57 protein-coding genes, 1 tRNA gene and 2 other annotated features (1 of these 60 running past the window's edge) are annotated in these 54344 nt (G+C 70.2%); of the genes, 19 read left to right on the top strand and 39 right to left on the bottom strand.

From position 1 onward, the window contains the following. From zwf to ACK4JY_RS10470, 9 genes are all read right to left on the bottom strand, one after another. Window positions 1-644: the beginning of a glucose-6-phosphate dehydrogenase gene (zwf, locus tag ACK4JY_RS10510; RefSeq protein WP_409605416.1), read on the bottom strand. It extends 817 nt beyond the left edge of the window; the window shows 644 of its 1461 coding nt (coding positions 1-644); it begins with the start codon at window positions 642-644; its stop codon lies off the left edge, out of view. A 15-nt stretch (window positions 645-659) separates the two neighbouring features. Continuing rightward, entirely contained in the window at window positions 660-1298 is a 639-nt protein-coding gene (hisIE, locus tag ACK4JY_RS10505; RefSeq protein WP_409605414.1) for a bifunctional phosphoribosyl-AMP cyclohydrolase/phosphoribosyl-ATP diphosphatase HisIE, read from the bottom strand. Between the two features lie 172 nt (window positions 1299-1470). After that, window positions 1471-2238 carry an imidazole glycerol phosphate synthase subunit HisF gene (gene hisF / locus ACK4JY_RS10500; protein WP_409605412.1) on the bottom strand — a complete coding sequence of 256 codons (768 nt, stop codon included), beginning with the start codon at window positions 2236-2238 and terminating at the stop codon, window positions 1471-1473. Window positions 2239-2269: 31 nt separating this feature from the next. Continuing rightward, complete coding sequence (locus tag ACK4JY_RS10495) at window positions 2270-3004, bottom strand: 1-(5-phosphoribosyl)-5-[(5-phosphoribosylamino)methylideneamino] imidazole-4-carboxamide isomerase (RefSeq protein ID WP_409605410.1); 735 nt, start codon at window positions 3002-3004, stop codon at window positions 2270-2272. Beyond that, window positions 3001-3603 (bottom strand): imidazole glycerol phosphate synthase subunit HisH, encoded by a 603-nt coding sequence (gene hisH / locus ACK4JY_RS10490; RefSeq protein WP_409605408.1) that lies wholly within the window; start codon window positions 3601-3603, stop codon window positions 3001-3003. Before hisH ends, ACK4JY_RS10495 begins: the two co-directional genes overlap by 4 nt. Before the next feature lie 163 nt (window positions 3604-3766). Beyond that, complete coding sequence (gene hisB / locus ACK4JY_RS10485) at window positions 3767-5206, bottom strand: imidazoleglycerol-phosphate dehydratase HisB (protein WP_409605406.1); 1440 nt, start codon at window positions 5204-5206, stop codon at window positions 3767-3769. Further along, window positions 5203-6507 (bottom strand): histidinol dehydrogenase, encoded by a 1305-nt coding sequence (hisD, locus tag ACK4JY_RS10480; RefSeq protein WP_409605404.1) that lies wholly within the window; start codon window positions 6505-6507, stop codon window positions 5203-5205. The genes hisB and hisD overlap by 4 nt, the downstream gene beginning before the upstream one ends. Then, entirely contained in the window at window positions 6507-7388 is an 882-nt protein-coding gene (gene hisG / locus ACK4JY_RS10475; protein ID WP_409605402.1) for an ATP phosphoribosyltransferase, read from the bottom strand. Before hisG ends, hisD begins: the two co-directional genes overlap by 1 nt. Before the next feature lie 8 nt (window positions 7389-7396). Beyond that, entirely contained in the window at window positions 7397-7708 is a 312-nt protein-coding gene (locus tag ACK4JY_RS10470) for a YerC/YecD family TrpR-related protein (RefSeq protein ID WP_409605401.1), read from the bottom strand. A gap of 103 nt (window positions 7709-7811) precedes the next feature. On the opposite strand from ACK4JY_RS10470, the gene ACK4JY_RS10465 reads away from it, so the two are divergent. Beyond that, entirely contained in the window at window positions 7812-9020 is a 1209-nt protein-coding gene (locus ACK4JY_RS10465) for an NAD(P)/FAD-dependent oxidoreductase (protein WP_409605399.1), read from the top strand. 7 nt (window positions 9021-9027) lie between these two features. Here the strand turns inward: ACK4JY_RS10465 and ACK4JY_RS10460 are convergent, their stop codons facing one another. The 9 genes from ACK4JY_RS10460 to murC form a co-directional block, all read right to left on the bottom strand. Then, window positions 9028-10380, bottom strand: a complete 1353-nt coding sequence (locus tag ACK4JY_RS10460) for a putative bifunctional diguanylate cyclase/phosphodiesterase (protein WP_409605397.1) — start codon at window positions 10378-10380, stop codon at window positions 9028-9030. A 94-nt stretch (window positions 10381-10474) separates the two neighbouring features. Further along, complete coding sequence (locus ACK4JY_RS10455; RefSeq protein WP_409605395.1) at window positions 10475-11845, bottom strand: sulfite reductase subunit alpha; 1371 nt, start codon at window positions 11843-11845, stop codon at window positions 10475-10477. Then, entirely contained in the window at window positions 11842-12867 is a 1026-nt protein-coding gene (locus ACK4JY_RS10450; RefSeq protein ID WP_409605393.1) for an FAD:protein FMN transferase, read from the bottom strand. Before ACK4JY_RS10450 ends, ACK4JY_RS10455 begins: the two co-directional genes overlap by 4 nt. Window positions 12868-12929: 62 nt before the next feature. Beyond that, window positions 12930-13730, bottom strand: a complete 801-nt coding sequence (locus tag ACK4JY_RS10445; protein WP_409605391.1) for a DUF4198 domain-containing protein — start codon at window positions 13728-13730, stop codon at window positions 12930-12932. A 12-nt stretch (window positions 13731-13742) separates the two neighbouring features. Beyond that, window positions 13743-14255 (bottom strand): DUF2271 domain-containing protein, encoded by a 513-nt coding sequence (locus tag ACK4JY_RS10440; RefSeq protein ID WP_409605389.1) that lies wholly within the window; start codon window positions 14253-14255, stop codon window positions 13743-13745. 30 nt (window positions 14256-14285) lie between these two features. Then, a complete protein-coding gene (locus tag ACK4JY_RS10435) occupies window positions 14286-14936 on the bottom strand; it encodes a PepSY-associated TM helix domain-containing protein (protein WP_409605387.1) in 651 nt (216 codons plus the stop codon). 52 nt (window positions 14937-14988) lie between these two features. Further along, complete coding sequence (locus ACK4JY_RS10430; protein WP_409605385.1) at window positions 14989-17001, bottom strand: TonB-dependent receptor; 2013 nt, start codon at window positions 16999-17001, stop codon at window positions 14989-14991. Between the two features lie 39 nt (window positions 17002-17040). Continuing rightward, window positions 17041-18642, bottom strand: a complete 1602-nt coding sequence (locus ACK4JY_RS10425; protein ID WP_409605383.1) for an ATP-binding protein — start codon at window positions 18640-18642, stop codon at window positions 17041-17043. Between the two features lie 93 nt (window positions 18643-18735). Beyond that, window positions 18736-20160 (bottom strand): UDP-N-acetylmuramate--L-alanine ligase, encoded by a 1425-nt coding sequence (gene murC / locus ACK4JY_RS10420; protein WP_409605381.1) that lies wholly within the window; start codon window positions 20158-20160, stop codon window positions 18736-18738. A 66-nt stretch (window positions 20161-20226) separates the two neighbouring features. Here murC and ACK4JY_RS10415 point away from each other — a divergent pair, with 66 nt between their 5' ends. Beyond that, window positions 20227-21048: an LD-carboxypeptidase gene (locus ACK4JY_RS10415; RefSeq protein ID WP_409605379.1), complete on the top strand. Its 822-nt coding sequence runs from the start codon at window positions 20227-20229 to the stop codon at window positions 21046-21048. Between the two features lie 56 nt (window positions 21049-21104). Then, window positions 21105-22052, top strand: a complete 948-nt coding sequence (locus tag ACK4JY_RS10410; protein ID WP_409605377.1) for an aspartyl protease family protein — start codon at window positions 21105-21107, stop codon at window positions 22050-22052. Window positions 22053-22059: 7 nt separating this feature from the next. Here ACK4JY_RS10410 and ACK4JY_RS10405 read toward each other — a convergent pair whose 3' ends face one another. The 3 genes from ACK4JY_RS10405 to ACK4JY_RS10395 form a co-directional block, all read right to left on the bottom strand. After that, entirely contained in the window at window positions 22060-22914 is an 855-nt protein-coding gene (locus ACK4JY_RS10405) for a neutral zinc metallopeptidase (RefSeq protein WP_409605375.1), read from the bottom strand. 73 nt (window positions 22915-22987) lie between these two features. Then, window positions 22988-23371 (bottom strand): hypothetical protein, encoded by a 384-nt coding sequence (locus ACK4JY_RS10400; protein WP_409605373.1) that lies wholly within the window; start codon window positions 23369-23371, stop codon window positions 22988-22990. Beyond that, the gene (locus ACK4JY_RS10395) at window positions 23368-24081 is read right to left on the bottom strand and encodes a class I SAM-dependent methyltransferase (protein ID WP_409605371.1); all 714 of its coding nucleotides are present in this window, start codon (window positions 24079-24081) and stop codon (window positions 23368-23370) included. The genes ACK4JY_RS10400 and ACK4JY_RS10395 overlap by 4 nt, the downstream gene beginning before the upstream one ends. Window positions 24082-24390: 309 nt before the next feature. Between ACK4JY_RS10395 and ACK4JY_RS10390 the strand changes: the two genes are divergently transcribed. From ACK4JY_RS10390 to ACK4JY_RS10380, 3 genes are read left to right on the top strand one after another with little or no spacing between them, the layout of a single operon-like run. Next, window positions 24391-24798, top strand: coding sequence for a hypothetical protein (locus ACK4JY_RS10390; RefSeq protein WP_409605369.1), 408 nt, complete (start codon window positions 24391-24393; stop codon window positions 24796-24798). Next, window positions 24798-24995: a helix-turn-helix transcriptional regulator gene (locus ACK4JY_RS10385; protein ID WP_259550578.1), complete on the top strand. Its 198-nt coding sequence runs from the start codon at window positions 24798-24800 to the stop codon at window positions 24993-24995. The genes ACK4JY_RS10390 and ACK4JY_RS10385 overlap by 1 nt, the downstream gene beginning before the upstream one ends. Window positions 24996-25029: 34 nt before the next feature. Beyond that, window positions 25030-25971, top strand: a complete 942-nt coding sequence (locus tag ACK4JY_RS10380; protein WP_409605367.1) for an alpha/beta fold hydrolase — start codon at window positions 25030-25032, stop codon at window positions 25969-25971. Here the strand turns inward: ACK4JY_RS10380 and ACK4JY_RS10375 are convergent. From ACK4JY_RS10375 to ACK4JY_RS10355, 5 genes are all read right to left on the bottom strand, one after another. After that, a complete protein-coding gene (locus tag ACK4JY_RS10375) occupies window positions 25968-26828 on the bottom strand; it encodes a DUF3298 domain-containing protein (RefSeq protein ID WP_409605365.1) in 861 nt (286 codons plus the stop codon). The two genes, ACK4JY_RS10380 and ACK4JY_RS10375, sit on opposite strands and share 4 nt — an antisense overlap. 11 nt (window positions 26829-26839) lie before the next feature. Continuing rightward, window positions 26840-27868, bottom strand: a complete 1029-nt coding sequence (locus tag ACK4JY_RS10370; protein WP_409605363.1) for a UbiA family prenyltransferase — start codon at window positions 27866-27868, stop codon at window positions 26840-26842. 942 nt (window positions 27869-28810) lie between these two features. Next, complete coding sequence (locus ACK4JY_RS10365) at window positions 28811-30763, bottom strand: M1 family metallopeptidase (RefSeq protein ID WP_409605361.1); 1953 nt, start codon at window positions 30761-30763, stop codon at window positions 28811-28813. Window positions 30764-30840: 77 nt separating this feature from the next. Beyond that, window positions 30841-32100 carry a multidrug effflux MFS transporter gene (locus tag ACK4JY_RS10360; protein ID WP_409605359.1) on the bottom strand — a complete coding sequence of 420 codons (1260 nt, stop codon included), beginning with the start codon at window positions 32098-32100 and terminating at the stop codon, window positions 30841-30843. A gap of 125 nt (window positions 32101-32225) precedes the next feature. Further along, window positions 32226-32591 (bottom strand): response regulator, encoded by a 366-nt coding sequence (locus tag ACK4JY_RS10355; protein ID WP_409605357.1) that lies wholly within the window; start codon window positions 32589-32591, stop codon window positions 32226-32228. 87 nt (window positions 32592-32678) lie between these two features. On the opposite strand from ACK4JY_RS10355, the gene ACK4JY_RS10350 reads away from it, so the two are divergent. The 5 genes from ACK4JY_RS10350 to ACK4JY_RS10330 all read left to right on the top strand — a co-directional run bounded on the left by ACK4JY_RS10350 (window position 32679) and on the right by ACK4JY_RS10330 (window position 37329). Next, window positions 32679-35129, top strand: a complete 2451-nt coding sequence (locus ACK4JY_RS10350; protein ID WP_409605355.1) for a CHASE3 domain-containing protein — start codon at window positions 32679-32681, stop codon at window positions 35127-35129. A 4-nt stretch (window positions 35130-35133) separates the two neighbouring features. Then, on the top strand, window positions 35134-35505 hold the full coding sequence (locus tag ACK4JY_RS10345) for a response regulator (protein ID WP_409605353.1): 372 nt from the start codon (window positions 35134-35136) through the stop codon (window positions 35503-35505). Next, the gene (locus tag ACK4JY_RS10340) at window positions 35502-35780 is read left to right on the top strand and encodes an Hpt domain-containing protein (protein WP_409605351.1); all 279 of its coding nucleotides are present in this window, start codon (window positions 35502-35504) and stop codon (window positions 35778-35780) included. The genes ACK4JY_RS10345 and ACK4JY_RS10340 overlap by 4 nt, the downstream gene beginning before the upstream one ends. A gap of 40 nt (window positions 35781-35820) precedes the next feature. Next, window positions 35821-36213: a response regulator transcription factor gene (locus ACK4JY_RS10335; RefSeq protein WP_409605349.1), complete on the top strand. Its 393-nt coding sequence runs from the start codon at window positions 35821-35823 to the stop codon at window positions 36211-36213. A 307-nt stretch (window positions 36214-36520) separates the two neighbouring features. Beyond that, window positions 36521-36573 (top strand) — a sequence feature (sul1 is cis-regulatory element that is thought to sense ions involved in sulfur or methionine metabolism; They are found in Alphaproteobacteria). A gap of 171 nt (window positions 36574-36744) precedes the next feature. Continuing rightward, on the top strand, window positions 36745-37329 hold the full coding sequence (locus tag ACK4JY_RS10330) for a hypothetical protein (protein ID WP_409605347.1): 585 nt from the start codon (window positions 36745-36747) through the stop codon (window positions 37327-37329). A 50-nt stretch (window positions 37330-37379) separates the two neighbouring features. Then, window positions 37380-37433 (top strand) — a sequence feature (sul1 is cis-regulatory element that is thought to sense ions involved in sulfur or methionine metabolism; They are found in Alphaproteobacteria). Between the two features lie 175 nt (window positions 37434-37608). On the opposite strand, the gene ACK4JY_RS10325 is transcribed toward ACK4JY_RS10330, so the two are convergent. Beyond that, window positions 37609-37854: a cold-shock protein gene (locus ACK4JY_RS10325; RefSeq protein WP_409605345.1), complete on the bottom strand. Its 246-nt coding sequence runs from the start codon at window positions 37852-37854 to the stop codon at window positions 37609-37611. A 264-nt stretch (window positions 37855-38118) separates the two neighbouring features. Between ACK4JY_RS10325 and ACK4JY_RS10320 the strand changes: the two genes are divergently transcribed. The 5 genes from ACK4JY_RS10320 (at window position 38119) to ACK4JY_RS10300 (ending at window position 42197) form a co-directional block, all read left to right on the top strand. Further along, the gene (locus ACK4JY_RS10320) at window positions 38119-39621 is read left to right on the top strand and encodes a SulP family inorganic anion transporter (protein WP_409605343.1); all 1503 of its coding nucleotides are present in this window, start codon (window positions 38119-38121) and stop codon (window positions 39619-39621) included. Between the two features lie 78 nt (window positions 39622-39699). After that, entirely contained in the window at window positions 39700-40551 is an 852-nt protein-coding gene (locus ACK4JY_RS10315; protein ID WP_409605341.1) for a universal stress protein, read from the top strand. Window positions 40552-40564: 13 nt separating this feature from the next. Next, window positions 40565-41491, top strand: coding sequence for a hypothetical protein (locus ACK4JY_RS10310; protein ID WP_409605339.1), 927 nt, complete (start codon window positions 40565-40567; stop codon window positions 41489-41491). 102 nt (window positions 41492-41593) lie between these two features. Continuing rightward, window positions 41594-41815 carry a hypothetical protein gene (locus ACK4JY_RS10305; protein ID WP_409605337.1) on the top strand — a complete coding sequence of 74 codons (222 nt, stop codon included), beginning with the start codon at window positions 41594-41596 and terminating at the stop codon, window positions 41813-41815. Window positions 41816-41849: 34 nt separating this feature from the next. After that, a complete protein-coding gene (locus ACK4JY_RS10300) occupies window positions 41850-42197 on the top strand; it encodes a TraR/DksA family transcriptional regulator (RefSeq protein WP_409605336.1) in 348 nt (115 codons plus the stop codon). 126 nt (window positions 42198-42323) lie between these two features. Here the strand turns inward: ACK4JY_RS10300 and ACK4JY_RS10295 are convergent, their stop codons facing one another. Then, window positions 42324-42542: a helix-turn-helix domain-containing protein gene (locus tag ACK4JY_RS10295; protein ID WP_409605334.1), complete on the bottom strand. Its 219-nt coding sequence runs from the start codon at window positions 42540-42542 to the stop codon at window positions 42324-42326. A 108-nt stretch (window positions 42543-42650) separates the two neighbouring features. On the opposite strand from ACK4JY_RS10295, the gene ACK4JY_RS10290 reads away from it, so the two are divergent. Next, window positions 42651-42980 (top strand): hypothetical protein, encoded by a 330-nt coding sequence (locus ACK4JY_RS10290; RefSeq protein WP_409605332.1) that lies wholly within the window; start codon window positions 42651-42653, stop codon window positions 42978-42980. 538 nt (window positions 42981-43518) lie between these two features. Here the strand turns inward: ACK4JY_RS10290 and ACK4JY_RS10285 are convergent. Then, the gene (locus ACK4JY_RS10285; RefSeq protein ID WP_409605330.1) at window positions 43519-44082 is read right to left on the bottom strand and encodes a recombinase family protein; all 564 of its coding nucleotides are present in this window, start codon (window positions 44080-44082) and stop codon (window positions 43519-43521) included. A 476-nt stretch (window positions 44083-44558) separates the two neighbouring features. Here ACK4JY_RS10285 and ACK4JY_RS10280 point away from each other — a divergent pair, with 476 nt between their 5' ends. Further along, window positions 44559-44813, top strand: a complete 255-nt coding sequence (locus ACK4JY_RS10280; RefSeq protein WP_409605328.1) for a hypothetical protein — start codon at window positions 44559-44561, stop codon at window positions 44811-44813. 68 nt (window positions 44814-44881) lie between these two features. Continuing rightward, window positions 44882-45826: a hypothetical protein gene (locus ACK4JY_RS10275; RefSeq protein WP_409605326.1), complete on the top strand. Its 945-nt coding sequence runs from the start codon at window positions 44882-44884 to the stop codon at window positions 45824-45826. Between the two features lie 285 nt (window positions 45827-46111). Here ACK4JY_RS10275 and ACK4JY_RS10270 read toward each other — a convergent pair whose 3' ends face one another. The 10 genes from ACK4JY_RS10270 to ACK4JY_RS10225 form a co-directional block, all read right to left on the bottom strand. Continuing rightward, a complete protein-coding gene (locus tag ACK4JY_RS10270; RefSeq protein WP_409605324.1) occupies window positions 46112-47707 on the bottom strand; it encodes a hypothetical protein in 1596 nt (531 codons plus the stop codon). Window positions 47708-47967: 260 nt separating this feature from the next. Next, window positions 47968-48052 (bottom strand) — tRNA-Leu (locus ACK4JY_RS10265). Window positions 48053-48129: 77 nt separating this feature from the next. Beyond that, on the bottom strand, window positions 48130-49143 hold the full coding sequence (locus tag ACK4JY_RS10260) for a fumarylacetoacetate hydrolase family protein (RefSeq protein ID WP_409605322.1): 1014 nt from the start codon (window positions 49141-49143) through the stop codon (window positions 48130-48132). Between the two features lie 47 nt (window positions 49144-49190). Next, on the bottom strand, window positions 49191-49925 hold the full coding sequence (locus ACK4JY_RS10255) for a hypothetical protein (RefSeq protein WP_409605320.1): 735 nt from the start codon (window positions 49923-49925) through the stop codon (window positions 49191-49193). A gap of 91 nt (window positions 49926-50016) precedes the next feature. After that, on the bottom strand, window positions 50017-50289 hold the full coding sequence (locus tag ACK4JY_RS10250; RefSeq protein ID WP_409605318.1) for a hypothetical protein: 273 nt from the start codon (window positions 50287-50289) through the stop codon (window positions 50017-50019). Further along, window positions 50280-50786 carry a methyltransferase family protein gene (locus tag ACK4JY_RS10245; protein WP_409605316.1) on the bottom strand — a complete coding sequence of 169 codons (507 nt, stop codon included), beginning with the start codon at window positions 50784-50786 and terminating at the stop codon, window positions 50280-50282. Before ACK4JY_RS10245 ends, ACK4JY_RS10250 begins: the two co-directional genes overlap by 10 nt. Next, entirely contained in the window at window positions 50783-51847 is a 1065-nt protein-coding gene (locus ACK4JY_RS10240) for an isoaspartyl peptidase/L-asparaginase family protein (protein ID WP_409605482.1), read from the bottom strand. The genes ACK4JY_RS10245 and ACK4JY_RS10240 overlap by 4 nt, the downstream gene beginning before the upstream one ends. Window positions 51848-51873: 26 nt before the next feature. After that, window positions 51874-52584 carry an ABC transporter ATP-binding protein gene (locus ACK4JY_RS10235; protein WP_409605314.1) on the bottom strand — a complete coding sequence of 237 codons (711 nt, stop codon included), beginning with the start codon at window positions 52582-52584 and terminating at the stop codon, window positions 51874-51876. Beyond that, window positions 52581-53579, bottom strand: coding sequence for a FecCD family ABC transporter permease (locus ACK4JY_RS10230; RefSeq protein ID WP_409605312.1), 999 nt, complete (start codon window positions 53577-53579; stop codon window positions 52581-52583). The genes ACK4JY_RS10235 and ACK4JY_RS10230 overlap by 4 nt, the downstream gene beginning before the upstream one ends. Continuing rightward, a partial coding sequence (locus tag ACK4JY_RS10225) for a hypothetical protein (RefSeq protein ID WP_409605310.1) occupies window positions 53567-54344 on the bottom strand: 778 nt, incomplete at its 5' end. The genes ACK4JY_RS10225 and ACK4JY_RS10230, both read right to left, overlap by 13 nt.

Here is a 54344-nt window from a genome sequence, read left to right as displayed (position 1 = left end):
CAGCGATCGCCGACACCGACGGTCTCGCCGACGGTGATCTGGACGTGGTCGATGCTGAGGTTGTTCCACAGCGGCTCGAAGATGGTGTTGCCGAAGCGCAGGGCGATCAGGTTCTGGACGGTTTCCTTGCCGAGATAGTGGTCGATGCGGAAGACCTGGTTCTCGGAGAAGGCGTCGGCCACCGCGTCGTCGATCTGGCGGAAGCTGTCGAGGTCGCGGCCGATCGGCTTTTCCAGCACGACCCGATCCTCGGGCTCGGCCAGGCCGGCGGCGCGCATGGCGGTGACGATGCGGGCATAGAGGGAGGGCGACACGGCGAGGAAGGAGGTGCAGGCGCCGTCGCCGACCTTGTCCTTGAGCGGCTTCAGGCTTTCGGCCGAGGTGGCGTCGACGGCCAGATAGTCGAGGCGGGCCTCCATCCGGGCCCAGGCGTCATCGGCCCATGCGTCGTCGGCGCGGGCCTTGGTCTCGACCGACTGGCGCACCCGGGCGACATATTCCTCGCGGCTTTCTTCCGAGCGGGCGGCGCCGATGATCTTGAGGCCATCGGGCAGAAGGCCGTCGCGCTCGAGGAAATACAGCGAGGGCAGAAGCATCCTCATGGCGAGGTCGCCGCCGCCACCGAACAGCACCAGGGCCGCCATGCGCTCTCCTCAGGTTCAGGTCCCGTCGTGACCGGGGGTTTGTCTGGCCGCTTCCGCCCGCTCCGCCAAGACGTCGAGGACGTCCTGAAACACCATGTGACGGGCCCGGAGCAGCACCAGCAGATGATAGACCAAATCCGCGGCCTCGGATGCGAGTTCCGAATCCGGGCCGGCGGCGCCGGCGAGGGCGGTCTCGACGCCCTCCTCGCCGACCTTCTGGGCGGCCCGTTTGGGGCCCTCGGCGAGCAGGCGGGCGGTCCAGCTTTGCGCCGGGTCGGCGGCGGCGCGGGCGGTGATGGTCTGTTCCAGCCGGGCGATGCGGCCGAGGCCGGGCGCGTCTTCCGCGCCGAAACAGCTGATCCGGTTCAGGTGGCAGGCGTTGCCGACGGGACGGACCTTGAGCACCAGCGAGTCGGCGTCGCAGTCCGGGGTGATGGAGACGACGGACAGCCGGTCGCCGGAGGTCTCGCCCTTGCGCCAGCGGCCGCCGCGCGAGCGCGAGAAGAAGGTCGCCTCGCCCGAGGCGATCGTCTCGTCGAGGGCGGCGCGGTCCATATAGGCCAGCGTCAGGACCTGCAGGGTGGCGGCGTCCTGTACGACGACGGGCAGCAGGCCGTCGCCCTTGGCGAAGTCGAGTTGGTCGAGGTTCAGCATCCTTCCCCCCTTGCGGGGGAAGGTGGCCGGCGGAGCCGGTCGGATGGGGGGGCTTGTCCCGCCGACGAACAGGTCAGGGACAAGCCAATCGGAGAGGGCGGTGTTTCACCCCCCATCCGTCTCGCTCCGCGAGCCACCTTCCCCCGCAAGGGGGGAAGGGAGTCAAACAGTCTCATGGCCTCACCTCTACGCCGTTGGTGATCAGAAACGCCTTCAGGTCCGGAATAGCCACCGCGCCGGTGTGGAAGACGCTGGCGGCGAGGGCGCCGGAGACGCCGGCCTGTTCGAACACATTGCGGAAATGGCTGGCCTCGCCGGCGCCGCCCGAGGCGACCAGCGGAATGGTCAGGCGTTCGTGGGCGGCGGACAGCTGGGCGATGTCATAGCCGCGGCGGATGCCGTCCTCGTCCATGCAGTTGAGCACGATCTCGCCGGCGCCGAGGTCTTGCGCCTCGACGATCCAGTCGAGGGTGCGGCGGCCGGCGCCGCGGCTGGCGGTCGGATCGCCGGTGTACTGGTGGACGAACCAGTCGTCGCCGGCGCGCTTCGAGTCGACGCCGACGACGACGCACTGGGCGCCGAAGCGGGCGGCCATTTCGGCGATCAGCTCCGGCCGTTCGAGGGCGGGGGAGTTGATCGAGACCTTGTCGGCACCGTGGTCGAGGCAGCGACCGGCCTGTTCGACCGAACGGATGCCGCCGGCGACGCTGAACGGGATGTCGAGCAGACGGGCGATGTCCCTGACCCAGCCGTAGTCGAGGGTGCGGCCCTCGGGGCTGGCGGCGATATCATAGAAGACCAGTTCGTCGGCGCCCTGATCGCGGTAGCGGGCGGCCAGCTCGGCGGCGTCGCCCATGTCGACGTGGCCCTCGAAACGGACGCCCTTGACTACCCGGCCGTCCTTGACGTCGAGGCAGGGGATGATGCGCCGGGCGGTCACTTGACCGCCCTCTTGCCGGAGATTTGGCCGGTCATGTGCTGGCCGTCTCCAGCGCCTGCTGCAGGGTGAAGCGGCGTTCGTACAGGGCGCGGCCGACGATCACGCCGGCGGCGCCGACGGCCCGGGCGCCGGTCAGGTCGTCGAGGGTCGCGACCCCGCCCGAGGCCTGGAGTTCGAGGTCGGGGCGGCGGCGCCGGAGCTCGGCCAGCAGGTCGAAATTGGGGCCGGTCAGGGCCCCGTCGCGGCCGACGTCGGTGACCAGCAGGTGCCTGGCCGTCCCCGGCGGATAGCGGTCGAGCGCGGCCCACAGATCGACCTCGGCGGCCTGGGTCCAGCCCTTGAGGGCGGGGACCCAGCGGTCGCCGACGGCGCGCACGTCGATGGCGAGGGTCAGCCGGTCGGCGCCGAAATGCTCGAGCCAGCCGGCCACCGCCTCGGGACGGGTCACGGCCTGGGAGCCGACCACGACGCGGGCGACGCCGGCGGCGAGCAGGGCGCGGATGTCGTCGTCGGAGCGGACGCCGCCGCCCGACTGGATCAGGATGTCGCCCGAGCGGGCCAGCTCGCCGATCAGGGCGTGCTGCATGGCGCGGCCGGCCTCGGCCCCGTCGAGGTCGACGATATGGGCCCAGGTCGCGCCGGCGGCGGCGAAGGCGGCGAGTCGGGCCGCCGGATCCTCGTCATAGAGGGTGGCCTGGTCGAACCGGCCGTGCATCAGCCGGACGCAGACGCCGCCGCGCAGGTCGATGGCGGGGTAGACGATCATGGCGTCAGCTCCAGGAAGTTCTGCAGGATGCGGGCGCCGGCAGCGGCCGAGCGCTCGGGGTGGAACTGGCAGCCCCAGCGCAGGCCGTTGCGGACCACGGCGGGGACCGGGCCGCCGTAGTCGGCGCGGGCGAGGGTCGCCTCACCGTCAGGACAGACGTAGCTGTGCACGAAATAGGCCCAGGCGTCCTCGTCGATTCCTTCCAGCAGGGGGTCGGCACGGACGATCGACAGGCGCGACCAGCCCATGTGCGGCACCGGCCGGTCAGGGGCGGGCTCGAGGCGGCCGACGCGGCCGGGGATCAGGCCGAGCAGGGGCACGCCGCCGCCCTCGTCGCTGGCGTCGAACAGCAGCTGCTGGCCAAGGCAGACGCCGAGCAGGGGGCGGGGGAAGGCGCGGATCGGCTCGATCAGGCCCAGTTCGGCCAGCCGCGCCATGGCGTAGCCGGCGGCGCCGACGCCGGGCAGGATCAGGCGTTCGGCGTCAGCGAGTTCGGCCGGATCGGCGGTCAGGCGGACGGTCGCGCCGAGCCGCTCCAGCGCGAACTGGACCGAGGCGACATTGCCGGCGCCGTAGGAGAGGACGGTGACTACGCTCATCCTTCTCCCCTTGGGGGAGAAGGTGGCCCGGAGGGCCGGATGAGGGGAATGGCGAAGCGAGGCTGAAGATCGACCCCTGAGCTTGAGGTTGGCAGCCCCCTCATCCGAGCGGCTACGCCGCCCACCTTCTCCCCCGAGGGGAGAAGGAACTCTGAGACGCTCATCACAACACCCCCTTGGTGCTCGGGACGGCGTCGCCCTCGACGCGGATGGCCTGGCGCAGGGCGCGGCCGAAGGCCTTGTAGACGGCCTCGGTCTTGTGGTGGTCGTCGTCGCCGGTGACCGAGACGTGGATGGCCGCGCCGAGGTGTTCGGCCAGCGAGCGGAAGACGTGGGCCGTCAGGTCGGTGCGGTACTCGCCGATGAAGGGGGTGTCGAAGGTTCCCTCGAACACCGGATAGGGGCGGCCGGACAGGTCGATGGACACGGCGGCGTTGGCCTCGTCCATCGGCAGGACGAAGCCGTAGCGGGCGATGCCGCGACGCTCGCCCAGCGCCTGTTTCAGGGCCTGGCCGAGGGCGATGGCCGAGTCCTCGATGGTGTGGTGCGGATCGGTGTGCAGGTCGCCCTCGCACGAGAGGCGCAGCGAGAAGCCCCCGTGGGCGGCGATCTGCTCCAGCATGTGGTCGAAGAAGCCGACGCCGGTGTGGATGGCGATGGGACCGGGCGAGTCGAGGTCGACGGCGCAGACGATGCGCGTCTCCTTGGTGTCGCGAACGGCCTCGCCGGTGCGGTGCGGACGGGCCGGGGTCGGGGCGAGGTCGAGGGCGGCGAGCAGGCGGTCGTTGACCTCGGTCCGGGCCGAGACGGGCAGGCGCAGGCGCTCGCCGGCGCGCTCGGCGGCGACGCCGTAGCGGGCCAGGCCGACGAGGACGGCGTCGGGATCGGACGGCCGGGCCATGATGACGGGGCCGAAGCCGGGTTCGACGACCATGGCCCGGGACAGGGCCTTGACCAGCCGCTCGCGCTCGGCCCGGACAAGGGCGATGCGCTGGCCGGTCTCCATCATGCGCGAGGGATCGAGCGCCTGTAGCGCCAGCCGGATCGACACTTCCGGCAGGGCGTAGGGCTCCATCACACCGGCAAGACGGGCGAGGGTTTCGGCTTGGGCGAGGGCGGCGCCGACGCGGGCTCCGGCGAGGCCATGGGCCAGCGACAGGCTGCGCAGCACGACCAGATTGGCGTGGGCGTCGATGACCGTGGCGGCGGAGGGGGCGTCGGCGAACTCCGCGAGGCCTTCGTCGATGACCAGCAGGGCGGGGGCGACGCGGGCGGCCATCTCGGCGACGGCCTCGGAGGAGCCGAGGGCGCGCAGGATCACCGCGCCGGGGGCGGCGTCGGGAGCGGGGCGGGCGTAGAGGGCGGGGAGGGCGCGATAGGGCTCGGCGTCGGGGGCCTGGACCGCCTGTCCGACGCGGGCGGCGAGGCGGAAGACCAGCTCCAGCCCGTGGGTCAGGCCGCGCACCGGCAGGACGCGCTCGGCGGGGACGCCATAGACCTCGGCCATGCGGGCGGCGAGGGCGCGGGGCTCGGCCGGATAGCGGTCGAGGCCGTCGCCGCCGGAGACCAGCGGGGCGAAGGGGGCGGGCAGGTTGGTTATCATCGGGCCCTCAGGTCTGCGGCGCGGGCGTGGGCCTCAAGGCCTTCGAGACGGGCGAGGCGGGCGGCGACGGGGGCCAGCTCGCGGGCCCCGGCCTCGGAGACGGATTGTACCGACATTGAGGTCATGAAGCTGGCGGTGGTGATGCCGCCGATGGTGCGGGCGGCGCCGTCGGTCGGCAGGACGTGGCTGGGGCCGGCGGCGTAGTCGCCGAGCGTTTCGGCGGCGTAAGCGCCGACGAAGACGGCGCCGGCGGCGGTGATGCGTTCGACCATGGCCTCGGGGTCGACGGTCTGCAGGGCGAGGTGTTCGGGGCCATACAGGTTGGCGACCTCGCAGGCCTCGGCCATGTCGCGCACGCGGATCGCGCGGCCCTCGCCGAGGGACGCGCGGGCGATGTCGGCGCGGGGCAGGGTCTGCAACTGGCGCTCGACCTCGGCGAGGATGGCCTCGATGTTGGCGCGGCTCTCGGAGACGAGGATGACCTGGGCGTCGGCGTCGTGCTCGGCCTGGCTGAGCAGGTCGGCGGCGGCGATCTCCGGGTCGGCGTCGCGGTCGGCGATGACCAGCAGTTCGGACGGACCGGCGGGCATGTCCACGGCGGGGCCGCGCGGCCGGGCGGAGGCCTGTTTCTTGGCCTCGGCGACGAAGGCGTTGCCCGGGCCGAACAGCTTGTCGCAGGCCGGGATCTCGCCGTCGTCAAGTACGGCGCCGAAGGTCAGGGCGGCGATGGCCTGGGCCCCGCCGATCAGCCAGATGGCGTCGAGACCGGCCTCGGCGGCGGCGTAGATCATCGCCGGATGGACGCCGCGGTCCTTGGCCGGCGGGGTGACCACGACACGCTCGCGCACGCCGGCGACCTGGGCCGGGATGGCCTGCATCAGCAGGGAGGAGAACAGGGGTGCTGTGCCGCCGGGCACATAGATGCCGGCCGCGCCGATGGGGCGCCAGACGAGGCGGGAGCGGACGCCCGGAGTGGTCTCGAAGAAGGGGGTGTCTTCCGGCCGGGTGGCCTGATGGAAGACGCGCACATTCTCGGCGGCGATCCGCAGCGAGCGGGTGGCGGTCGGCGGCAGGGCGTCGCGGGCGGCGTCGACCGCCGCCGGGGTGATGGCGATGCGGCGGGGCGCGAAGCCGTCGAACTTCAGGCTCCAGTCGGCGACGGCGGCGCCGCCGCGCGCCTGCACGTCGTCGAAGATTTCGCGCACGATGTCGCTGACCCGGGTCTCGCCGCGGCTGGTGGGGCGGGCGAGGGCGGCGAGCCGGCCGGGGGCGTCGAGGGAGGACCAGTCGATCAGCCGCATCACATCATCTTCTCGATCGGCAGGACGAGGATGGCCGAGGCCCCCGCGGCCTTGAGCTTCTCCAGCGTCTCCCAGAAGACGGCCTCCTGGCAGACCGCGTGGACGGCGACGGCGTCGTCGCGGCCGGACAGGGGCATGACCGTCGGCGAACCGGCGCCCGGCAGGATGGCGGTGATCCTGTCCAGCGCCGAGCGCGGGGCGTTGAGCATGACGTATTTGGCCCCCTGCGAGGAGACGACGCCGGACATGCGTTCGATGATGCTGTCCAGCAGGTGCCGCAGGGCGGGCTCGGGGGCGACCGGGGACTTGATCAGCACGGCCTGGCTTTCCAGCACGGTCTCGCGCGCGTCGAGGCCGTTGGCCTCCAGCGTCGCGCCGGTGGAGACCAGGTCGCAGATGGCCGAGGCCAGTTTCAGCCGGGGCGCGACCTCGACGGCGCCGCGCATGGTGACGATGTCGGCGCCGATGTTCCGCTCGTCGAGCCAGCGGCGCAGGATCTTCGGATAGGAGGTGGCGACGCGCAGACCCTCCAGCGAGGCCGGGCCGTCGTAGGCGAGGGTCGGCGGGACGGCGATCTTCAGGGTGCAGCGGCCGAAGCCGAGCGGCATGATGACCTCGGCGACCGGGCCGCCGTTGCGGGCCTCCTCCAGCACGTTCTCGCCGACGATGCCGAGGTCGCAGACGCCGTCGGCGACGAAGGTCGGAATGTCGTCGTCGCGCACGCGCAGCAGGTCGATCGGATAGTTCTCGACCCGATAGAGCAGATCGTTGTTGCCCTTGACCACGCGCAGACCGGCGTCGCGGACGAGGTCGAGGCTGCGGTCGGACAGACGGCCGGATTTCTGGACGGCGATGCGCAGCCGGCCCTGGACGGTACTCATGGTTCTACTCAGCTCTTGATGCGGTCGAGGACGAGGCGATAGCCCTGATGGGGCATCTCCTTGAGGAATCGGGCGACCCGCACGACCGTGGTCGGGCTGGCCTGGGCCTCGGCGGCGATTTCGCGATAGGACTTGCCCCCGGCGTCGAGCAGGCGGGCCACCTCCCAGCGCTCGGCGAAGGCGCGGATCTCCGCCGGCGTGCACAGGTCGGCGAGGAAGGCGTCGACCTCCTGGCGCGTCTTGAGCGACAGCAGGGCGTCGTAGAGGGCGACGCGGCTGCGCACCGCGGCGGCGGCGTTGTGTGGAAGGGTCTCGGTCATGGCGCGTTCCACTATGCTGTAACGGTGGAACGGTCAAGGGGGTTGGACCCAACCCATCCCTAGCCCCTAGCCCCTGGCCCCCAGCCCCTCTATCTCACCATCCATGACCAAGGTTCTGATCATCGGCGCGGGGCATGCGGGCGGTACGGCGGCGGCCCTGCTCAGGCAGTACGGGCATGAGGGGCCGATCGTGCTGGCCGGGGAGGAGGCGGCGCCGCCGTACCAGCGGCCGCCGTTGTCCAAGGCGTGGCTGAAGGGCGAGGCCGATCTCGAGGCGCTGCTGCTGCGGCCGGAGGAATTCTACGCCGAGCACGGGATTGAACTGCGGCTGGGCGTGACGGCCGTCTCGATCGATGCGGCCGGCAGGACGGTGACGTTCGCCGACGGGACGGTCGAACCGTACGACGCCCTGATCCTGGCGACCGGATCGACGGCGCGGAAGCTGTCCATTCCGGGGGCGGACCGGCAGGACCTCTTGGAGCTGCGGACGCTGGCGGATGCGGAGCGGCTGAAGGCGGCGCTGGGGCCCGGCAAGCGGCTGGCCGTGGTCGGCGGCGGCTATGTCGGACTGGAGGCGGCGGCCTCGGCGCGGGCGCTGGGCGCGGAGGCGGTGGTCATCGAACGGATGGACCGGGTGCTGGCGCGGGTGGCGTCGCAGACCCTGTCGGACTTCTTCACCGGCTATCATCGCGCACATGGCGTCGAGGTGCTGACCTCGGCCGAGGTGACGGGGTTCGAGGCGGACGGCGTGCGGCTCGCGGACGGCCGGCTGGTCGGGGCCGATGCGATTCTGGTGGGCGTCGGCGCGGCGGCCTGCGACCAGCTGGCGGCGACGGCCGGGCTGGCCTGTCAGAACGGCATCGTCGTCGATGAGGCGGCGCGTACTTCGGATCCGGCGATCTGGGCCATCGGCGATGTGAGCTGGCGGCCGATCCCGGCGCATGGCGGGCGGATGCAGCGGCTGGAGAGCGTGCCCAACGCGCTGGAACAGGCGAAACAGACGGCGGCGGCCATCACCGGCCGGCCGGCGCCGACGCCCGAAGTGCCATGGTTCTGGTCCGACCAGTATGACGTCAAGCTGCAGATCGCCGGCCTGCCCGAGGGGGCGGATCGTCAGGTGCTGCGCGGCGACCCGGCGACGGCGGCCTTCGCGGTGTTCCACCTGGACGGCGACCGGATCGTCTGCGCCGAGGCGGTCAACGCCCCGGCCGAGTTCATGGCCGGGCGGCAGATGATCGGCCGGGCGACGCCGGTCGATCCGGTGCGGCTGGCGGATTCAGGGGTGTCGATGAAGGCGGTGGCGGCGGGGTGAACCGGTGTCAGGCGGCGACGGTGGCGGCCTTGCGCGCCGGGCCGTCCAGTCGCTCGAGCAGGGCGGCGAAGGAAACCGGCCGCCCGATCAGATAGCCCTGGGCCATGTCGCAGCCCATGCCGCGTAGCAGGGCCAGGGCGGTCGGGGTCTCGACCCCCTCGGCGGTGACCTTCATGCCGAGGCCATGGGCGAGGTCGATGGTCGACTTGACCAGCAGGCCGTCGCGGGCCGAGTCGTCAAGGCCGAGGATAAAGCTCTTGTCGATCTTGAGCTCGTCGGCGCGGATCTGTTTCAGATAGGTCAGGGACGACAGGCCCGAGCCGTAGTCGTCCAGCGACACGGAGATGCCGGCGTCGGCGAAGCGGTCGAGGATGTGCAGGGCCATCTCCGGGTTGCCGACCACGGCGGTCTCGGTGATCTCGAAGCACAGCCGCGCCCCGGATTGATCGACGGCGGCGAGGGCGAAGTCGGCGAAACTCTCGTCGGACAGCAGGCGGCCGGAGATGTTGACCGACATCATCAGGTCGTGGCCGGCGCGGCGAAGATGGGCCTGGTCGCGGATGGCCTGATGGATGACCCATTCGGTCAGCGGGCGGATGTGGCCGGTTTCCTCGGCCATGGCCACGAACAGTTCGGGCGAGACGAAGCCGCGTCGCGGATGGGTCCAGCGGGCCAGCGCCTCGACGGCCGTGACCCCCTCGGCGCGGAAATCGTATTTCGGCTGGTAGTTCAGCGAGAACTCGCCGTTGTCGAGCGCGGCCATCAGTTCGCTGATCAGCGACAGATTGCCGGCGGGGTCGCCGTAGCGCACGGCGTCGAACAGGCCGGCGCGGCGATGGGCGGCGCGGGCCTGGTCGACGGCGATGGCGGCGCGGTCGAGGGCGGAGCCAACGCTGCGGCTGGCCGCGCCGGTGCGGGCGACGCCGGCCGTCAGGGCGATGTCGACCGGGGCGCCGTTCAGGATCACCGGGGCCTGGGCGGCCTCGCAGATACGGGCGGCCATGCGGACGGCGTCTTCGTCATCGTCGGCGCGGAGGACCAGGCCGAGGACGCCGGCGCCGACCCGGGCGACGGCGGCGCGACCGGTCAGGCCGGAAAGCCGGTGGCCGAGCGTGGTCAGCAGGCTGGCCATGGAGTCGTAGCCGATGGCGTTGCGCAGCACCTCGAACCGGTCGACGCCAAACAGAATGACGTAGGCCGGCGGCCCGGCGGCGGCGAGCCTCTCCAGCGACAGGCGGTTGACCAGTCCGGTTTCCTGGTCGTGCAGGGCCATATGGGCGAGGCGCGCATCATGGTCGTGCGGAGCCGCCCGGCGAGAGGCTGGAGAGAGCAGCGCGGACAGGAACGCGAACGGGCGCATCCCTCGCGTGTAACCCAGTCTCATGAAGCGGGGGTAAACTGTTCGGCGAGCAAGGAATTCGCCTGCGGGCGCACAAAGGGCAGACCAGGCGCGGCTAGTAGACGTCCCGGCGGTAGCGACCGGCTTCGGCAAGGGCGAGCAGTCGGTCCGGGCCAAGAGCGGTCTCAAGCGCCGCGTGGACGCCGGTCGACATGCCGTCGAGGCTGCCGCAGACCAGAATGACGGCGCCGCGATCGATCCAGGCGGCCAGTTCGTCCGTGTTCAGGGTGATAAGATCCTGAACGTAGCGTCCATCGCCGGGATCGCGTGAAAAGGCGCGGTCGAGGCGGGTCAGTACACCAGAAGCGAGGGCGCTGTGGAGCTCCGTGTCGAGGAAGGCGTCGTGGGCCGAGGTGCGTTCGCCGAACAGGAGCCAGACGCCGCCGTGGGCGCCGGTGGCGCGGGCGCGCCAGTGAGCACGCAGGCCGGCCAGGCCCGTGCCGTTGCCAATGAGGACCAGCGGAACCTCCGCGGCCGGTCCATGGAAGCCGCTGTTGGTGCGAATCCGCATGTCGATCGGGTCGCCGACGGGGAGGTCGCCGGTCAGCCAGCCGGAGGCGAGCCCCGGGGAGCCGTCGGGGCGCAGCGACCGGCGGACGATGAACTCGACCCGGCCGTCGGACGGCAAGGAGGCGACGGAGTATTCGCGGCTGGCGGGGGCGACTCCGTCGACGGCGGGCAGGCCGATCTCGGCGATATCGCCGGCGACCCAGTGCGCGGCGTGGTCGACCGGTTCGAAGGCCAGACGCCAGGCCTCGCCGCCCGGGCTGCCGGGGTTCAGATGGGTGCGGGCGACGAGACGCCAGCGGTCATAGGCGGGCGGGGTCCAGTCGGCCTCGACCGGGCGGCCAATGACGGCGCCGAGCTGGTGTTGCCAGTGGCGGATGGCGCCAGCGTCGCCATTGTCCACCTCGACCCGGTCGAAGAGGGGGATGGCCCCGGAGCGCTGCAGCCACAGGTCCAGCGCCCGGCCAAAGCCGCAGAAGTCGGCGTAGGTGCGGTCGCCGAGCGCCAGCAGGCCGTAGGACAGGCCGGCGAGGTCGGCGGGGCCGGCCATATGTTGGCGGGCGAACCACGACATGGCGTCCGGGCCGTCGCCCTCGCCGGTGGTGGAGGCGATGATCAGGACCCGGCCTTCAGCCCTCAGCGCGTCAGGGCCGAGGTCGCCGAGCAGGACGACGCGCGAGGGCACGCCGGCCCCGGACAGGGTCGAGGCGGTCATCCAGGCCAGTTCCTCGGCCTGGCCGGTCTGGCTGGCGAAGGCGATCAGCAGGGCGTCGGCGCCCTCGGCGGGGGCAAGGGCCGAGGCGCGGCCAGCGGCGGCGCGGCGGGCCCGGGCGCGGCTCCAGGCGACGGCGCCGACAAGGGCCAGCCACAGCGCGACCGCCGCGGCGGCCCAGAGCCAGCGCAGCGGATCTGCGGTCACGCGCCCTCGTTCAGCATGGCGGTGAAGGCGGGGGTGACGATCTCGGTCAGGCCGGTCTCGCCGCGCACCACGAAGGCGGCGGCGATGCCCACCGCCTCGGCGAAGGCGGGACCTTCTTCGGGGCCCATGACGGTCAGGGCCGTGGACATGGCGTCGGCGTACATGGCGGTCTCGGCGAGCACGGTCACCGAGGCGACGCCGTTGGCGACCGGACGGCCGGTGCGGCCGTCGATGGTGTGGCTGTAGGTCTGGCCATAGACCTCGTAGCGGCGGATCCAGTCGCCGGAGGTGGCGACCGCGAGATCGAACAGGGCGGCGACGGTGTGGGGAGCGGGGGCGCCCGGACCTTGCTGCAGTTCAACCCACCACGGATGGCGGTCGGGCTTGACCCCGGCGCCGCGCAGTTCGCCGCCGATCTCGACGAGATGGTGCGTCGCGCCAAGGGCGGTGAGCCGCTCGGATACGCGGTCGACGGCGTGACCCTTGGCGATGGCGGACAGGTCCAGCTTGACGCCGCCCAGCTGCTGGACGGCGCGGGCGTCGCGGTTGAGCCGCAGCCGGCCCCAGCCGCTGAGCGCGCGGGCGGCGGCGATCTCGTCCTCGAACGGGACGGTGAAGCCCTGGCCGAAGGCGTCGAGCGGACGCGGCCCGGGCGGGCCGAATCCCCACAGATCGACCAGGGCCCCGAGGGTCGGGTCGACCGCGCCGTTGGTTTCGTCGGCCAGGTCGAGGGCGGCGTTCAGCAGGGCCCAGAACGGCTCGGATACGGCCCAGAAGCCGGGCGGGGCGGCGTTCAGGCGTGACAGTTCCGAGCGCGGCTCCCAGTGGCTGAACAGCAGCACGACCTCGGCCAGCACCTCTTCGATCGCCGCCTGCAGGTCGTCAGGCTCGACTCCGGGCGGCGGCGTCAGGCGGACCGCCCAGGTGGTGCCCATGGTCTCGCCGGCGAAATCCCGGATGAGATTGGACGGAGCGGGCGCGGGCCGTTTGCCGTGGGTCGGGATCAGCACCCGGTTGTCCACGCGCGGGGCCCCGTCGCCGATCAGGATCGGCGGCGGGGCGGCGCGGCCGGAACGAGGATCGGTCAGGGCAGCACTTCCATGACGCCGTTGTACTGGGCCGAGGCGGCGGGGCGGCCGTCGGCGGCGGGGGTGCGCACCGAGGCGTTGACCCAGTACATGCCCGGCTCGGGCCAGGTCACGGTGAAGGCGCCGTCAGCGCCGGTGCGGACCGTCATCTCCTCCGGATTGTCGCGGTAGCGGGTGCCGCCGCGGGCGATCGTGACCTCCATGTCGGCGGCCGGCTGGCCGTCGCGGAGCAGTTTGAAGGTGGCGGCCTCGCCGGCGACAAGGTCGTTGGGGTGGCTGACCGGCGCCAGCTCGATGCCCTTGCCGGTGGGCTGAAGGGCGTCGGTGGTCGGGGCGCCGAGGGTGACGAAGGTCTCGACGCGGCTGTCGGAGCGGGTGACGGTCACCTCGGTGGCGCCGGCCGGGATATTGGCCGCCATGTCCGCCTCGGCCCCGCGCCAGCGCCGGGTCGCGCCGTCGACCTTGTAGCTGACAACCACGCCGCCCATGACGTTGGCGACCCGGTAGGTGCCGGGCTGGGTCAGGTGCAGGTCGAAGGTCGAGCGGTAGCGCGCCCGCATCATGTTCTCGGGCCGGGCGGTCGATCCGTCCGGCGCGGTGATGACGAGGCTGTCCAGGTTCATGGCGGCGTGGTCGGCGATGAAGACGCCGTTCGACATGGCGGCGTCGAAGCCGACCCAGGCGTCCGTGCCCGACAGGACGGTCGAGGTCGGCGCCAGCCAGGCGCGGTGGGCCTGGGCCGACAACGGCAGGGCGAGGGTCGCGAGGGCGGCGAGAATGGCGAGCGGCTTCTTCATGGCGGTCTTCCTTTAGCGGGTGACGGTGACGCTGACGGCGCCGAGTTCGGTCGCGCCGGCGGCGCGGGCGGTGTTGGGCGCGCCCCAGCGGAACGGTACGCGGACGGCCTCGCGGCCGCCCAGTTCACGGGCCGCCTCGACGACCAAGACGTAGTCGCCGGCGGCGAGGGTCCGCAGGCGGGCGGCGGGGACGGCGACCGTATGCCGGCCCGGGGCCTTGGTGGCGCTGGAGACGCCGTCGGCCGGCAGGGTCAGGGCGCGACCGCCGCGGCGCCACCAGGTGCGCATGTCCTTGAGCCAGTCCTTGCCCTCGGCGACGTTGGAGACCTCGTACCAGACGGCGAGGGTGCGCACGGCGGTGTTGTCCGGCCGCTCGATCCAGACCGCGACATAGGGGCGGTGGTAGGCGGCCACCGACAGGCGCGGAATCTCGATGGAGACGTTCAGGTCGGCGGCGAGGACGGGCGAGGCGACGGCGCCGGTCGCGGCGGCGGCGGCGGAAACGGCGAGGGTGAGCTTACGCATAGGACACTCGTTCGGTCGGAAGGGGGCGGATCAGTGGATGAACAGCAGGGCGATGACGGCGGGAATCAGCAGGCCGAGCCCGAGCAGGGGCCAAGTCGAGGGGCGCTGGCGCGCATGCATCAGCGCCAGGGCGAAGCCGGTGACGGCGAACACGACGCAGGCGACGGCGAAGACGTCGATGAACCAGTACCAGACCGGGCCGGTGTTGCGGCCCTTGTGCAGGTCGTTGAGCCAGGCGACCCAGCCGCGCGTGGTGCGCTCGCGCAGGGCCTCGCCGGTGGCCCGGTCGATGGTCAGCCAGCCGTCGCCGCCGGGCTCGGCGAGGGCGACATAGATTTCGTCAGCGGTGGTTTCGGTGGGCCGGCCGGCGATGCTGACCTTGAAGGCGTCCGAGGCCCAGCGGGCGACGGCGTCGGGGACCGGATCGGTGGTCTCTTCCGGGAAGGCGGCCAGCCGCTCGGTCAAGGGGGCGGGCAGGGTTGCGGTCTGTTCGACGGTCACCGGCTCGGCGGGAATCTGGGCGGCGTGGTTGAGGGTGATGCCGGTGACGGCGAACAGCAGCAGGCCGATCAGGCTGAGGGCGGCGGAAATCCAATGCCACTGGTGCAACTGCTTGAGCCAGAACGAACGTCTGGCGTTGAGGGCCTTCGGGGGCCTGGCGGGGGTCGCGGCGTCGGTCACGCATGGCTTGTGCCGAAGTTGCGAACGGTTTGCAATAGGGGCTTGCGCGAACTCAGCGGGACAGTCTGACCCCGACGCTCAGCGTTCGCGGCGGGCCGAAGCCGGCGACGCCGGTTCCGGTCTCTGCGACCTCGACCTCGGCGTCGAACAGATTGTCGGCGGCGACCCAGACAGTGGTCGAGGGCGTCAGGGCCCAGTCGGCGCGCAGGTCGACCGTGGCGGCGGCGTCGAGCACCCGGCTGTTCAGGTCGTCATCGAAACGACGGCTCTCCCAGCGCAGGTCGGCCGCGAGGGCCAGGCGGTCAGCGGGCCGCCAGTCCAGACCGGCGGTCGCGCTCCAGACCGGCGCCTGGGCGGGCCGCAGGCCGGTGAGCTGCGGGGCCATGGCGCCGCCGTCGACGCGGGCGTCGGTGGCCGACAGGGCGGCGCGCAGGGACAGGGCCGGGGTGAGCTCGAACCGGCCTTCCAGCTCGAGCCCTGTGGCCTCGATGGTCCCGGCGTTCTGGCGCTGGCGCAGCACGCCGCCGGCGGGCACGAAGCCGGCGCGCGGGAAGGTCCCCGGGCCCTCGCCGAGGGTGACGTTGACGATGGCGTCCTCGATCTGCGTCCAGAAGGCTGTGGCGGTCAGGGAGGCGCGTTGGCCGGTCCAGGCCCACCCGGCCTCGACGCCGGCCAGCTTTTCGGGCTCGAGTGCGGCATTGGCCTCGGTGATGTCGTTGCCGACGCGGAACGGGCGGTGCAGTTCGTTGAGTGTGGCGGGGCGGAAACCGCTGTAGGCGGCGATGCGCACGGCCTGGCCTCCTCCGATCGCGCGCCGGACCGCAAAGCGGGCGCTGACCACTTCGCCGGAGCGGTCGGGGTCGGCTTCGTCCAGGGTCGGCAGGCCCGTGGCGAGGTCGCGTTCGAGACGGCGCCCCTCGCTGTTCGACCAAGCGTCGTAACGCAGTCCGCCGGCGGCGAGCCACGGGCCGGAGCTCCACGAGGCTTCGCCATAGAGGCCGGCGACCGCGTTCTCGCCGCCGGCGACGCGGCTGCGGGTAAAGCCGTCGCCGAGATTGCGGAAGCGTTCGCGGGTCTCGCCCTCATTGAAGCGGGCGTCGGCGCCGAGTTCCCATTCGACCCGGGCGATGCCGCTGACGATGATCCGGCGCAGGGCGGCGTTGACGCCCCAGCCGACGGCGGGCGTCTCGTCCTGCGACGCCGCGAGACTGGCCGACGACCGGTCGTCGGCGAGGGCGACGAAGGTGTTGAACATGTCGCTCTCACGCCGCCACGCCTGAAGCCGCCAACCGGCGCGGTCTGCGCGGGGCTGAAGCGCGGCGGTGGCGGAAAGCAAGTTTCCGCTGGCGGCGGCGCGGCTATTCTCGACGCCGGAGCCGCGCTCCTCCTCGAAGGCGGCAGCGCGCAGGGACAGGGCGGCCTCGCCGATCGGGAGGTCGGCGCGCAGGGCGGCGGCGCGGACGTCGAGGTCCAGCGGTTGGTCAGCGGCGCCGGCGGCGGGGCCGCGCACGGGGACATAGCCGTCGCTGGTCTCATACAGGCCGGAGGCGACGAGGCGGGCCGGGCCGAGATCCGTGGCGCCCGAGGCCCCGAGCCGGGCGCCGCCGCGCTCGCTGATCGAGGCGTCGAGGACGGTCCCGGCGTCGCGCTCGCGCAGCTGGATGACGCCGGTCAGGGCGCCCGCGCCATAGGGACCGGCGCCGGAGCCGCGCACGAGGTCGAGGCCGGAAAGGCTCTCGGTCGGGACCTGGGACCAGATGACCCAGCCCCCGAACGGATCGTTCAGAGGCACGCCGTCGAGGGTGACGAGGGTGCGGCCGGCGCCCGAGGGAGCGATGGCGCGCAGGCTGATGCCCTGGGTCGTGGGATTGGCCGCCTGGCTGGAGGTGCGGCGGAACAGGGACACGGCCGGGACCGTCGCCAGCGCCTCGTCCAGCCGCTGCTGATCGCGCAGGTCGCGGTCATCGAGTCGGGTCACGGAAAAGGCGGCCTCGCCGGCGGCGGGCGGCAGGCGGGCGCCGGTGACGACGACATCGGGCAGCGGGGGAGGAGGAATCTGCAGCATGAGGCGTTAGAATACCCGCGAGCGGCGGCGGTTGCGTGCTCAGGCGGCGGCGGACAACCGGTCGCGGGTCATGACCCGGCGGATGGCGTCCAGCAGTCGATCGGGCTGGATCGGCTTCTGCGCCACCCCGTCCATGCCCGCGGCGAGATAGTCGACCTCGTCGCGCGGGTCGGCGTTGGCGGTCAGCGCCAGGATGGGGAGGCTGGCGACGGGGCCGGGCAGGGCGCGGATGGCGCGGGATGCGACGATGCCGTCCATGACCGGCATCTTGATGTCCATCAGCACCAGATCGTAGCGGGTCAGCTGGACCTGCTCGACCGCCTCGGCGCCGTTTTCGGCGACATCGCTGGTGCAGCCGAACAGCTCCAGCACCCGCGCGGCGACGAAGCGGTTGGTGGCGTTGTCGTCGACGACGAGCACATGGAGGGTGTCGTGCGGCGTCGGCTCGGCCATCTTCGCCGCCTGCTCGCGCATCTCGGAGCCGGCGCATTCCAGACCGAGGTCGAGACGGAAGCGGGCGCCGCCCCGGGGCGAGCGTTCGACGGAGAGGCGGCCGTCCATACGGTCGACGATCTGGCGGCAGATGGCGAGGCCGAGGCCGGCGCCGGCGCCCTCGCGGCCAGCGCGGCCGGTGTTGAACGGCTCGAAAATGGTGGCGGCGACCTCGTCCGGGACGCCGGGACCGCTGTCGTCGACGGTGGCGGCGACGCTGACCCGGCCGTCGCGTCCGTCGCTCGCGATATGGACGGCGACACCGCCGGCCAGGGTGAATTTCAGGGCGTTGCCGATGAGGTTGTTGAACAGCTGTTTGAGCCGCATCTCGTCGGCGAGTACCCAGTCATGGCCAGCCGTGTCGCAGGTCACGTCGAGGGTCAGACCCCGCTCCTGGGCGCGCGGGCTCCACAGGGCCCCAAGGTCCGCGGCGAGGCCTTCGAGGCGCACCGGGGCGGTCTCGAAATTCATCAGGCCGGACTCGGCCCGGCTCATGTCGAGGGCGTCGGTGAGGAGGCGCAGCAGGCTCTCGCCGGAATCGAGAATGGTGCGGACATAGGGCTTCATGGCGTCCTGCGTCAGCTCGCGCTCCATCAGGGCGGCGACGCCGAGCACGCCGTTCAGCGGGGTGCGGATCTCGTGGCTCATGACGGCGAGGAATTCGGACTTGGCCCGGCTGGAGGCGCGGGCCTCGGCCTCGGCGCGGGCCAGGTCGCGGGCGAGGGCGCTCATCGCCTCGGCGCGGCGCTGGTGGATAGCGCTGCCGGCGCGGAGCAGGTGCACCCCCGCGCCGACCCCGACGTAGCGGCCGCCATCGGCGACGATGAAGCCGTTCAGCAGCGCGCCGAGGTTGGAGCCGTCGACCGACTGGAACAGGCTCTCCGCGTCCGCTTCCGCCTCGAGAATGCGCGGGCTCGCGTTCATGAAGGTCGCCGCGGGTCGTCGGGCGTAGAGGGCACGGCCGAACTCGGCGGCCATCTTGAGAGTGAAGGCGTTGCGCTCGATCAGGCCCACGGGCCGACCCTCGTTGTCGACGACGGCGATGACCAGGGTGTCGGGCTCGTCCTGGAACCGGTCGAACACCTCGGCCCCGGGCGTATTCGGCCCGATCGGCGCCGCCGCGCTCGCGAAATCCCCGATCCTCGCCATGCCCGCCCTCTGTGTCACTGCGGGAGGCGATAGCGGGCCGGACTTAACGTGAGCTTTGCCGTTCGTGAATGTTTTGCGAGATTGTCTTGTAGATCAATCCGTAAGCGGAGCTAAAAGCCGGTGGAGCAGCGCGGCGGCGAAGGTCGACAGGGTGTCGTCGCGGGCCCCCATGACGACAATGCGGTCGCCGGGGCGGGCCAGGGCGATGAGGCGGTCACCGCAGGCCTCGCGGGTCGGCAGGGCCTCGGCGCGGCGACCCGCGGCGCGGACGCCGGCGGCGATGTCCTCGCTGCCGACGCCGCGGTCGGTCGTGCCGCCGTAATAGACCGGCTCGGGCATCAGCAGGATGTCGTCCTCGCGCAGCAGGCCGGCGAAGCCGTCGATGAATTCGTCCTTCATCAACCGCAGCGGGCCGAAGCCGTGCGGCTGGAACAGGATCAGCAGCCGGCCGTCGAAGGCGTGCAGGGTCTTGAGGGTGGCGGCGATCTTGTCGGGGTTGTGGGCGAAGTCGTCGAGGACGGTGACGCCGTTGGCGGTCCCGACCACCTCCATCCGTCGGCGGATGCCGGAGAAGGTCTCCAGCGCTACGACGGCCTGAACGAGCGGCACGCCGAGGGCGCGGACGGCGCCGAGGGCGGCGAGGGCGTTGGCGACGTTGTGGGCGCCGGGGACATTGAGGGTGACGGTGAGCGTCGGTCCGCGGGCCTCGGTCAGGGTGAAGGCCATGCCGGTGGGACGGGGGTCGAGATCGTGGGCGTTGAGCGTGGCGGCCTCCTCGCCGAGGGCGAAGGTGACGACCCGCTCCGGCGGCAGGGACTGGGCGAGGGCGGCGGTCTCGGGGTTGTCGAGGTTGAGCACGGCGGTGGTCGAGCGGGCGGTGAAGCCGCCGAACAGGTCGCGCAGCTCCTCCATCGACTTGTGGTCGAGCGAGATGTTGGAGACCACGGCCACGGTCGGGTCGTAACGGGCGATGGAGCCGTCGGACTCGTCGACCTCTGCGACGAACAGGTCCGGGCCGCCGATCAGGGCGCTGGCGAAGGGGTGCTTCGCATCCGCAAAATTCTTCATCACCGCGCCGTTCATGACGGTGGGCTCGCGGCCGGCCTGATGCAGAATCCAAGCGATCATGCCGGTGATCGTCGACTTGCCGCTGGTGCCGGCGACGCCGACCGAGGTCGGGGCGGCGTTGAATATCTGGCTGAGCAGCTCGGGGCGGGTGACGATGCGGGCGCCGGCGCGTTTCGCGGCGCCGATATCGGGGACCGTGTCCTCGATGGCCCCGGTGGCGACGACGATCTGGCTGGGGCGGGTGACGCCGGAGCCGTCCTGCGGATGGAGGGTGACGCCGTGGGCCTCGAGCCAGGCGAATTTCTCGGGCGTCCGGCCCTGATCGCGCGAGCGGTCGGAGCCCTCGATGCGGCCGCCCCCCGACGCCTTGAGCTGCGCCTGCACGATCATGGCGAGAGGCAGCATGCCCGAGCCGCCGATGCCGCAGAAGAAATAGTCGTCTTGATTCATGAGGGCGAAACCGGGGAATGTCCGGCGGCCTGACTAGCACGGTCGGACGGGGAGGCCAGCGGCCAGATGAAGATCGGCATCGTCAACGCCAGTTCGCGCTTCGACCGGGAGCGGGCCGACGCTGTCCATGCGTGGTTCGGGGCCAACGTGCCCGACGGCTCGATCAAGGTCGTGTTCCACCCGGCGAGCTTCGGCAAGCACGGGCATTTCGGCGGCGACGACGCCAGCCGGGCGGCGGCCTTCATCGAATACGCCAACGACCCGCGGCTGGACGCGGTGTGGTTCGCGCGCGGCGGATATGGTTCCTGCCGCATCGCCGAGGCGGTGCTGCCGCAACTCACCGATGTGGCGCGCAGGAAGCGGTATCTCGGCTATTCCGACGCCGGTACGCTGTTGGCGGGTCTGTACAAGGCGGGCTTCGCGCATGTCGCCCATGGGCCGATGGCCTCGGACGCGGTGCGCAGCGACGCGACCGCCTGGCGAGCGCTGAACTGGCTGAAGCGCGGCGACCCGGCGTCATGGGAGCCGTCCTTGCACGAGGATACTCGTCCGGCGGTCGCCTTCAATCTGAGCATCCTGGACGCCCTGGTCGGAACGGCGCTGGAGCCGGACCTGACAGGCCATGTGCTGATGCTGGAGGACGTGTCGGAGCCGCTGTACCGCGTCGACCGGATGATGTTCCACCTGACGGGCCAGGCTTCGATCCGCAAGGTGGCGGGCATCCGGCTGGGGCGGGTATCGAACATCGTCGAGAACGATCCGGACTTCGGCCTGACGCCGGAAGAGATCGTCCGATATTGGTGCCAGCGGTCGGGCATTGCCTATCTGGGCGCCGCCGACATCGGTCACGACCGCGAAAACAAGGTGGTGCCGTTCGGGGCTCGTTAGTCCGCGACAGCGGCGACGCTAGCGCAGGGACGCCGGCCACGCCATGTTCGCGGCGTATGAACCGCCGCAATCTCCTTTTCCGCGCCGCAGGACTGGCCGCCGTCGTCGGCGGGGCCTGGTGGGCGCGCGAGACCCTGTTCTGGCCGGCGCCGGATATGGCCTTCGCCGGGGGCGGCGCGACGCCGTGGCTGCCGTATGCGCGGCGGGCCGGCGTGCCGACCGTGAAGGTGCGGGTCGAAGGCCGCGAGGTCATCGCCCTGATCGACACGGGGGCCCAGTATTCCGTCATCGACCGGGGCCTGGTCGAGGCCCTGCCGGAGCAGCAGCGCTCGCTGTTCGACATGCCGCTGGTCGCCTATGGCGTGGGCGGCGGGACGCAGATGGGCCGCGGCACGACCGTCGATGTCGAGTTGCCAGGCCTGGCCATCGGCAAGCTGCGGGCCGCGATCCTCGATCTTGGGCCGCTGGCCTCGGCGGAGGGGCTGAACACGCCGTTGATCCTTGGCCGTGACGTGCTGGAGCATCTGGTGCTGGCGCTGGATCCGGCTCGGCGCCACGTCCGGTTGATCGCCCGCGAGGCCTTCGTGCGGCCGACGGATCTGGCGCCCGCGGCGGTCGAGCGCTCGGGCGGCGGGTTGATCGCCGAGGTTACGGTCGAGGGCGCGGTCTTGAAAGCGGTGGTCGACACCGGCGCCTCGTCCCTGCTGTCGCTGGACAAGGCGACGGCGCAGGCTGTCGGCCTGCTGGACGGGCGGCCGCAGGAGGTCGGAACCAGTCTGGTGCTGGGCGGGGCAATGCAGGCCGCCATCGTCGAGGCGCGCACCGTGACCTTCGCCAACCACCTGTACCGCCAGGTGTCGGTCGGGGTGTTCGACCAGCCGCCGCTGCCGAATTTCCCGGGCGGGCTGGTCGGGATGGAAGCCTTCGGCGCGCGCCGGGCCGCCTTCGATCTGGGCGCCGGGACCCTGCATGTGTCGCAGCCGCTGGATCTGACGATGGGCTGAGGCCCGGTCAGAGGGCGGCGAAGGTGTCGCAGGCGGCCGGATCGCCGGACTGGTAGCCGCGCTGCAGCCATTCGACGCGCTGGGCCGAGGAGCCGTGGGTGAAGCCGTCCGGCTGCACCTGCCCGCCCTGACGGCGCTGCATGGTGTCGTCGCCGATAGCGGCGGCGGTCTGCATGCCGGCCTCCAGATCGGCGGCGCTGACGGCGACCTCGCCGCCCGAGACGGCGGCGGCGTTGGCGGCCCAGACGCCGGCGTAGCAGTCGGCCTGCAACTCGAGCGCGACGGAATAGCGGTTGGCTTCGGCCTGTCCCGAGGCGCGCTGCTGGGCCTCGCGCACCTGTTGCGAGGCGCCCGTCAGGGTCTGCACGTGGTGGCCGTACTCATGGGCGATCACATAGGCGCGGGCGAAGTCGGCGCCGGAGCCGCCCAGCTGGGTTTCCAGCTGCTGCCAGAACGAGAGATCGAGATACACCTGCTGGTCGGCGGGGCAGTAGAATGGCCCCATGGCGGCCTGACCGAAGCCGCAGCCGGTCGAGGTGCCCTGCTCGTACAGGACGACGGTCGGCGGCTGGTAGCCCTGCAGCTTCGTCTTCCAGACGTCGTCGACGTTGGAGCCGATGACATTGACGAAGTCGCCGGCCTGGTCCTCGGGGCTGCCCTGGACGCCCTGTTCCGCGCTGCCGACGCCGCCCAGCTGGCTGGTGATCTGCTGGGTGGTCTGGGGGTCGATGCCGAAGACGAAATAGCCGATCGCCGCGAGGACGAGGGCCCCGATGCCGATGCCGCCGCCGGCGATGCCGGCGCCGCCCATGCCGCGCCGGTCTTCGATGTTGCCACCGCGTCGTCCGCCCTGCCAGCGCATGATCCGTTCCCTCGTCCCTCGGTTTACAGCCAAGCAGGAACGCGGTCGTCAGGGAAGGGATGCAGGCGGGAGTCTAGTCTGCGGCGCGATCAAGCCAGGCGTCGATCTGCCCGACCCCGGCGGCGGTGGCGCGGCGACGTTCCGTGGCGGATTCCCGAAAGGCGCGTTCCTCTTCCGGCGAGCGCAGGACGCGGTAGGGCGCCGGCTGGAGCGGCTCGGGCTGACGGGCGGTCTCGATCTCGAGCCGGTTGAGGCGGGTTTCGAGCTGGAGCTGGCGCGCGACCGTCTCGCGCTGGTCGGCGCGGGCGCGGAGGCGGTCCATTTCATAGCGGTGCTGGTCCGCCTGATAGCGGTGAAGATTGGCGCCCGGGGCGACATACCAAGGTGCCGCCTGGGCCTGGGCCGAACCGGCGAGGGCGGCGAAGGCCAGGGACAGGGGGATCAGCGCACGGGTCATGATTTCAAGATGGTTCCGGAGGGCCTGTCAGGCAAGCGTCGCCGGGCTGACGCCGACGGCCCGAGCGACCAGACGCGGGTGCGTTTGACGGCCGAGTCCTCCAGCTCGCGCGTGGTCGGCACGGCGTACTCGGCCAGGAGGTCGAGGCCGGATTTCGGGAAATAGGTCCGCAGGGGATCGCCGACGAGGACGCGAACGCCGCGATCGGCCGCTGCGGTCAGCCAGGTCAGCACCCGTTCGGCCATCGGCTTTTCATAGAAGACGTCGCCGGCGCAGATCACCTCGACGTCGGGCGGCGGGAGGTCGAGCAGGTTGGCGTCGGTGAAGGCGAGGACGACCCGGTTGGCCTCGCCGTTCAGCGCCACCGCGGCGGCGCAGAACGGGTCGATGTCGGCGCACAGGACCGAGGCGGCGCCGGCCTTCATGGCGGCCACGCCGACCACGCCCGAGCCGGCGGCGAAGTCGAGCACGCGCCGGCCGGCGACCTCGTACGGATTGTCGAGCAGCCAGCGGGCGAGACCCTGGCCGCCGGCCCAGGCGAAGGCCCAGAACGGCGGCGGCAGGCCGAGTTCGCCCAGTTCCTCCTCGGTCAGCCGCCAGATCGGGGTGATCTCCTCGGCCAGCCACAGCGAAATCTCCGGCGTGTGCGGCACGGGCTGGAGGCGGGTGTTGGCGAGGATGAAGGCGGCGGGGTCGGCGATGCGGGTCATGTTCGGTCTCGCCAGCGGGGCCGCCCGCTACCCGGCTTCGATGAAGGGGCTGGAGAGAAGGTAGCCGGTGGCGAAGGCGATGAAGAGGACCTGGGCGACCAGAACCAGAAAAAGCCAGTGCTGTCTGACGAATGAAATGAGTCGCAAGCCGTGCCTCCGGTCCGAGCGGGGCAGAACCGTCGGAGGCGGAAAAGGTTCACGGCGTCGCGGCGGCCATCTCCCATGTCAGCGAAGCCTGACAAAAAGTCAGGTTGACATGACCAATGCCTGATGTAAGGTAAGCATGACATCACGTCAGGAGGACTTGTCATGTTGAATGTCTGGAAAACCGGAACCGCGGCGCACCGGCGCTATGTCATCCGCACCTTTGCCTTCATGATTCCGTATATGCTGATCTGCATCTCGATGATGGTGACGGACGTCTTCGACGAGGTGATCGGCAGGCCGTCGGGCTGGATCCTGGCCGCGGCGGTGTCGGCGCCGGTGATCGGCCAGCTGTGGGCCACGCTGAGCCTGATCCGGGAGAGCGACGAGTTCGTTCGCGCGGTGACGGCTAAGCAGTTCATCGTCTCGGCCGGCCTGGCCATGGCGCTGGCGACCTTCTGGGGCTTCGCCGAAACCTTCGCGGCGGCCCCGCATCTGCCGGGCTGGCTGGTCTATGCCGCCTTCTGGGGCTTCTTCGGGTGCGTAACCCCGTTCATCCGGGCGTCGAACTGATGAAGAACCGGCTGAAGCTGCTGCGCGTGGAGCGCGGCTGGACCCAGGAACAGCTGGGCCAGGAACTGGGCGTCTCGCGGCAGGCCGTAAACGCGCTGGAGACCGAGAAGCACGACCCGTCGCTGGACCTCGCCTATCGCATCGCCGTGCTGTTCGCGCGGCCGGTGGAAGAGGTTTTCGAGAACCCTCACGCCTGACGTCCGTCAGGTTCACCTTACAAGGAGCAAGACCATGATGTTCATGTCCCGATATGGCGGCGGCCGAACCCTGCGCGCCTTCGCCCTCGCCTCCGCCGTCGCCATCACCGCCGGGGGGATGGTTCTGGCCACCCGGACCGAGGCGGCGCCGGTCGCCGCGGTCCAGAGCGCCTTCGCCTCGGACCGGCTGTCGGTCGAGGTGCTGGGCAGCGGACCCAATGTGATCCTGATCCCCGGCTTCGCCTCGTCGCGGGAGGTGTGGCGGGCCGAGGCGGAGCGGCTGGCGGCGACGCACCGGGTGCATATGGTGCAGCTGGCCGGGTTCGCCGGCGAGCCGTGGACGCATGGGGACGGGCCGTTCATCGCGCCGATGATCGGCGAGCTGGCCCGCTATATCCGCGAGACCGGGCTGGAGCGGCCGGCGGTGATCGGCCATTCGATGGGCGGGCTGACCGGGGTGCTGCTGGCTCAGGGGCATCCGCAACTGGTCGGCAAGGTGATGAGCGTCGACAGCCTGCCGTTCTTCAGCGCCCTGTTCGGGCCGACGGCGACGGCGGAGACCGCCCGGCCGTTCGCCGACCAGGCGGCGGCGGGCATCCTCGCCGCCGACGAGGCCGGCTTCGCCAGCCAGCAGGGGCAGACGGCGATCGGCCTGGCCCGGGATCCGGCCACGCGCGAGGCCATGGTCGAATGGTCGATGGCCTCGGACCGGCAGGCGATGGCGACGGCGATCCGCGAGGTCATGACCACCGACGCCCGCCCCGGACTGGCGGCGATGACCACGCCGGTGTGGGCGGTCTACGCCTCGGACGCCGATGGCGGCGCGCCGGCGGCCATGGCCGACGGGATGTGGGGCCGCGAATATGCGACCCTGCCGGGGGTCAAGCTGGTCCGGGTCGACGGCTCGAGGCATTTCATCATGGCCGACCAGCCGGCGCGGTTCGCGGAGATCGTCGACCAGTTCCTCGCTCCCTAGACTGTCGGCTCCGGCGCCACGGCGACGGCGGGGGCAGCGTCCCCCGCCTTCGTCAATTGTCCGCCGAACTCGCCGGCATAGGCGGCGGCGAGCAGGGAGCGGAAGACGGTTGCGGGAATGGCGATTTCATAGCCGCCCTCGACATAGGGGCCGGCCTGGTAGGGGCCGATCAGGAAGGTCAGGCCGGCCGCCTTGCCTGACGTATCGCCGGGGGTCAGGACAAAGGCGGTGGTGGACACGCGCGGGCAGGCGAACGGCTTGCTGTCGAAGGTCAGCGACCCGCCGCCGGGGACGCGGGCGCGTTTGGCGGTGTTGAGGGCCGAGCACAGGGCCTGGTCGAGGACGGTCAGGTCGGCCCCTTTGCGGAACAGGTCGGCGAGGCCGATCTGGCGCTTGAGCGCCTTGTCCCAGAGGATGCCGCTGGTCAGGGTGTTGGGGTGGGCCCCGCCGGAATAGTCGAACGACGAGCGCTTCAGGCTGAGCAGTTTGGCGGTCTCGCCGGCGGCGGTGATGGTGACGGCGTTCTCGTATTTCGGACGGTCGGTGGCGGCGCCGGCCTCGGTCAGCTCGCCTTGGGCGCCCTCGACGAACTGGCGCAGCTTGCGGACCTCCTCGGCATAGAGGCGGGCGTGCAGGTCGGTCTGCGGCTTGATCGCCTCGGGCAGGGTCAGGCGGACGTCGGCCCAGCGGGTCTTCGACTCATAGTTCATCGGCGCGGCGGCGTCGGCCGGGGTGACGAGGGCGGCGGCGTCGGTCGCGGGGGCCGGTGTTTCCGGCGCCTCGGGCTCGCGGTTGCAGGCAGCGAGGGTCGCGGCCACGGCGGCCGTGAGAAGCAGGAGACGAAGCGGGCGGGCCATGCGGAAGTCCTTCAAAGCGGAAGCGGAACCGAGCCGAGAATGATGGCGAGAAGCAGGATGAGGCCGGCGTCACGATTGGAGCGGAACAGCCGCAGCGCAAGCGCGCCGTCGTCGGGGCGGACGTCGCGGGCCTGGCGGGACAGGTGGGCGGCCCACGGCAGCAGGGCGACGTAGAACAGCGGGCCGAGGCCGGCGGCGAGACCGGCGGCGAGGGTGAGGATGACGGTCAGCAGATAGAAGACGCCGACGCCGCGGCGGACATTGGCGCCGAGGCGGCGGGCCGAGGATTTGACCCCGACCATGGCGTCGTCCTCGAGATCCTGCAGGGCGTAGATGGTGTCGTAGCCGAGGGTCCAGAAGACGGCGCCGAGGTAGAGGAGGAGGGCGGCGGCAGTAAGCCGGCCCGGCTGAAGTACCCATTGGCTGTCGACCCGATAAAGGTCGGAGAAGGCATGGCCCGCATCCATCTGGGCGAGCCATATCCCCAGGCCGAGCCCGCCACTGGCCGCCGCAAAGCCCATCAGGGTCCCCCAGTTGAAGGTCAGGCCGAGCCAGGCCTGGGGCCACCAGGTGATGCGCTTCATGAAGGGGTAGGCGGCGACGAGGGCGAGGGAACCGACGCCGAGCCCGACGGCGGTGAGGTTCAGCGTCAGCAGGATCAGCAGGCTGACGAGGCTGCAGGCGATGACGAAGGCCCAGGCCTGTTTCACCGAGATACGGCCGGAGGGGATGGGGCGCAGGGCGGTGCGGGCGACCCGGGCGTCGATGTCGCGGTCGACGATGTCGTTGAAGGCGCAACCGGCGGCGCGCATCAGACAGGCGCCGAGGGCGAAGCCGAGGAAGAGCCAGACGTCCCAGGCGTCGGGGGTCTGGCGGTACTGGCTGAGCGCGAGGGCGATGCCCTGCCAGCCGGGCAGGAGCAGCAGCCAGATGCCGATCGGGCGGTCGAACCGGCCAAGCCGCAGCCACGGCTTGAGGCCCTCGGGCGCGTGGCGGTCCACCCAGTTCGAACCGGCGTCGGGAAGCGGGGCGGAGGTCATGGTGGAGGTTGTAGGGGGTCCGGCGGCGGGGGTGAAGGGAGGATGGGGATGGGGGGCGAGGGCTACGGTTTCTCCCTCCCCGTCCCGGGGAGGGTGGTCGCGCCAGCGACCGGGCGGGGACGGCTCGAAGACGGGAGCGCGGCCCTGCCGGGCCGCCCCCACCCTGTCGCCGCTATGCGGCGACATCCCTCCCCGGGACGGGGAGGGAGAAGCGGGCATGACTCTTGGCCGCCTGGAAAGCGGTTGGGGAGAGAGCGGGGCGGCCGGGCCTCGCCCGGTGCTGTTTAGTTTTACCGTTTCGACGAGACAGACCGCCCCGCGCAGTCGTTTTCCACACGACCCTCCGGCTGGCGGCCCGCTTTAGGCCTTACCGGATCGGAACGGAGCCATTGCTGGACCCCGCCCGGGTCGGACGTGACCGTACCTGGCGGCATCGGCCCGATCCTCAAGCCGCGCGGCGAGCAAGCAGAGGCCATCCATCGACCTCCGCGAGGACCCCCGGACTCTCCGTCGCCCGGGCTTCATCGCTCGACCACAGCCCGCCGCCATCGAGGAACGTGGATCCGACGCCCTCCCCGTTCGACGGGATGGGAGGCATTGTAAGGGAGGCCCGCCCTAGTACAGCTAAAATGGATCGAGAAAAGGTTAGTGCGTTGAACAGGAACGGGAATATTTTGATAACCAGACTATAGATTCGCGGATTGTAAGCACAGCGTCACGCCGTCCCTCTCCCGTTGGGAGAGGGCTTGAGCGCCCGCGAGCGAAGCGATCGGCTGCGCGAAAGGGTGTGGGTCGGGTGTCGGGGTCGGCGAAGCCGCCTCACCGACGGGAGCGGCGGCTCACGCCGACTGAAGCAGCCGACCCACATCCGACCGGGCTCCGCCCGGCCACCTTCTCCCAATGGGAGAAGGGACGCGTGGCGACGGCGCAGCCCCTGCCCCCCTACGGCCGGCCCACCACGGCGTCGACGGAGCCGGTGGTGACCGGGTGGTAGCCCGGGCGGGCCTGGGCGTAGAGGCGGGTGGCGATGGGGCGGCCCCAGTCGCCCTCGGCCCACAGGCTGGTGAACAGGGGCAGGACGAATTTGCGCCGGCCCATGGTTGTCAGGAAGGTCTCCAGCGTCGGCACGGCCGGCTGATAGCGGTGCTGGACCGCGATCTGCAGCCAGGCGTGGACCAGTTCGGCATTGCCTTCCTCGCGCAGCTTCAGGCCGGCCTCGAGGTCGGCGAGCTGGGCCGGGGTCAGCCAGTCGGCGCCGTCGGCGAGGTCGGCGGGGCGCCAGGCGAGGAAGCGCTGGCGCTCCTGGGTCGACCAGCCGGACCACGGAATGGCCGAGGCCGGACCCTTGTCGGCGAAGAAGGCGCGGGCGGCGGCGTCCACCGGGACGAAGGCGTCGGACACCGGCGGCCGCCAGTTCGACGGCATGCCGGGCTGGTAGATCCAGGCGTCCATCATCAGCTGGTCCTCGAGCGCCTTCGTCGTCACCAGATGGGTGCGGATGTCCTCGAGGAAGCGTTCGGTGGTCATCGGCCGGAAGGCGTTGCGCTCGAAATAGCCCTTGAGCCAGGCGTCGAAGCGCTCGCGGCCGACGATGCGTTCGATGGTGGTCAGGAAGGCGGCGCCCTTCTCATAGGCGATGTCGGTCATGCCCTCGTCCGGGTCGCGGCCGGCGAGGTCGAGCTTGAGCCGGGTGTCGGCCGGCGGCAGGCTGGCGAGGGTGTCCTGCAGACCGCCCCAGCCGAGCGACTGCAGCATCAGCGCCCGCTCGCGGCCGTAGACCGCCTCCATGATGCGGTTCTCGAAATAGACGGTGAAGCCCTCGTTGAGCCAGAAGTCGGCCCAGGTGGCGTTGGTGACGAGGTTGCCGGACCAGCTGTGCGCCAGCTCGTGCGCCACCAGCGAGACCAGCGAACGGTCGCCGGCGATGATGGTCGGGGTGGCGAAGGTCAGGCGCGGATTCTCCATGCCGCCGAACGGGAAGGACGGCGGCAGGACGAGGATGTCGTAGCGGCCCCAGCGATAGGGGCCGTAGAGGCGCTCGGCGACGTCGACCATTTCGGCGGTCGGGACCAGCTCGTCATGGGCGGCGTGCAGCATCGACGGCTCGGTCCAGACGCCGGTGCGTTCGTCGATGGCCTGGAAGGCCACGTCGCCGACGCCGATGGCGATCAGATAGGGCGGCACCGGATTGGGCTCGTTGAAGCGCCAGGCGGTCAGGCCGGGGCCGGCCAGCTCGCCGCCGTCGCCGACGGCCTCGGCGCTCATCACCGGCTTGAGGTCGGAGGGGGCGACGATGCGGGCGTCCCAGGTCTGGCGGATGCCGGGGCTGTCCTGGGTCGGGATCCAGGTGCGGGTCAGGATCGCCTGGCCCTGGCTGAACAGATAGGGCTGTTCCCCGCCGGCGGTCTGGGCCGGGGTCAGCCACTGCAGGGCGGCGGCGTCGGGCCGGGTGGCGTAGCGGACGACGATGCGGCGGCGCTCGCCGGGCGCGAAGGCGGGCACATGGACGGTCAGGGACTGGCCGAGGATCGGGTCCGAGGCGCCGGTCTCGAACCGCAGCGGGGCGCCGGCGGCGTCGGTGACGGACTGGATGTCTAGGTTGCGGACGTCGAGGATGATCTGGTCGGCGCCCGGCTCTGCGGTGACGTCGAGGGCGGCCGCGCCGGACAGGGTCTGCGCCTCGAAATCGGCGGTCAGGTCGAGCGAGACGTGGGTGACGCGGGCGATCTCGGGCCGGGCGTGGGAGTGGATGTCGCGGACGTAATCGACCGGGGCGGTCGCGGTTCCGGTTACGGGCGTGACGGGCATGTCGGCGCCGGGCGTGGTCATGGCGGCGCAGCCTCCGAGGGCGGTCACGAGGGCGAGGGCGGATACGAGGCCGAGCTGGCGGATCATCGGGGCGTCCTTGTGCGGTTGTCGTCAGGACAACGCCCGGGCCGGCCGGAAAGATCAACCCCGGTGACGGGCCGGCGTCAGACCTTGACCGGCGCGGCCTCGAAATGGCGCGCCTTGAACAGCCGGCCATGCTCGGCAACGAGGACGAAGCCGAGGGCGGCGATCCCCATCACCGCCATGCCGAGGGCCATCGGCACCACCGAGCCGTTGAACTGCTGACCGATCAGGAAGCCGAGGGTCGAGCCGGCGGTGGTCGAGATGAAGCCCTGGGCCGAGGAGGCGGTGCCGGCGATATGGCCCATCGGCTCCATCGCCATGGAGCCGAAATTGCCGGCGATCAGGCCGAAGCAGAACATGGTCAGCCCCTGCAGCACGGCGAAGGTCCAGATCGTCTCATGCCCCGACAGGGCGACGGCCGTGTGGATCACGGCCATGGTGATGAAGCCGAGCAGGGCGGCGTGGGAGATCAGCCGCGAGCCGAGCCGCTCGACGAGGCGGGCGTTGAGCAGGGAGGCCACGGCGATGCCGCCGGCGACCAGGGCGAAGACGGTGGTGAACAGCTGCGGCGCCTCGAACACGTCGAAGAAGATCTGCTGGCTGGAGTTGATGAAGCCGAACAGGGCGCCGGTGATGCAGGTCATGGCCAGGGTGTAGCCGATGGCCTGGCGGTGGGTGACGGCCTCGCGGAAGGCCGAGGCGATGCGCCCGACCTGGATCGGCATGCGGTTTTCCGGATGCAGGGTCTCGGGCAGGCGGATCGCGGCCCAGATCATGAAGGCCCCGCCGGCGAGGGCGAGGACGCCGAAGATCCACGGCCATGGGGCCACGGTCAGGACCAGCTGGCCCAGCGTCGGGGCGATAATCGGAATGCCGAGGAAGACGAGGAAGCTGAGCGACATGACCCGGGCCATGGTGCGGCCGCTGTAGCGATCGCGCACGATCGACACGGCGAGGACGCGCAGGGCGGCGGCGCCGAGGCCGGTGCCGACGCGGGCGGCGATCAGCAGTTCGAAGGTCGGGGCGAAGGCGGCGAGGACGCTGAACAGGACATAGAGCGACAGGCCGATCATCAGCACCGGCTTGCGGCCGTAGCGGTCGGCGAGCGGGCCGTAGATCAGCTGGGCCACGCCGAAGCCGAGCAGATAGGCGGTGATGATCCACTGGCGGCTGTTTTCCTCGACCACGCCGAGGGCGTCGCCGATGGCCGGCAGGGCCGGCAGCATGGCGTCGATGGCGAGGGCGTTGAGCGCCATCATCATGGCGATCAGGGCTACGAATTCGGGGAAGCCCGGGCCCTTGACGGCGGGCGCGGCGGGAACAGCGGCGGGGTCAGTCATCGAGGCCAGATGCGGACGCGGACGGCCCGGCGCAACCGCGCGGCCGTGAAATATCGGCGACGAAACGCGAAGTGAGCCGGCGGCGGCGACGAAACGCCACGACGCCCCGGCCCGGGGCGGTGGCTTCAGGCCGTTGCGGCCGGACGGAGCGCCAATCCGAGGTCGGTGGCGGAGAAGGGTTTGACCAGGGTGGCGTCGGCGCCGAGGCCGGCGGCCATCTTCAGCAGCGGCAGGGCGCCGATGCGGCCGCCGCCGCTGACGGCGACGATGCGCAGGTCGGGCCTTATCTTGCGCACCTCGAGGATGAAGTTCAGGCCATCGCGATCCGGCATGAGGATGTCGACGACGGCGGCGTCACAGTGCCGCGCCTTCATTTGCTCAAGCGCGGTCTCGACACTCGCCGCGGTCATGACTCCGAAACCAAGACCTGTGAGCATCTCTTCAAGATGCCGGAGCATCAGGGGATCGTCGTCAATGGCGCAAACTATCAACCGCCCGCCTCCCAGAGGTTGTTTCTCCCGTCAAAGGGTTTCGCAACCTTGAAGGATTCCCGTCAAGCTACGCCATTGGCGTTTCGCATGCTGATCATCGCCGCGGTCCTGCTCGTCCCCCTGGTGGTGGCGGTGACGGGGGCCGAACTGGTCCATGAATTCCGCAGCAACAGGGCGGTCCGGGCCGAGATCGACCGGTCCTACGAAACCCGATCGCAGATCCAGAGCGTCTTCTCCCTGCTGCAGGATGCCGAGACCGGTCAGCGGGGCTATGTGATCACCGGCGACGAGCGCTATCTGCAGCCGTACGACAACGCCACCCGCGAGCTGGACCGCCAGATGCAGACGCTGGCCGGGCGGTTCGAGGGCCGGCCGGAACAGGCCGCGGACTTCGCCCGGCTGAGCGCGCTGGCCGGGCGCAAATTGCAGCTCATGAAGGCCAGCATCGAGGCGCGCGAGACGGAAGGTCTCGAGGCGGGCATGGCGGTGGTGGCCACGGGGCGGGGCAAGATCGTCATGGACGATCTGCGTGTCATCGTGACGCGAATGACCGCCGTCGAGGCGGAGGCCCTCGACGCCTATGCCCGCACGGCCGCGTCCCGGACGACGCGCACGGAGGGCCTGGTCGGCTTTCTGTTCCTGGCGCTGATCGCGGCGATCGGCGCGGCCGCCTTCCTGATCTGGCGCTATATGCGGACGCGTCACCGGATGCTGTCGGAAATCAGCGCGACGGCGGCGCGCCAGAGGGCGATCTTCGACAGCGCGATCGACGGCATCATCACCCTGAATCCGAGCGGCAGCATCGAATCCGTCAACGCCGCCGCCGTGCGGATGTTCGGTCATGACCCCGCCGCGCTGAACCGGCGCGACGTGTCGCTGCTGCTCGACATCGCGCCCGACGGCGACGGCGGCTTCCTCGAACGGCTGGGCGCTTCCCAGGGCGCGCTGGAGGGCGGGCTGGTCCGGCAGATGACCGCGCGCCGCAAGGACGGCGAGACCTTCCCGGTGGATGTCGCCCTGGGCGCCATGACCCTGCCGACCGGGGTGCATATGGTGGCGATCGTGCGCGACATCTCCGAACGGCGCCGCATGGAGCAGTTGAAGGACGAGTTCGTCTCGACCGTCAGCCATGAGCTGCGCACGCCGCTGACGTCGATCGCCGGCTCGCTGGGCCTGCTGGCCGGCGGCGCCGCCGGGGTTCTGCCGGAAAAGGCCGCGCGGCTGATCCAGATCGCCCAGGCCAACAGCCAGCGCCTGGTCCGGCTGATCAACGACATCCTCGATATCGAGAAGATCGAGTCCGGCAATCTGCGGCTGGAGATGGCGCCGCTGGACCTGCGCGACATCGCCCGGCGGTCGGTCGAGGGCGTGCATGGATATGCCGGTCAGCTGGGCGTCGCCCTGACCCTGTCGGACGGCGAACCGGTCCGGGTCCGCGGGGACGCCGACCGCCTGATCCAGGTGGCCACCAACCTTCTGTCAAACGCCCTCAAATTCTCGCCGCGGGGCGGAGAGGTCCGCGTGACGGTTGATCCGGAGACCCGCATCGCGCGGCTCAGCGTGGTCGACGAGGGGCCGGGCATACCGGAGGCGTTCCGCGCCCGGATCTTCTCGAAATTCGCCCAGGCCGACGGCTCGGACACGCGCGTCAAGGGCGGCACCGGCCTGGGCCTGGCCATCGCCCGCGAGATCGCCGAACGGCACGGCGGCCGGCTGTGGTTCGAGTCGGCGGAGGGCCACGGCGCCACCTTCCATCTGGACCTGCCGCTGCTGGCCGAGGCGCCGTCGCCGGTCGAGACGCAAGGGCCCCGCTTGCTGATCGTCGAGGACGACGCCGACGCGGCTGAAGTCCTGCGCGAGATGCTGGAGGGCGATGGCTTCGCGGCCGACGTGGCCTCGACCGCGCGCGAGGCGCTGACGGCGGCGCGGACCGGAGTCTATTCGGCCCTGCTGGTCGATCTGCAGCTGCCCGACGCCGACGGCATCGGCCTGATCCGGGCGTTGCGGGCGCGACCCGCGACCCGGGCGCTGCCGGTGGTGGTCGTCTCGGCCGACACGTCGCGCGGCAAGGCGCGCGGGCGGACTCTGGAGGTCGTGGACTGGCTGGAGAAACCGTTCGACCAGGACCGGCTGCGTCAGGCCGTCGCGGCCGTCTATCAGCGAAACACGGACCAGAGGCCGCGCGTCCTGCACGTCGACGACGACCGCGACATTCTCGAGGTCACGGCCTCGGTTCTGGGAACCAGCGCCGACGTCACGCCGGCCGAAAGCCTGGCCGAGGCCCGCGCCGTGCTGGCCGGGCTGAGACCGGATCTGGTTATTCTGGATCTGGGCCTGCCCGATGGCTCGGGGCTGGAATTGCTGGCCGACCTGGGCGATGAAAAGGGGCGGACCATTCCGGTGATCGTCTATTCCGCCCAGGACATGGACGGGTCCGTCGCCGACCGGGTCGAGGCGGTCCTGACCAAGTCGCGCACGTCGCTGGCCGGGCTGGCCCGGACCGTTCGCCGCCTGACCGACAGCCGCGGAGACAACTGAGCGAATGAAAGTCCTGCACGTCGACGACGAGCCCGATATCCGCGAGGTCGCCGCCTTCGCCCTGGAAATGGACCCCGAAATCTCGGTGCGTTCGGCGGCGTCCGGTCATGACGCCCTTGCCGCGCTGCGCGACGGCTTCGCCCCCGATGTGGTGCTGCTGGATGTCATGATGCCCGAACTGGACGGGCCCGGGACGCTGGCCCGGCTGCGGCAGCTTCCGGATCATTCGGACACGCCGGTGATCTTCATGACGGCGCGGGCCCAGGCCCATGAGCTGGACCGGTTCCTGCAACTGGGCGCCATCGCGGTCATCATCAAACCGTTCGATCCGATGACCCTCAGCCAGCAACTCCGTGATCACATGGCCAGCGCATGACCGACCCCCTTGCCGCCCTGCGGGAACGCTTCCGCGCCCGGACCGTCGCCGACCGCGTCGAGCTGGAGCGGCTGGCCGGTGGCGATCCGACCGGCGAGGATCTGCGACGGCTGGTGCACAATCTGGCCGGAGCGGCCGGCACCTTCGGCTATGGCGCGCTGAGCCAGGCGGCCGCGGAGATCGATGATCAGATGGCCGCCGGACGGCCGGCCGAGGCGGCAAGCCTTGACCGGCTGAAGCAGAAACTGGACGAGGTGGGCGGACCGGCGTCGTAGCGTCGCCGGCGCGAGCGGCCGTCAGGCTCCGGAGCAGCGAGTGAAAGAGCGTGTGTTCGTGGTCGAGGATGACGGCCTCCTGAGGGAGGCGGTGACCCTGATCCTGACCCATGCCGGCTACGACGTGGCGACGACGGCCGTGGGGCGCGGGGCCAAAGATCTGGTGGCGCGGTTCCGGCCGCATCTGGTGCTGCTGGACATCCGCCTGCCGGACATCAGCGGACTGACGGTTCTGGGCGGCCTGCGCGCCGCCGGGCACACGATACCCATCGTCATGATGACCGCAGACCACCGGCCCGATACGGTGCGCGACGTCATGGCCATGGGGGGCAGCGGCTATCTGCTGAAGCCGTTCGAACCGCAGGATCTGATCGCCCGGGTCCGGCTGGCCCTGAAGTCCGCCCGGCGCGTGACCCACCATCTGGACGACTGATCGCCGGAGGCGGCGTCCGGAGGCGCGAACCCGGTCAAGCGGGTCCGGTGGTGCGGGCGGCCCGGGTCGAACCGGCACTCCTTTCGGAACCGGATTTTGAGTGCGGTTCGAAGTGAGCATTTTCAACAGGATGCCAAGTATGCGGCGCTGGCACGGCGTCGCCACTGTCGGCTTGTGAGTTGCTGGGACGCGGCGTTCCTCGCCCGGACGGAGAGGCGAGCGGGACCATGGCGCGACGATTTGACCACGGGGCCTTAAAGCGCTGCTGCTTGCCCAGGGGGGCGAAGCCGTCCAATCAACGCCCTCCGTCGGACCCGGTTGACCGGGTGGCTATTCCGGGCGCCTAACCCCCGGGGATGATCCGACCCGATCCGGCCGCGCCGGAAGCGATGACGGATCGCGCCGGGGTCATGACGTACTGACCTGATCTATGACGACCCCCGAGGTGGCCTGTGGGCCATACGTCGCTACGCGCCGCGTTCTCCTGAAGCTCGACAACCCGGCGCGGGCCCGCCATCCGGGTGATCCGCGATGATGGACCTGAGCGAGTCTGGCCTTCTGGAGATGGCGCAGATCGGGGTCCTGGCGGGCGCGTCCATCGCCTTTCTGACCACGGCCCTGATCACCCGTCGGCCGGGCGCCCCGGCGTTCGCCTTCTTCAGCCTGGCGCTCGGTGTCGCCGCCCTGCGCGAATACGGTCCCGACGCCGCCGAGGGTTGGCGAGCCTATTTGGACAGCCACGCGGCGCGCCGACATCTGGCCGCTGTGTTCATGGCGCCGTTCGTGTTTGTCACCCTGCGCGACCGGGCCTTCGGACTGAGCGCCCACGCCCGGGCCGTCGCCTTCATGGCCCCGGTCATTCTCGTCGGGATCGGGCTGGTCTGGCTTGCGGCGGCGATAGAGGAATGGGGCGGCGCCGTCCCGCTGACTGGGAGCCAGCTAATGCGGCTTCTTCTGGTGGAGGAGGCCCTCGAACTGTTCGCCTACTGTTTGACGGCTGCGGCAGGGCTGTGGGCCTTGCGGCGGGCGCGGCAAGACGTCTCACCCTCCTGGTCGCCGGTCACTGTTCTCCCGGCCTCGCGGCGACGGGGGGCGCGCCTCTTCGGACGGGTGTGAGCCGCAAGCTATTGTGCCTCACTCCGATCCGGGTCATTAGAGCGGCGTTCGTCGGACCCATGTTTCATGGGTGGCTACCCCGGGCGCCTATCCCCCGGGAAACATGAAGCGATAGCTGAGCGGCTAGAGCACAGGTGCGTTGACGAACCGCACGACCTGGTCGTCGCCTTACGGCTTATCTCCATGTCCTGCATCCGCCCGGGGTCCGTCCGTGACCCGGTCACGCGCACGGTCGAGGTGCGCGTGACGCTCTCCCGCCCGTCGAACAAGAAAGCGTCGTCACAGCAGCGACAGGTCCGTCGCCTTCGCGCGGCCGTCCGGCTCCCGTTGCAGCCGGAACGAGAGGCGCTGGCCCATGGTCAGGGCCGACAGCCCTATCTGGCGAGCCTCCGCGAGGTGAACGAACACCTTCGGAAGTCGATCGTCGCGCGCGATCATCGCGAACCGGCCATGGGGCGCCACAAATTTGATCGTCCCCGAAATGCGCGTGTCCGCTTGCCCTTCAGTCTGATCGTCAGCCGGCATCGTCACTCACTCTTGGCTCTTCCCCCGCAAACAGTTGGGGGCAGTCGATCATTCGCTGTCAACAAGATGACGAATATTTTCACTTGCGAATAGTAACTGAGCCCCCTAACTCCGACGGTTCTGTGCTGCTGTCCTGAACGGGACGGTCTAAGCGGAAGTCCTCCCGAATGAACCGGAAGGAAATCCGCGTCGCAGACTCAAAACAACATGAACGCGCCGCTACGGCGAGATCACGATGCTAGAGCATCGTGGGAGAGAACCTGTATGAACTCGCCAGCTTTGCGTCTGGATTTTGGGACGATCCGGGAAACCTGGCTCGGAAACATCAAGGGCGACACCTTGGCCGGCATCGTGGTCGCGCTCGCCCTGATCCCCGAAGCCATTGCGTTTTCGATCATTGCGGGCGTTGACCCGGCGGTCGGTCTTTACGCGTCATTCGTGATCTGCGTGGTCATCGCCTTCGCGGGCGGGCGGCCCGGCATGATCTCGGCGGCGACGGGCGCCATGGCCCTGCTGATGATCACCCTCGTGCGCGAGCACGGCCTGCAATACCTGCTGGCGGCCACGGTCCTGACGGGCATTCTGCAGATCATCGCCGGCTATATCCGGCTCGGCGCCCTGATGCGGTTCGTGTCGAAATCCGTCGTGACGGGCTTCGTCAACGCCCTGGCCATCCTGATCTTCCTGGCCCAGATGCCGGAAGTCACCAACGTCGGATGGCAGACCTACGCCATGGTCGCGGGCGGCCTGGCCATCATCTACATCCTGCCGCGCCTGACCAAGGCCGTCCCGTCGCCACTGGTGGCCATTGTCGTGCTGACGGCCCTGTCCATGGCGATGGGTCTCGACATCCGCACGGTCGGCGACATGGGTCAGTTGCCGGCGACCCTGCCGATGTTCCTGATCCCGGACATTCCGCTGAACTTCGAAACGCTGGCGATCATCTTCCCCTATTCGGTGACGCTGATGCTGGTGGGCCTGCTGGAGTCGCTGATGACCGCCACCATCGTCGATGAGCTGACCGATACGCCGTCCGACAAGAACCGCGAGTGCAAGGGGCAGGGCGTCGCCAACATCGCCGCCGGCTTCTTCGGCGGCATGGCGGGCTGCGCCATGATCGGTCAGTCGGTGATCAACGTGAAATCCGGCGGCCGCGGACGGCTTTCGACCTTGCTGGCCGGCGTCTTCCTGCTCTTCATGATCCTGGTGCTCGGCCCGTGGGTTTCGCAAATCCCGATGGCGGCGCTTGTCGCGGTCATGTTCATGGTCGCGATCGGCACCTTCAACTGGGGTTCGATCAAGAACCTCGTGCAGCATCCGAAGAGCTCCAGCTTCGTCATGCTGGCGACCGTCGTCGTCACCGTCGCGACCCACGACCTGGCCAAGGGCGTGTTCACCGGCGTGCTCCTGTCCGGCATCTTCTTCGCCCAGAAGGTCGCCCGGATCGTCGCCATCACCTCAACCACATCGGCCGACGGTCGCTCGCGTGACTATGACGTCAGGGGCCAGATATTCTTCGCCTCGGCCGACAGCTTCGTCGGCGCCTTCGATTTCAAGGAAGCGATCGACCACGTCCGGATTGACGTCTCACGCGCCCACTTCTGGGATGTGTCGGCCATCGCGGCCCTGGACAAGGTCATCCTCAAATTCCGCCGGGAAGGCACCCAGGTCGAGGTCGACGGTCTGAACGAGGCCAGCCTGACGATGGTCGACAAGTTCGCCATGCACGACAAGCCGGGCGCCCTCGACAGTCTGATGGGGCACTGACGTGAAGCCTGCTTCCCCACACCGTTCGGACCCCCGGCCATCCGCCATGCGGCCCCTCTCAAACCCCAGGACCCGGCCATGACCAAAGTTCTCGCCTGCATCGACGCCTCCGCCTATGGGGCCAGCGTGTGCGACCACGCCGCCTGGGCGGCGCAGAACCTCAACTGCGACGTGGAATTGCTGCACGTCCTCGACCGCGCGCCTGACGCGGTCCCGCGCGACCTGTCCGGCAGCATCGGCCTCGGCGCTTCCGAGCATCTGCTGGAAAACCTCGCCCGACTCGACGAGGATCGCGGCAAGCTTCGGATGGAGCGCGGCCGCGCCATTCTGGAAGCGGCGGCGGCGCGGGTCGGGACGGCGGGCGTCGGCGCTGTCACCACCCGGTTGCGGCACGGCGGTCTGGTCGACAACGTTCATGAGCTGGAGGACGACGTCCGTCTCGTCGTGCTGGGCAAGCGCGGCGAGCATGCGGATTTCGCCAAGCTGCATCTCGGCGGCAGCGTCGAACAGGTGGTGCGGGCGACGCGGCTGCCGGTCCTGGTGGCGTCGCGCGAGTTCAAACCGATCCAGCGGCTCCTGATCGCTTTCGACGGCGGGCCCAGCTCGCGCAAGGCGGTCGATTTCCTCGTGTCCGACCCCAGCTTCTCGAAATTCGAATGCCATCTGGTCATGGCCGGCCATCCGAAGGGGGATGATGCGGCACATCTGGCCTGGGCGCGCGAGCGGCTGGCCGAGTGGGGCGGACCGCATCAGGTACTCCAGCGCGACGGCGAACCCGAGGCGGTGATCACCGACTATGTCCGCGACGGCCAGATCGACCTGCTGGTCATGGGCGCCTACGGCCATTCCCCGATCCGGCGCTTCTTCGTCGGCAGCACGACCACGGCGATGATCCGGATCGCCCTGCTGCCTGTCCTGCTGTTCCGATAAGGGGGGCACGGCGGTGGACGGCTACGTTTCGCGACCGCAGGAAGAGCCCTTCACCGGCGATGCAGGGCCGGTGAAGCCCGGACGGTTCGGCCCGCCGTCGGACGCCTGGTACCCCGTCGCGCGGGAGCGTGCGGTGCGCCGTCGGCTTCGCGTTCCATTGCTCGGCCAAGAGCTGACGCTTGTCCGCAACCCGGCCGGCGGTGTCGCGGTTGAACAGACCGACTGGCGGGTGGAGACACGGCTGGGCCTTGTCTGGGTCCGCCGGGCCGCAGCGCGGCCCGAAGCGGTCCCGACCCTGATCGGCGATAATGCGGGGACCGCGAGGTTCCCCATGATCGCCTGCTCGGAAATCGAGGTGGAGACCGACTATGATCAGGCTGTGCTCGGCCTCGTCGATCCGGCCCATGTGCCGATGGTTCACACCGCCTGGTGGTGGCGATCGTCCGACAAGCGCCGGGTCAAGACCAAACACTATGCGCCGTCGCCTTTCGGTTTCACGGCGACGGCGGCGGACCAGTTCGCCTCCGCCCCGGCCTATGAACTCGTGGGCTCCGACCGGAAGATCACTATCGAATTTCGCCTGCCCTCCACGCGCATCGAGCGGGTCGAGGGCGGCCGTTTCCGTCTGCTCAATGTGACGACGGTGACGCCGACCACCCCGGGCCGGGTGGTCCTGCGCAACGTCATCTACAGCTCGGTGCGGCCGTTGCGCTGGCTGCATCCCGCCCTGTCGGCGCTGGGGCGGGCCTTCCTTGAGCAGGACGCGCGGATCCTTCGGCGGCTCGACGCCGACGCCAGCACGCGTCAGCCCCAACTGTTCGTCGGCGCGCCGGATCAGCCGTCGGCCTGGTATTTCCAGTGCAAACTCGCCCTGGCCCGCGCGACCGGGGCCGGATTCGTCAATCCCGTTCGCCCCTCGGTCCTGCGCTGGCGCACGTGAACGGGCGAGGGCTCCGGACGGCGGGCGGACCCGCTGCGGACCCTAGGGAGCGATGGCGCCCCCTGACCCCAATCGAGCAGAAATGAAGGAAGGAGACGCCCGATGAGCGCACGTGACCGCGACCTCCAGCCGCCGTCCGCGAGCCTGTTGATTGGCAATGTGCTGCGCGTTCGCCCGGCGGCGACGCCGGAGGAAGCCTGCCGCATCGCGCCGATGCTGGCTGATCTGCCTCCCGCCGACCTGCGCGAACGGATGGCGCAGCAACGCCGCCGTCTGGGATTGGACGACATGGGTCGGCGTTTGTCGGACAGGCCCCGGTCATGAGCGACGCCGGCGCGCAAATCTCCCGAGCCAGCCTGTGAGCGCTGTGACCCCGGACGAGGCGGCGGCGCTGAAACGCATCCTGATGGAGCGTCTTTCCGAACTCCAGCAGATCGACGCCTTGTCGGAGGAGAGCCGTCGTCCCGTCGAGCTGGACCAGAACAGCGTCGGACGTCTGTCACGAGTGGACGCCCTCCAGCAACAGGCCATGGCCCTCGCCTCACAGGAACGGCGGCGCCAGGACGCCCATCGCATCACCCAGGCGTTGAGCCGGATGGCGAGCGGCGACTACGGGTTCTGCGGCGCCTGTGGCGATCCGATTGCGCTGCGCCGGTTGCAGCTGGACCCCACCCTCGCGCTCTGCATCGACTGCGCCACCGGATGACGCGTATGGGCCGGGGCGCCATTCGGCCCAGCGCCCATGGTGGCCTCAAGCCAATGCATCACGCTGGGATTGTGGGCGATAGCCTCGTCGAGCGTCACCCAGACCGGGTGCATGGATGGGACCCACTTACGGACGCTGCAGGGGGTCTAGAAGCGCCCGAGGGTCAGCGGACAAGGCCTCAGCTAGGCGGGCCATAGCTTTTACGGATGGATTGCGAACGCCCCGTTCCAGGTCGCTGAGGTAACTGCGCTTCATGCCGGCGTCGAAGGCAAGCTGTTCCTGCGACAAGCCCGCCTCCTCGCGCAGACGGCGTACGTTTCGCCCCAAGATGACCACGAGGTCCATGCGCCGAGATGGCGTGATTGCCGTTGCGGGCGCTGTCCCCTAATCGTGTCATTTTGCATGACTGGGGGTGGCTTGATGTTTCGGTGGTTTCAGTTGGTAGGTCTGCGCATGAAGGCCATCGCGGTGGTCGAGCGGGAGTACGGAAGCAAACTCCATGTTGCTGGCGGTGTGGACACCCCGCTGTTCAATCGGATGACGCGGCTGTCCCGCGACTTTGGCGGCAACGAATACGATGCGGCCGCCATGTTCATGGTGGCGGATATGGCGGCCCGCTTACGGTGTGGAATGGAGGAGCGGATGGGAAGCGCCGAACTTCTCGGGATCACGAACCTGCGCCTACCGCTCATGCGCCAGCCAGCGGTCGTCCTCGATGTGATTGAGCGGACGCTCGACGCGACCAAGGCTGCCGTTCCTCCAGAGGTTTGTGCTGGGCGCTGAGGAGCGCAAGGCGGCGTCAACTTGGCTGTGTTGGGGAGCAGTTTTCGCTGTCCGTAGTTGGTCGCCGAGAGAGATAAGTCGGGACAGCGCTCGGAGTGCCGCGACATCCAAACGCGGGCATGGGCTCTATACGACGACCTCAGGGCGTCAAGATGTCGTCGGCCCATCGCTTTCTCGGCCCTTCTGGATCACGGAGCTGTCCCGTGTCCGTACTTGAGAACGTCAAATTCCAACTCGGGACAAACTACGGACAGCGTTGTTTATAAACAGCTTATCGGCCGATTGTCCCTATGTCCGTAGTTATATGGCTTGATACACATATAGGAGCTCTAAGGTATAGCTATGCCTATATGTATGGGCTCTGAGAAACCAAGTACGGACACGGGACAGTTCCTGTGGGCGAGCGTGCACAACACACATCATTAGCGACAAGTTGTGAACTGCACTAATTGCCAGATGGACCGGGCGGTCGGAGGCGTTACTGTATAACAGCACAAAGCCTTAGCCTCCCGTTGCGCCCCGTTCGGGAGTGATCAGACTATCCCTCGACCTGGTCCGGGGCGCGAATGGCACGGTAAAGAGTCGATCGGCCAACACCCAAGGTTCTTGCGATGGTCGAGGGGCTCTCGCCGGCGGCGACGAGAGCCCGAGCATGCCCGATCTGAATGCGGGTAAGCGCCGGACGACGGCCGGTCCGGACGCCCCGGGCCATTGCCGCCTTTACGCCGGCCTGCGTCCGCTCGCTGATCAGGGAACGCTCGAATTCGGCCAGCGCGGCCATCATGTGAAAAACCAATCGTCCCTGCGCGCTTTCGGTGTCGAGGCCTTCGCAGACCGATTGGAAGTGGATTTTGCGTTCACCCAGGTCGGTCACCACCGAAATCAGGTGGGGGAGAGACCGGCCCAGTCGGTCAAGTCGCCAGACGACAAGCGTATCCTCGGGAGCCAGCGACTGCAGCGCGCGCGTCAGACCGGGCCGGTCTTGCGCCGCACCAGAGGCATTGTCCGTGTGAATGATCTCGGCTCCGGCGTCACGCAACGCGCGTTCTTGGAGGTCGAGGTTCTGGTCCGTCGTGGAGACGCGTGCATATCCGATTTTCATCCCATCAATTTGGGACAGTATTTCGGGACGTGCAAGCCCTTGATTTTATTGACCATCATCGAGCGTCCCAGAACCGATCCTTTGTGGGACAGTTGGCTAGCCGCCGCCATCAGGCCTGCCGTCGCGCCCTCGGTCGGGCCAGGTTCACCCCCCGGCAGGGGGGCAAACACTCAGGTGCGTTTGGCTATTCCCTTCGCTAGACAAAGCCTGTGGAAAAACGACTGATCGGGCTTGCTCCGAAATACCGACGCTGTGCTCTCTACCCTCAGAGGCGCCCGTGGGAGCGTCGAAAGACTACCGGCCGTCGAGCCATAATCCCCGGGACGTCGTGGGGTGCAGCGCTGTGGCGCGAAGACTGATCCGACCTGCGAGCGGATAGACGAGGCGCGTGCATCGCGCCGCCCCTCCATCAACTTCGCGCACCAGCGCAGCCGGACTGCTGACCGCCAAGGTTGGTTTCCGCACGGGGCCGTCTCATGTTCGAACATCTACCCACGCCACCACCTGCCCAGCCTGCCGGAGATCACCGATCGACGCTTGCGGCGCGGCCCTCGCGCCTCGATGGAGCGGACGCCATCGCCGCCTACCTCGGCAAGCCTGCCCGTTGGGTCTATCAGGCCCGCGAGCGCCGCTGGCGGGTCCCGATCCGCAAGGCGGACGGCCTCGGCCTGTACGCCTTCGTGGATGAGCTCGACGCGTGGCAGCGCGATCCGGCGACCCTCGCGCAGTAGGAGCGGAAGGGCGGGGCGTGACGGCCCCGCCCGACCGTGCAAGAATTCAGGACAGAGGGGCGGAGCGCATGGCCAACGTACGGAAGATCACGCACCCGCGCCGCACGGACGGGTCGACCAAAACGAGCTGGCGCGCGACGTGGACGGCCCCCGACGGCAAGCGCCAGTCGAAGAATTTCCCGCGCAAGGCCGAGGCCGATGCATGGCTGCGCGATGTGGGCGCTGGTCGGGTCGGCGGCTCGTCGGCCATGACCGTGACCGAGCTGGCGGCGGCGCACATGCGGTACTTCGACGGATTGGTGAAGGCCGGCGAACGGGAGGCGGTGACGCTCGACGGCTACCAGACGGTGTCCAGCGTTCACCTCGCCGCCGATCCGGGCTTCGCGCGGCGGCGGCTGTGCGACCTGACCGCCCCGTCGATCCAGACGTTCCTTGACGAGACGTTCGCCCGCACCGGCTCGGCCGATCTGGCGGCCCGCGTCCGCCGGACTCTGGTGACCTGGTGCAAGTTCGGCATGCGACGCGGCTGGCTGCACGCCAACCCCGCGCAGGCCTGCGTCGTGGAGCGAACGCGCCGAACCAGCGACGAGGAAGGCGATGGCTTCAACCTTCCGGACAAGGCGACGCTGGCGGCCCTGATCGCCGCAGCGGGCAAAGGGCCGCACGCCGCGAGGGATACGGCGGTCGTGCGCCTGCTCATGTTCGGCGGCCTGCGCATCTCGGAGCTGTTGGGCCTCGCGGACGATGCTCTCGTGCTCAAGCCGAAGGGCGCGACGGTCCGGGTGCGCGAGCGCCTCCAGCGGCGTCACCGAACGCTGGGGCCGCCGAAGTCGGCCAAGGCGCGGCGTGATGTGCCGGTCGGCGAGGCCGCCGCCCTGGCCGTACGCGCCTGGCGGTTTGGCACGCGGTCCGGTGCGCGCGTTCAGCCATCGCAACGGGCAGCTCCAGATGGCCCGCGTCGGCGGTCGGCTGTTTCCCGCGCCAGCCGGTGGAGATGTCTGGTTCTACGATGACTTCATCAACGGCTGCTGGCTGCCGCTGATGCGCCGCGCCGAGCTCGTCGAGATGCTGCCGGACAGCAAGGGCAAGAACCGGCCGGTGACGGCGTTCAGCCCGCACACGCTGCGGCACGTCGCGGCCAGCCTCTGGATTGCGCAGGGCCTCTCGCCGAAGAAGGGTGCAGGACCTGCTCGGCCATTCGACCATTCAGTTGACGATGGACCTGTACGGGCACCTGTGGACCGACCCCGATGCTGACGATGCATTGGCGCAGGCGAGCGAGCGGCTTATACAGGGAGCTAGCTAGTTTCGTCCTCGTCGTCGGAGTTGATCTCGATCTCGCCGGACCAGGCTCCGGTCTCAGTGACGTTATCCGGTCGCCAGACGAGATGCTTGCCGGGGATCGTGCGGTTTCGCTCGCGGGCCCAGTTAACCTCCCGCGCCATGACGTCGAAACGTTCGGCAGCCCCCGACTTGATGACGGTGCCGCGAAGGAGGCGAACGGATCTGGTGTTAGCGACCATTTCGTCGTTCGCCACAGTTAGGCTGTCGACCTCCCGCTCCGTGACCGCAATGAACTGAAACCCGCCGATGCTGACCGCGAAGGGGATGATCAAGGTGCGCAGACCCTCAAACGCCTCAGGAGGGATACCTCCGAGCGTTGCCTTGATAGAGCCGGTGGCATCTATCATTCCGGCGAACTGTTCGAGCCCCTCGGTTGCCCGCCAAACTTCGTTCAGAGAGAGACAAAACTCTGCTGACAGGCGTTCGGCCGGTACCACACGCATCAAGGTGCTGAAGGCATTGCGAGCACGTGCCCAGCGTTCCGTGTCCTTCGGCGGTCTCTCGTAGCGGATGGGGCCGACGTCCAGAGCGCGGCCCTCATTGAAGATGGTGATCTCGTGGGTGGTGCTTGGCTCCCAAGATCGGAAGGATAGGCGTCGTGAAAGCTCGGCTGGCCCCACTTTCTCGCCAAAATCCATTTCCACGGCGAATTTTGCGCGACCGTCCACATGAATAGTCAGCGACAAAGGGCCTGCCTGTACACGCGCGCAACGTTCTTCCGGCGGAAGATGGTCGAAGAGGGCGCTGAATACCGTTCCTGGCCAAGAAACTTCGTCTGAAGAGCCGGGCCGACGAAGGGTCGCGACGCATGGCGCTGTGGTCGGTGTGATACTAATTTTACCCGGCCCGTGGCGGACTGGGGGCGCCGGTATGTTGAAGCGGCGGTCGGTGTAGGTGAAGCTTTCGATTGGCACTTCATCGACCAAGCCAAGGTGCAGCTTGGTTAGTTCGCTGAAGTCGCTCCGTGCGAGCACGAACTCGCCGGTCCCGCTACCGTTTTCGTACCCGAGTCCCCTTGCTAATTCGCGCTTCTGGCCTGCGTAGTCGCCTCCGATGTCGCTCATTTGCCGGAGCAGAGCATCCAACACGTCGTCGTCCGGGACGGCTTCGCCGCGTGTCATTGTGACCGCCAAACGTTTTGAGTGAAGAGGCAGGCCCGCGACAGACCGGGCCCGCGCCTCTCGAAGGGCTTGAGCCATCATGGGCGTCCAGAAGTGGCGCACGTAAATTGTCCACGATGTGCATGCCGGTTTGGTGAACGCGACGTGGACGATGAAGCAGGGTAGCCCTTCTTCGGCGAAGCGCAGCGCGTTGGAGAGCTTAATCGTGCTGTTCGCTCGCCCGTTGATCGAAGACTTCACCTGAACTTTGCAGCGGTGTGGAGCGGGCCGAAGGTCTGCCGGAACTTCGGCGCGGGACGGCGCGAACTCGACGAAGTAGTCCCAGCCTGCCTGATCATCTTCCGAGCGGTTGCGGGTCACATCCGCCTTGCTGCACAGGCCTCGGAAAATATCCTCCGCGAGGACATCAGAGCGGGGCTTTCGTTTCATGCGGGCGGGTGTCCAAGCTCCAGGTGATCTGGTGCGTCTGCACTCGGCAGCGGCTTGCTAAAGGCTAGGCCGTGAAGTCGCGCCGTGTCGAGAACTCTCCTTGGAACATCGGGTGAACGTTGCGGCGCTCGCTCGGCGCTCGGAGAATGGCGGAACCGGGCTCAAAGCAGGGAAAAGTCAGTAAAATCAACGAAGCGCCGCGAACCGACCAGCGCCGGGGCATGGGCCCATTCTCGCGGCTTAACCCATTGATTTAGTTATGGTGCGGGCGGCCGGGGTCGAACCGGCACTCCTTTCGGAACCGGATTTTGAGTCCGGCGCGTCTACCAATTCCACCACGCCCGCACAGGTCGCCAGGAAGTCTCGAAGGCAGGCCGGACAGGTAGCGCGGGCCGGGCGGCGAGGCAATCCGGCGGGTGCGCTTACGCCTCGACCGGGGCCACGGTCTGCTCGATGGCGCCGAACAGGGAGTGGTGGTCGTCGTCCAGCATCTCGATGCGGACGGTGTCGCCGTGTTTGAGGAAGGGAGTCGCCGGCTTGCCGTGCAGCAGGGTTTCGACGGTGCGGACCTCGGCGATGCAGGAGTAGCCGAGGCCGCCCTCGCTGACCGGCTTGCCGGGGCCGCCGTCGGCGTCGCGGTTGGAGACGGTGCCCGAGCCGATGATGGTCCCGGCGCACAGGGCGCGGGTCTTCGCCAGATGGGCGATCAGGGTTCCGAAGTCGAAGGTCATGTCAGTTCCGGCGTCGGCCTTGCCGAAGTCGGCGCCGTTGAGCTGGACGTTGAGCTGGCCCTTCAGCTTGCCGTCGACCCAGCGGTCGCCGAGGGCGCGCGGGGTGACGAACACCGGCGACAGGGCCGAGGCCGGCTTGGACTGGACGAAGCCGAAGCCCTTGCCCAGTTCGGCCGGGATCAGGTTGCGCAGCGACACGTCGTTGACGAGGCCGACGAGGCGGATGCAGGCGAGGGCTTCCTCACGCGACACGCCCTGCGGCACGTCGCCGGTGACGACCACGACCTCGGCCTCGAGGTCGCAGCCCCAGCTTTCGTCGGCCAGGGGGATCGGATCGCGCGGGGCGAGGAAGCCGTCGGAACCGCCCTGGTACATCAGCGGGTCGGTCCAGAAGCTGTCGGGCATTTCGGCGCCGCGCGCCTGACGCACGAGGGCGACGTGGTTCACATAGGCCGAGCCGTCGGCCCACTGATAGGCGCGGGGCAGGGGCGAGGCGGCCTCGCGCTCGTGGAAGCGTCCGCGCGGCACGCCGCCGTGTTCGAGGCTTTCCGACAGGGCCCTCAGATGGGGTTCGACCCGGTCCCAGTCGTCGAGCGCCGCCTGCAGGGTCGGGGCGATCAGGAAGGCGTCGGTGAACCAGGCGAGGTCATTGGAGACGATGACGAGGCGGCCGTCGCGGCCGTGCTTGAGCGAGGCGAGTTTCATGACTCAAGGCTTAGGACCTTTCTTCCGCGGGGGAAACAGGCCGCGTGTCAGTGGTGTCCGCCGCCGCTGTGACTGAGGTGTGGACGGCGCGGGCCGGGGTTGGACAGTTCGGCGACGACGGCGCGTATGTCGCCCTCGCGGGCCGTTCGATGCCGCCAGTAGTCGTTGAAGTCGGCGACCGCGAGGCGCAGGGCGTCGTTGCGCTGCTGCGTCGACATCGGCCGCTTGTCGGGTTCCGGCGGGTGCGGGTGCGGATGGGCCGCGGCCGACGGGGCGTGGACCGAAACGATGGTCACGCTGGCGGCGGCGGCGGGGGATGGGCCGTGATGGGGGTCGCCGGCGCCGTGTCCGCCATGACCCGGCGGCGCGTCGTGGCCGGCGGAGGCCGGGGCGGCGGGGTGAGGATGGGGCTTGTCTTGCGTCTCGCCCTTGAGGGCGGCGTCCAGCGTCTTGACGCGTTTGTTGAGCTCGCCGCCGAAGGCGAGGGTCTTGCCGAGGCGGGCGCGCAGGACGCGCTCCAGCCCGGCGGCGCGGGCCGGCAGGGCGTCGGTGTCGGCCTGCATGGCGGCCTTGGCGGCCTCGTCGACCGCCGCCCAGATGGCGGGGGCGGCGTCGGTTTGCCGGCCGCGTGAGCCCGCGCCGACCAGCCATCCGATCAGAACGGCGACGCCCAGGGCGAGCAGGACGGCGCCCCAGAAGAAGGGGTCGGCCCCGATCATGATGGTCGGATCGAGGGGGGCGCCGACAGGATCGGCGCCGGCGAAGTCGTCGCCGTATGACATGGGGCTCCCCGCGAAAACGACCGCCGTTCGTGGAGCGGCCATCTTGCCCCGACCGCGCCTCTTGGCAACGGTAAAGGTTAACGGCGGCGAGTCAGCTGGGGGTGATCAGGGCCTTGGCCTCGGCGCCGGTGCGGGCGCCGACGTCGCGCACCTCGACCTCGACGCAGACCGCGCCTTCCGGTTCGTGGGCCCAGAGGTAGCGGCGCTCGACCTCGACCTCGCGGCCGGACGGGGCGAAGCCGGTGAAGCTGTCGCCCCACGGGGTGATGGCCTTGATCTCGACCCAGGCCAGGGCGCAGGCGGCGTCGAGCTCTTCCATCGCCATCAGCGACAGCTCGTCGCGCGGGTCGGGGGCTACAGCCATGGGCGCACCCGGGCGCGATAGGCGTCGTAGTCGGCGCCGAAGCGGGCCGACAGATAGCGCTCCTCGCGGTCGATGACGAAGCGCTGGACGACCCAGAGACAGGGGAGCAGCAGCAGCAGGACGAGGACGCTGTCCATGGCGATGGCGAGCCCGGCGTAGGTGATGGCGAAGCCCAGATAGATCGGGTTGCGGCTGAAGCGGTAGAGGCCGTCCGTCGCCAGAACGGTGCTGGGCTTCCATGGCTCCACCGCGGTGCCGAGGCGACGGAAATAGCCGGCGGCGGCGCCGTCGAGCAGCAGGCCGCCGATGATCAGCGGCAGGGAGACGACGCGGCGGACTTGGGTCTCCAGACCGAAACCGAGGGTGAGCCAGCCGGCGGCCTCCGGGCCTGCGGCCGGCGCGCCGTAGCGATAGATCAGCCAGCCGAGCAGCAGGAAGCCGAGAAAGATCAGCGGCGGCGGGGCGATGACGCGGGGCGTATCGGCAGAGGCGGTCACGGGCGCAGCGCCTCGTCGCCATAGATGGCCACGGCGGCGGGCGTGTCGGCCGAGACGGCGCCGCGATACATGCCGGAAGTGTTCATCGCGAAGGCGGGGGTTCCGTCCAGACCCATGACGATGACGCCGCCGTCGCCGCCGATCGAGCCGACATCGGCGATCTCGGCTTCGGCGGCGGCCTGGGCGGTCGCGCCGGCGGCGGTGCGGTGGCAGATGTCCCGCGCGACGGTGGCGCGGATGAAATACTCGCCCGAGCCGGTGGCGGAGACGGCGCAGCCGTCGGCGTTGGAGGCGTAGGTCCCGGCGCCGATGACCGGCACGTCGCCGACCCGACCCCAGCGTTTGGCGGTCATGCCGCCGGTCGAGGTGCCGGCGGCGAGCCGGCCCTGGCGGTCGAGGGCGACGGCGCCGACGGTGCCGAATTTACGCTCGTTCAGCGGCGGCTCGGGTAGGTCGTTGTCGGCCTGCGGGCCGGGCGCGCCGGCTGGCCGCGCAGGGATGGGGAGATTCTGCTGCCGCAGGGCGCTCTCCAGTCCGCGCCAGCGGCGCTCGGTGAAGAAGAAGGCCGGGTCGACCTGTTCGAGGCCGACCGAGGCGGCGAATGTGTCGGCGCCTTCGCCGATCAGCATGACGTGCGGCGACTGCTCCATCACCGCCCGGGCGGCGGCGATGGGATGGCGGGTGGCGGTCAGGCCGGCGACGGCGCCGGCGGTCCGGTCGGCGCCGTTCATGATCGCGGCGTCCAGCTCGTTGCGGCCGGCGGCGGTGAAGACCGCGCCGCGCCCGGCGTTGAACAGGGGATCGTCCTCCATGATCCGGATCGCCGCCTCGATGGCGTCGAGGGCGGAGCCGCCGTCGGCGAGAATGGCCGAGCCGGCGGCCAGCGCCCGGTGCAGGGCGGCGCGGTAGGCGGCGTCCTGATCCGGCGTCAGGCTGTCACGCTCGATGACGCCGGCGCCGCCGTGGATGGCGAAGGACCAGCGGGTCGGCTCCTGGGCGGCGGCGGGCGCGGCGATGAGGGCGAGGGCGGCGGCGAGGGGGATCAGGCGGGTCAGGGACATGGCCGCAACGTCGGCCAAGCGGAGCCTCAACTCAAGGCCTGACCGCAGCACGGACAGCCGGGCGTTTCGACGCCGAACAGGGCGCGGACGCGATCCGGCGTGAGCGCCTGCGCCGGCGCGGCGGCCTCGATCCAGTCGGGGCCGATGGACAGCACCCGGTCCGCGCGGGCGGCGAAGGGCAGGTGGTGGGTGGACGCCAGCACGATGCGGCCCTCCGCGGCGAGGGCGCGGACGGCCGTCTCGACGGCCCGGGCGTGGGCGGGGTCGAGCAGGGCCAGGGGCTCGTCCAGCAGGCAGACCGGAGCGTCCTGGACGAACAACCGGGCGATCAGCACCAGTTGCTGCTGGCCGCTGGACAGGCGGTCGAACGGGCGGTCGGCGAGGTCGGCGACGTCGAGCCGGGTCAGGGCGGCGCGAGCGGCCGCGATATCTTCGGCCCCGAGGCCGGGCGACCAGCGACGGCGGGCGGCGCGGCCGAGGGCGGTCAGGTGCAGGGCGGAGAAGCCGGCGGAGACGGCGCCCGGCGGCGGCAGGTATGCGATGGCGCCGGGACGGTCGATGCGGCCCGACAGCGGCGCGATCAGGCCGGCGATCGTCTTCAGCAGGGTGGTCTTGCCGGCGCCGTTGGGACCGATCAGGGCGACGACCTCGCCGGGGGCAGCGACGAGGTCGAGCGCAGGCAGGCGGAAGCCGGCGCGGCCCCCGACGAGCGCTTCGAGGCGCAGGGAGGCGCTCACGTCCGTCTCGAGGTGGCGATGAACAGGCTCAGGAAGGCCGGGGCGCCGACGGCGGCGGACAGCAGGCCGACCGGCAGTTCGGCCGGGCCGAAGGCGGTCGACAGCCGGTCGATCAGCAGGGCGAACAGGGCGCCGACGGCCATGGCGGCGGGGATCAGGGCCCCGGCCCGCTCGCCGACGATGCGCCGCGCGGCGTGAGGGGCGAGCAGGCCGATCCAGCCGACCACCCCGGCCACGGCGACGGCGGCCGAGGTCATCAGGGCGGCCGCGGCGAGGGCCAGCAGCCGCAGCGGCGCGGCGCTCAGGCCCAGCGAGCGGGCCTGTTCGTCGCCGAGCGACAAGGCGTCGAGGCGGAAGCCGAGGCTTAGCAGAACGATTGCGCCGAGGCCGACGGGGGCGAGGGCGAGGGCGGCCTCGCCGGCGGTCGCGCGGGTGAAGGAGCCGAGCAGCCAGTAGGTGATCGACGGCAGCTGCGAATAGGGCTCGGCGACGATCACCACCAGGCCGAGGCCGGCCGTGGCCAGGGCGCCGGCGACGATGCCGCACAGGATCAGGGCGAGGCGGCCGTCGCCGCTGCGGGTCAGGGCGGCGCAGATCACCGCCAGGGCGCCGGTGGCGAGGCCGCCGGCGAAGGCCGCGCTCTGCACCAGAACGGCGCCGGCCCCGAACAGCAGGGCGAGGGCGGCGCCGAAGCCGGCCCCGGAGGTGACGCCGAGCAGGTCGGGCGAGGCGAGCGGGTTGCGGAACAGGATCTGGAAGCCGGCGCCGGCGCCGGCGAGAGCCGCGCCGCAGGTCATGGCGGCGAGCAGGCGCGGACCGCGCAGGGCGAGAGCCAGCTCGGCCTCGGGCGGGCCGGGGCCGAAGGCGGCGGCGAGCAGGGCGGCCGGCGAGGCGGCGAGCGGACCGGTGGCCAGCACCGCGATCGCGCCGAGCAAGGCCAGGCCGGCGAGGGCCAGGGGCGCCCCCCATCTTCGCAGGGCGCTCAGCGAACCCATCGCGGGCTGGGCGTCTCGACCGGGGCGAGGCCATACAGGCGACGGCCGAGCAGGGTCAGCTCCAGCGAATTGGCGTGGGGGTCGGCCAGCCAGGCGCAGCCGAGCAGACGGTTGACGGATGGCGGGCGGTCGATCCAGCCGAACGGCGTCGACGGCAGCAACAGGATGCCGCGCCGATCGCCGCCGGGCCGCCGGCGCCACACCGGGTCCCGCGCCGCCGCCCTGGCGAAGGCCTCGTCGAGGGTGACGATCACCTCGGGGTCCCAGGCGACGACCTGCTCGCGGGTGACGCGGCCGATGTCGCGCGAGCCCTCGGCGACATTGGTCCAGCCGGCGCCCTCCAGCACCTCGGTGGCGAGGGCGCCGCGGAAGCCGGTCTCCAGCCCGTCGGCGCCGCGGGCGTAGTAGAAGGCGGAACCCTGCGGGGCGGACCGCCAGCGCTCGACCACCCGGTCCGCGAGCTCGGCCAGGGCCTCGGCCCGGGGCCGGGCGTCGAGCAGGCGGCCGGCTTCGCGCAGGGCAGCGGGGATGTGGGCCAGGCTTCCGTCGATCAGCCGCCAGTCGACGCCGAGCCGGGTCTTCATGCGCGTCGCCAGGTCCTGGTGTTCGGGACCGGTGTCACCGTAGTCGATGACCAGCCGCGGCTTCAGGGCGGCGATGGCCTCGGGCGTGGCGGCCCGACCGCCACCGGCGAGGCTGCCGATCTCGGGCAGGGCGGCCGCGGCCGCGGGCAGGGCGGCGAGGGCGGCGGCGTCGGGCCGCCGC

This window comes from Brevundimonas sp. (assembly GCF_046295595.1).
Classification (GTDB): Bacteria; Pseudomonadota; Alphaproteobacteria; order Caulobacterales; family Caulobacteraceae; genus Brevundimonas.
The sequence above is the reverse complement of the archived record's forward strand: the minus strand, read 5'-3'. Positions and strand labels throughout refer to the sequence as shown.

Excerpts from the sequence above, each read along its gene's own strand:
- hisIE (WP_409605414.1), bottom strand. The coding sequence starts at position 1,298 with ATGCTGAACCTCGACCAACTCGACTTCGCCAAGGGCGACGGCCTGCTG.
- ACK4JY_RS10495 (WP_409605410.1), bottom strand. The coding sequence starts at position 3,004 with ATGATCGTCTACCCCGCCATCGACCTGCGCGGCGGCGTCTGCGTCCGG.
- hisH (WP_409605408.1), bottom strand. The coding sequence starts at position 3,603 with ATGAGCGTAGTCACCGTCCTCTCCTACGGCGCCGGCAATGTCGCCTCG.
- hisB (WP_409605406.1), bottom strand. The coding sequence starts at position 5,206 with ATGATAACCAACCTGCCCGCCCCCTTCGCCCCGCTGGTCTCCGGCGGC.
- hisD (WP_409605404.1), bottom strand. The coding sequence starts at position 6,507 with ATGCGGCTGATCGACTGGTCCTCCCTCGACGCCCCCGGCCGGCTCGCC.
- hisG (WP_409605402.1), bottom strand. The coding sequence starts at position 7,388 with ATGAGTACCGTCCAGGGCCGGCTGCGCATCGCCGTCCAGAAATCCGGC.
- ACK4JY_RS10470 (WP_409605401.1), bottom strand. The coding sequence starts at position 7,708 with ATGACCGAGACCCTTCCACACAACGCCGCCGCCGCGGTGCGCAGCCGC.
- ACK4JY_RS10465 (WP_409605399.1), top strand. The coding sequence starts at position 7,812 with ATGACCAAGGTTCTGATCATCGGCGCGGGGCATGCGGGCGGTACGGCG.
- ACK4JY_RS10460 (WP_409605397.1), bottom strand. The coding sequence starts at position 10,380 with ATGCGCCCGTTCGCGTTCCTGTCCGCGCTGCTCTCTCCAGCCTCTCGC.
- ACK4JY_RS10445 (WP_409605391.1), bottom strand. The coding sequence starts at position 13,730 with ATGAAGAAGCCGCTCGCCATTCTCGCCGCCCTCGCGACCCTCGCCCTG.
- ACK4JY_RS10440 (WP_409605389.1), bottom strand. The coding sequence starts at position 14,255 with ATGCGTAAGCTCACCCTCGCCGTTTCCGCCGCCGCCGCCGCGACCGGC.
- ACK4JY_RS10430 (WP_409605385.1), bottom strand. The coding sequence starts at position 17,001 with ATGCTGCAGATTCCTCCTCCCCCGCTGCCCGATGTCGTCGTCACCGGC.
- ACK4JY_RS10425 (WP_409605383.1), bottom strand. The coding sequence starts at position 18,642 with ATGGCGAGGATCGGGGATTTCGCGAGCGCGGCGGCGCCGATCGGGCCG.
- murC (WP_409605381.1), bottom strand. The coding sequence starts at position 20,160 with ATGAATCAAGACGACTATTTCTTCTGCGGCATCGGCGGCTCGGGCATG.
- ACK4JY_RS10415 (WP_409605379.1), top strand. The coding sequence starts at position 20,227 with ATGAAGATCGGCATCGTCAACGCCAGTTCGCGCTTCGACCGGGAGCGG.
- ACK4JY_RS10410 (WP_409605377.1), top strand. The coding sequence starts at position 21,105 with ATGAACCGCCGCAATCTCCTTTTCCGCGCCGCAGGACTGGCCGCCGTC.
- ACK4JY_RS10405 (WP_409605375.1), bottom strand. The coding sequence starts at position 22,914 with ATGCGCTGGCAGGGCGGACGACGCGGTGGCAACATCGAAGACCGGCGC.
- ACK4JY_RS10400 (WP_409605373.1), bottom strand. The coding sequence starts at position 23,371 with ATGACCCGTGCGCTGATCCCCCTGTCCCTGGCCTTCGCCGCCCTCGCC.
- ACK4JY_RS10395 (WP_409605371.1), bottom strand. The coding sequence starts at position 24,081 with ATGACCCGCATCGCCGACCCCGCCGCCTTCATCCTCGCCAACACCCGC.
- ACK4JY_RS10390 (WP_409605369.1), top strand. The coding sequence starts at position 24,391 with ATGTTGAATGTCTGGAAAACCGGAACCGCGGCGCACCGGCGCTATGTC.
- ACK4JY_RS10385 (WP_259550578.1), top strand. The coding sequence starts at position 24,798 with ATGAAGAACCGGCTGAAGCTGCTGCGCGTGGAGCGCGGCTGGACCCAG.
- ACK4JY_RS10380 (WP_409605367.1), top strand. The coding sequence starts at position 25,030 with ATGATGTTCATGTCCCGATATGGCGGCGGCCGAACCCTGCGCGCCTTC.
- ACK4JY_RS10375 (WP_409605365.1), bottom strand. The coding sequence starts at position 26,828 with ATGGCCCGCCCGCTTCGTCTCCTGCTTCTCACGGCCGCCGTGGCCGCG.
- ACK4JY_RS10370 (WP_409605363.1), bottom strand. The coding sequence starts at position 27,868 with ATGACCTCCGCCCCGCTTCCCGACGCCGGTTCGAACTGGGTGGACCGC.
- ACK4JY_RS10365 (WP_409605361.1), bottom strand. The coding sequence starts at position 30,763 with ATGATCCGCCAGCTCGGCCTCGTATCCGCCCTCGCCCTCGTGACCGCC.
- ACK4JY_RS10360 (WP_409605359.1), bottom strand. The coding sequence starts at position 32,100 with ATGACTGACCCCGCCGCTGTTCCCGCCGCGCCCGCCGTCAAGGGCCCG.
- ACK4JY_RS10350 (WP_409605355.1), top strand. The coding sequence starts at position 32,679 with ATGCTGATCATCGCCGCGGTCCTGCTCGTCCCCCTGGTGGTGGCGGTG.
- ACK4JY_RS10345 (WP_409605353.1), top strand. The coding sequence starts at position 35,134 with ATGAAAGTCCTGCACGTCGACGACGAGCCCGATATCCGCGAGGTCGCC.
- ACK4JY_RS10340 (WP_409605351.1), top strand. The coding sequence starts at position 35,502 with ATGACCGACCCCCTTGCCGCCCTGCGGGAACGCTTCCGCGCCCGGACC.
- ACK4JY_RS10330 (WP_409605347.1), top strand. The coding sequence starts at position 36,745 with ATGATGGACCTGAGCGAGTCTGGCCTTCTGGAGATGGCGCAGATCGGG.
- ACK4JY_RS10325 (WP_409605345.1), bottom strand. The coding sequence starts at position 37,854 with ATGCCGGCTGACGATCAGACTGAAGGGCAAGCGGACACGCGCATTTCG.
- ACK4JY_RS10320 (WP_409605343.1), top strand. The coding sequence starts at position 38,119 with ATGAACTCGCCAGCTTTGCGTCTGGATTTTGGGACGATCCGGGAAACC.
- ACK4JY_RS10315 (WP_409605341.1), top strand. The coding sequence starts at position 39,700 with ATGACCAAAGTTCTCGCCTGCATCGACGCCTCCGCCTATGGGGCCAGC.
- ACK4JY_RS10305 (WP_409605337.1), top strand. The coding sequence starts at position 41,594 with ATGAGCGCACGTGACCGCGACCTCCAGCCGCCGTCCGCGAGCCTGTTG.
- ACK4JY_RS10295 (WP_409605334.1), bottom strand. The coding sequence starts at position 42,542 with ATGGACCTCGTGGTCATCTTGGGGCGAAACGTACGCCGTCTGCGCGAG.
- ACK4JY_RS10290 (WP_409605332.1), top strand. The coding sequence starts at position 42,651 with ATGAAGGCCATCGCGGTGGTCGAGCGGGAGTACGGAAGCAAACTCCAT.
- ACK4JY_RS10285 (WP_409605330.1), bottom strand. The coding sequence starts at position 44,082 with ATGAAAATCGGATATGCACGCGTCTCCACGACGGACCAGAACCTCGAC.
- ACK4JY_RS10280 (WP_409605328.1), top strand. The coding sequence starts at position 44,559 with ATGTTCGAACATCTACCCACGCCACCACCTGCCCAGCCTGCCGGAGAT.
- ACK4JY_RS10275 (WP_409605326.1), top strand. The coding sequence starts at position 44,882 with ATGGCCAACGTACGGAAGATCACGCACCCGCGCCGCACGGACGGGTCG.
- ACK4JY_RS10270 (WP_409605324.1), bottom strand. The coding sequence starts at position 47,707 with ATGAAACGAAAGCCCCGCTCTGATGTCCTCGCGGAGGATATTTTCCGA.
- ACK4JY_RS10260 (WP_409605322.1), bottom strand. The coding sequence starts at position 49,143 with ATGAAACTCGCCTCGCTCAAGCACGGCCGCGACGGCCGCCTCGTCATC.
- ACK4JY_RS10255 (WP_409605320.1), bottom strand. The coding sequence starts at position 49,925 with ATGTCATACGGCGACGACTTCGCCGGCGCCGATCCTGTCGGCGCCCCC.
- ACK4JY_RS10250 (WP_409605318.1), bottom strand. The coding sequence starts at position 50,289 with ATGGCTGTAGCCCCCGACCCGCGCGACGAGCTGTCGCTGATGGCGATG.
- ACK4JY_RS10240 (WP_409605482.1), bottom strand. The coding sequence starts at position 51,847 with ATGTCCCTGACCCGCCTGATCCCCCTCGCCGCCGCCCTCGCCCTCATC.
- ACK4JY_RS10230 (WP_409605312.1), bottom strand. The coding sequence starts at position 53,579 with ATGGGTTCGCTGAGCGCCCTGCGAAGATGGGGGGCGCCCCTGGCCCTC.